At 42.0% G+C, this 57,671-nt stretch carries 52 protein-coding genes and 3 tRNA genes (1 of these 55 only partly in view); 20 read left to right on the forward strand and 35 right to left on the reverse strand.

What is annotated here, in order from left to right; all coding sequences use genetic code 11:
* Positions 1–153 precede the first annotated feature (153 nt).
* The 3 genes from fbp (at position 154) to EL244_RS16420 (ending at position 3,997) form a co-directional block, all read left to right on the forward strand.
* Positions 154–1,161: a class 1 fructose-bisphosphatase gene (gene fbp, locus EL244_RS16410; protein ID WP_006814528.1), complete on the forward strand. Its 1,008-nt coding sequence runs from the start codon at positions 154–156 to the stop codon at positions 1,159–1,161.
* A 138-nt stretch (positions 1,162–1,299) separates the two neighbouring features.
* Complete coding sequence (ppa, locus tag EL244_RS16415) at positions 1,300–1,830, forward strand: inorganic diphosphatase (RefSeq protein WP_006814529.1); 531 nt, start codon at positions 1,300–1,302, stop codon at positions 1,828–1,830.
* A gap of 457 nt (positions 1,831–2,287) precedes the next feature.
* The gene (locus EL244_RS16420) at positions 2,288–3,997 is read left to right on the forward strand and encodes a pyridoxal phosphate-dependent decarboxylase family protein (RefSeq protein ID WP_112837451.1); all 1,710 of its coding nucleotides are present in this window, start codon (positions 2,288–2,290) and stop codon (positions 3,995–3,997) included.
* A 62-nt stretch (positions 3,998–4,059) separates the two neighbouring features.
* Here the strand turns inward: EL244_RS16420 and EL244_RS16425 are convergent, their stop codons facing one another.
* From EL244_RS16425 to tamA, 3 genes are read right to left on the reverse strand one after another with little or no spacing between them, the layout of a single operon-like run.
* Positions 4,060–4,407 carry a gamma-glutamylcyclotransferase family protein gene (locus EL244_RS16425; protein WP_006814532.1) on the reverse strand — a complete coding sequence of 116 codons (348 nt, stop codon included), beginning with the start codon at positions 4,405–4,407 and terminating at the stop codon, positions 4,060–4,062.
* A gap of 3 nt (positions 4,408–4,410) precedes the next feature.
* A complete protein-coding gene (gene tamB / locus EL244_RS16430; RefSeq protein ID WP_126462344.1) occupies positions 4,411–8,190 on the reverse strand; it encodes an autotransporter assembly complex protein TamB in 3,780 nt (1,259 codons plus the stop codon).
* A complete protein-coding gene (gene tamA, locus EL244_RS16435; RefSeq protein ID WP_126462347.1) occupies positions 8,187–9,929 on the reverse strand; it encodes an autotransporter assembly complex protein TamA in 1,743 nt (580 codons plus the stop codon). The genes tamB and tamA overlap by 4 nt, the downstream gene beginning before the upstream one ends.
* Before the next feature lie 133 nt (positions 9,930–10,062).
* Between tamA and msrA the strand changes: the two genes are divergently transcribed.
* Both msrA and paeA read left to right on the forward strand, forming a co-directional pair.
* Positions 10,063–10,695 carry a peptide-methionine (S)-S-oxide reductase MsrA gene (gene msrA / locus EL244_RS16440; RefSeq protein WP_126462351.1) on the forward strand — a complete coding sequence of 211 codons (633 nt, stop codon included), beginning with the start codon at positions 10,063–10,065 and terminating at the stop codon, positions 10,693–10,695.
* A 199-nt stretch (positions 10,696–10,894) separates the two neighbouring features.
* A complete protein-coding gene (paeA, locus tag EL244_RS16445; RefSeq protein WP_126462353.1) occupies positions 10,895–12,253 on the forward strand; it encodes a polyamine export protein PaeA in 1,359 nt (452 codons plus the stop codon).
* Between the two features lie 90 nt (positions 12,254–12,343).
* Here the strand turns inward: paeA and EL244_RS16450 are convergent, their stop codons facing one another.
* Entirely contained in the window at positions 12,344–12,550 is a 207-nt protein-coding gene (locus tag EL244_RS16450; RefSeq protein ID WP_039854865.1) for a DUF1107 domain-containing protein, read from the reverse strand.
* Positions 12,551–12,840: 290 nt separating this feature from the next.
* Here EL244_RS16450 and EL244_RS16455 point away from each other — a divergent pair, with 290 nt between their 5' ends.
* Complete coding sequence (locus EL244_RS16455) at positions 12,841–13,404, forward strand: YtfJ family protein (RefSeq protein ID WP_126462356.1); 564 nt, start codon at positions 12,841–12,843, stop codon at positions 13,402–13,404.
* A gap of 193 nt (positions 13,405–13,597) precedes the next feature.
* Here EL244_RS16455 and qseC read toward each other — a convergent pair whose 3' ends face one another.
* Together qseC and qseB are read right to left on the reverse strand one after the other, a co-directional pair.
* The gene (qseC, locus tag EL244_RS16460; protein WP_126462359.1) at positions 13,598–14,950 is read right to left on the reverse strand and encodes a quorum sensing histidine kinase QseC; all 1,353 of its coding nucleotides are present in this window, start codon (positions 14,948–14,950) and stop codon (positions 13,598–13,600) included.
* Positions 14,950–15,609 carry a quorum sensing response regulator transcription factor QseB gene (qseB, locus tag EL244_RS16465; RefSeq protein ID WP_126462362.1) on the reverse strand — a complete coding sequence of 220 codons (660 nt, stop codon included), beginning with the start codon at positions 15,607–15,609 and terminating at the stop codon, positions 14,950–14,952. Before qseB ends, qseC begins: the two co-directional genes overlap by 1 nt.
* Positions 15,610–15,786: 177 nt before the next feature.
* On the opposite strand from qseB, the gene EL244_RS16470 reads away from it, so the two are divergent.
* From EL244_RS16470 to mqo, 4 genes are all read left to right on the forward strand, one after another.
* The gene (locus EL244_RS16470; protein ID WP_006814542.1) at positions 15,787–16,197 is read left to right on the forward strand and encodes a YgiW/YdeI family stress tolerance OB fold protein; all 411 of its coding nucleotides are present in this window, start codon (positions 15,787–15,789) and stop codon (positions 16,195–16,197) included.
* Positions 16,198–16,334: 137 nt separating this feature from the next.
* Positions 16,335–16,925, forward strand: coding sequence for an NUDIX hydrolase (locus EL244_RS16475; protein ID WP_006814543.1), 591 nt, complete (start codon positions 16,335–16,337; stop codon positions 16,923–16,925).
* A 468-nt stretch (positions 16,926–17,393) separates the two neighbouring features.
* A complete protein-coding gene (locus tag EL244_RS16480; RefSeq protein WP_172459973.1) occupies positions 17,394–17,783 on the forward strand; it encodes a cupin domain-containing protein in 390 nt (129 codons plus the stop codon).
* A gap of 9 nt (positions 17,784–17,792) precedes the next feature.
* A complete protein-coding gene (mqo, locus tag EL244_RS16485) occupies positions 17,793–19,286 on the forward strand; it encodes a malate dehydrogenase (quinone) (RefSeq protein ID WP_006814545.1) in 1,494 nt (497 codons plus the stop codon).
* A 29-nt stretch (positions 19,287–19,315) separates the two neighbouring features.
* On the opposite strand, the gene cysQ is transcribed toward mqo, so the two are convergent.
* Together cysQ and EL244_RS16495 are read right to left on the reverse strand one after the other, a co-directional pair.
* Positions 19,316–20,068, reverse strand: a complete 753-nt coding sequence (cysQ, locus tag EL244_RS16490) for a 3'(2'),5'-bisphosphate nucleotidase CysQ (protein ID WP_126462365.1) — start codon at positions 20,066–20,068, stop codon at positions 19,316–19,318.
* Positions 20,069–20,192: 124 nt separating this feature from the next.
* Entirely contained in the window at positions 20,193–20,813 is a 621-nt protein-coding gene (locus EL244_RS16495; protein ID WP_039854993.1) for a BamJ family beta-barrel-assembly machinery protein, read from the reverse strand.
* A gap of 206 nt (positions 20,814–21,019) precedes the next feature.
* Between EL244_RS16495 and EL244_RS16500 the strand changes: the two genes are divergently transcribed.
* Positions 21,020–21,631: a LysM-like peptidoglycan-binding domain-containing protein gene (locus EL244_RS16500; protein WP_115164768.1), complete on the forward strand. Its 612-nt coding sequence runs from the start codon at positions 21,020–21,022 to the stop codon at positions 21,629–21,631.
* A 156-nt stretch (positions 21,632–21,787) separates the two neighbouring features.
* Positions 21,788–22,564: a CDP-diacylglycerol diphosphatase gene (locus tag EL244_RS16505; RefSeq protein WP_126462368.1), complete on the forward strand. Its 777-nt coding sequence runs from the start codon at positions 21,788–21,790 to the stop codon at positions 22,562–22,564.
* Between the two features lie 94 nt (positions 22,565–22,658).
* On the opposite strand, the gene rplI is transcribed toward EL244_RS16505, so the two are convergent.
* From rplI to tsaE, 16 genes are all read right to left on the reverse strand, one after another.
* On the reverse strand, positions 22,659–23,108 hold the full coding sequence (gene rplI, locus EL244_RS16510; protein WP_006814550.1) for a 50S ribosomal protein L9: 450 nt from the start codon (positions 23,106–23,108) through the stop codon (positions 22,659–22,661).
* 38 nt (positions 23,109–23,146) lie between these two features.
* A complete protein-coding gene (gene rpsR / locus EL244_RS16515; RefSeq protein ID WP_000135199.1) occupies positions 23,147–23,374 on the reverse strand; it encodes a 30S ribosomal protein S18 in 228 nt (75 codons plus the stop codon).
* Positions 23,375–23,378: 4 nt separating this feature from the next.
* On the reverse strand, positions 23,379–23,696 hold the full coding sequence (gene priB / locus EL244_RS16520) for a primosomal replication protein N (protein WP_039854876.1): 318 nt from the start codon (positions 23,694–23,696) through the stop codon (positions 23,379–23,381).
* Positions 23,697–23,704: 8 nt separating this feature from the next.
* Positions 23,705–24,100, reverse strand: coding sequence for a 30S ribosomal protein S6 (rpsF, locus tag EL244_RS16525; RefSeq protein WP_006814552.1), 396 nt, complete (start codon positions 24,098–24,100; stop codon positions 23,705–23,707).
* Positions 24,101–24,265: 165 nt separating this feature from the next.
* Positions 24,266–25,003, reverse strand: coding sequence for a 23S rRNA (guanosine(2251)-2'-O)-methyltransferase RlmB (gene rlmB, locus EL244_RS16530; RefSeq protein ID WP_126462371.1), 738 nt, complete (start codon positions 25,001–25,003; stop codon positions 24,266–24,268).
* Positions 25,004–25,068: 65 nt separating this feature from the next.
* Entirely contained in the window at positions 25,069–27,546 is a 2,478-nt protein-coding gene (gene rnr, locus EL244_RS16535) for a ribonuclease R (RefSeq protein WP_039854878.1), read from the reverse strand.
* A 41-nt stretch (positions 27,547–27,587) separates the two neighbouring features.
* Entirely contained in the window at positions 27,588–28,010 is a 423-nt protein-coding gene (gene nsrR / locus EL244_RS16540) for a nitric oxide-sensing transcriptional repressor NsrR (RefSeq protein ID WP_126462375.1), read from the reverse strand.
* Between the two features lie 299 nt (positions 28,011–28,309).
* A complete protein-coding gene (locus EL244_RS16545) occupies positions 28,310–29,611 on the reverse strand; it encodes an adenylosuccinate synthase (RefSeq protein WP_006814556.1) in 1,302 nt (433 codons plus the stop codon).
* Between the two features lie 285 nt (positions 29,612–29,896).
* Positions 29,897–30,898: a protease modulator HflC gene (hflC, locus tag EL244_RS16550; protein WP_006814558.1), complete on the reverse strand. Its 1,002-nt coding sequence runs from the start codon at positions 30,896–30,898 to the stop codon at positions 29,897–29,899.
* Positions 30,899–30,900: 2 nt separating this feature from the next.
* On the reverse strand, positions 30,901–32,109 hold the full coding sequence (hflK, locus tag EL244_RS16555; RefSeq protein ID WP_006814559.1) for an FtsH protease activity modulator HflK: 1,209 nt from the start codon (positions 32,107–32,109) through the stop codon (positions 30,901–30,903).
* A 171-nt stretch (positions 32,110–32,280) separates the two neighbouring features.
* A complete protein-coding gene (gene hflX, locus EL244_RS16560) occupies positions 32,281–33,561 on the reverse strand; it encodes a ribosome rescue GTPase HflX (protein WP_126462378.1) in 1,281 nt (426 codons plus the stop codon).
* 91 nt (positions 33,562–33,652) lie between these two features.
* Complete coding sequence (gene hfq, locus EL244_RS16565; RefSeq protein WP_006814562.1) at positions 33,653–33,949, reverse strand: RNA chaperone Hfq; 297 nt, start codon at positions 33,947–33,949, stop codon at positions 33,653–33,655.
* Between the two features lie 105 nt (positions 33,950–34,054).
* Positions 34,055–34,996, reverse strand: coding sequence for a tRNA (adenosine(37)-N6)-dimethylallyltransferase MiaA (gene miaA, locus EL244_RS16570; protein ID WP_006814563.1), 942 nt, complete (start codon positions 34,994–34,996; stop codon positions 34,055–34,057).
* On the reverse strand, positions 34,989–36,935 hold the full coding sequence (mutL, locus tag EL244_RS16575) for a DNA mismatch repair endonuclease MutL (RefSeq protein WP_126462381.1): 1,947 nt from the start codon (positions 36,933–36,935) through the stop codon (positions 34,989–34,991). The genes miaA and mutL overlap by 8 nt, the downstream gene beginning before the upstream one ends.
* Positions 36,936–36,946: 11 nt before the next feature.
* On the reverse strand, positions 36,947–38,263 hold the full coding sequence (amiB, locus tag EL244_RS16580) for an N-acetylmuramoyl-L-alanine amidase AmiB (RefSeq protein WP_126462384.1): 1,317 nt from the start codon (positions 38,261–38,263) through the stop codon (positions 36,947–36,949).
* Positions 38,264–38,277: 14 nt separating this feature from the next.
* Complete coding sequence (gene tsaE, locus EL244_RS16585; RefSeq protein ID WP_006814566.1) at positions 38,278–38,742, reverse strand: tRNA (adenosine(37)-N6)-threonylcarbamoyltransferase complex ATPase subunit type 1 TsaE; 465 nt, start codon at positions 38,740–38,742, stop codon at positions 38,278–38,280.
* A gap of 215 nt (positions 38,743–38,957) precedes the next feature.
* On the opposite strand from tsaE, the gene queG reads away from it, so the two are divergent.
* The gene (queG, locus tag EL244_RS16590; RefSeq protein ID WP_126462387.1) at positions 38,958–40,115 is read left to right on the forward strand and encodes a tRNA epoxyqueuosine(34) reductase QueG; all 1,158 of its coding nucleotides are present in this window, start codon (positions 38,958–38,960) and stop codon (positions 40,113–40,115) included.
* A 687-nt stretch (positions 40,116–40,802) separates the two neighbouring features.
* Here the strand turns inward: queG and EL244_RS16595 are convergent.
* From EL244_RS16595 to orn, 6 genes are all read right to left on the reverse strand, one after another.
* Positions 40,803–40,878 (reverse strand) — tRNA-Gly (locus EL244_RS16595).
* Positions 40,879–40,916: 38 nt separating this feature from the next.
* Positions 40,917–40,992: transfer RNA gene (locus EL244_RS16600), tRNA-Gly, on the reverse strand.
* Between the two features lie 40 nt (positions 40,993–41,032).
* A tRNA-Gly gene (locus EL244_RS16605) sits at positions 41,033–41,108 on the reverse strand.
* A gap of 232 nt (positions 41,109–41,340) precedes the next feature.
* Positions 41,341–41,634: a type II toxin-antitoxin system RelE family toxin gene (locus EL244_RS16610; protein ID WP_112837460.1), complete on the reverse strand. Its 294-nt coding sequence runs from the start codon at positions 41,632–41,634 to the stop codon at positions 41,341–41,343.
* Positions 41,624–41,878 carry a type II toxin-antitoxin system RelB/DinJ family antitoxin gene (locus EL244_RS16615; protein WP_039854881.1) on the reverse strand — a complete coding sequence of 85 codons (255 nt, stop codon included), beginning with the start codon at positions 41,876–41,878 and terminating at the stop codon, positions 41,624–41,626. Before EL244_RS16615 ends, EL244_RS16610 begins: the two co-directional genes overlap by 11 nt.
* Positions 41,879–41,966: 88 nt before the next feature.
* Positions 41,967–42,509 (reverse strand): oligoribonuclease, encoded by a 543-nt coding sequence (orn, locus tag EL244_RS16620; RefSeq protein ID WP_006814571.1) that lies wholly within the window; start codon positions 42,507–42,509, stop codon positions 41,967–41,969.
* 137 nt (positions 42,510–42,646) lie between these two features.
* On the opposite strand from orn, the gene rsgA reads away from it, so the two are divergent.
* The 4 genes from rsgA to EL244_RS16640 all read left to right on the forward strand — a co-directional run bounded on the left by rsgA (position 42,647) and on the right by EL244_RS16640 (position 48,515).
* Positions 42,647–43,699: a small ribosomal subunit biogenesis GTPase RsgA gene (gene rsgA / locus EL244_RS16625; RefSeq protein ID WP_006814572.1), complete on the forward strand. Its 1,053-nt coding sequence runs from the start codon at positions 42,647–42,649 to the stop codon at positions 43,697–43,699.
* 143 nt (positions 43,700–43,842) lie between these two features.
* Positions 43,843–44,733 carry an archaetidylserine decarboxylase gene (gene asd, locus EL244_RS16630; RefSeq protein WP_006814573.1) on the forward strand — a complete coding sequence of 297 codons (891 nt, stop codon included), beginning with the start codon at positions 43,843–43,845 and terminating at the stop codon, positions 44,731–44,733.
* A gap of 53 nt (positions 44,734–44,786) precedes the next feature.
* On the forward strand, positions 44,787–48,128 hold the full coding sequence (gene mscM / locus EL244_RS16635; RefSeq protein ID WP_006814574.1) for a miniconductance mechanosensitive channel MscM: 3,342 nt from the start codon (positions 44,787–44,789) through the stop codon (positions 48,126–48,128).
* Between the two features lie 57 nt (positions 48,129–48,185).
* Positions 48,186–48,515 carry a hypothetical protein gene (locus EL244_RS16640; RefSeq protein ID WP_006814575.1) on the forward strand — a complete coding sequence of 110 codons (330 nt, stop codon included), beginning with the start codon at positions 48,186–48,188 and terminating at the stop codon, positions 48,513–48,515.
* 16 nt (positions 48,516–48,531) lie between these two features.
* Here EL244_RS16640 and EL244_RS16645 read toward each other — a convergent pair whose 3' ends face one another.
* The 5 genes from EL244_RS16645 to pldA form a co-directional block, all read right to left on the reverse strand.
* On the reverse strand, positions 48,532–49,329 hold the full coding sequence (locus EL244_RS16645; RefSeq protein ID WP_006814576.1) for a tetratricopeptide repeat protein: 798 nt from the start codon (positions 49,327–49,329) through the stop codon (positions 48,532–48,534).
* Between the two features lie 261 nt (positions 49,330–49,590).
* Complete coding sequence (gene yigL, locus EL244_RS16650) at positions 49,591–50,403, reverse strand: sugar/pyridoxal phosphate phosphatase YigL (protein WP_006814577.1); 813 nt, start codon at positions 50,401–50,403, stop codon at positions 49,591–49,593.
* 20 nt (positions 50,404–50,423) lie between these two features.
* Entirely contained in the window at positions 50,424–51,419 is a 996-nt protein-coding gene (gene pldB / locus EL244_RS16655) for a lysophospholipase L2 (protein ID WP_126462390.1), read from the reverse strand.
* A gap of 12 nt (positions 51,420–51,431) precedes the next feature.
* The gene (gene recQ, locus EL244_RS16660; RefSeq protein ID WP_126462393.1) at positions 51,432–53,258 is read right to left on the reverse strand and encodes an ATP-dependent DNA helicase RecQ; all 1,827 of its coding nucleotides are present in this window, start codon (positions 53,256–53,258) and stop codon (positions 51,432–51,434) included.
* A 92-nt stretch (positions 53,259–53,350) separates the two neighbouring features.
* Positions 53,351–54,244 carry a phospholipase A gene (pldA, locus tag EL244_RS16665; RefSeq protein WP_126462397.1) on the reverse strand — a complete coding sequence of 298 codons (894 nt, stop codon included), beginning with the start codon at positions 54,242–54,244 and terminating at the stop codon, positions 53,351–53,353.
* 151 nt (positions 54,245–54,395) lie between these two features.
* Between pldA and EL244_RS16670 the strand changes: the two genes are divergently transcribed.
* From EL244_RS16670 to EL244_RS16680, 3 genes are all read left to right on the forward strand, one after another.
* Positions 54,396–54,866 (forward strand): thioesterase family protein, encoded by a 471-nt coding sequence (locus EL244_RS16670; RefSeq protein WP_006814581.1) that lies wholly within the window; start codon positions 54,396–54,398, stop codon positions 54,864–54,866.
* A gap of 149 nt (positions 54,867–55,015) precedes the next feature.
* Complete coding sequence (rarD, locus tag EL244_RS16675) at positions 55,016–55,915, forward strand: EamA family transporter RarD (RefSeq protein WP_126462400.1); 900 nt, start codon at positions 55,016–55,018, stop codon at positions 55,913–55,915.
* A gap of 670 nt (positions 55,916–56,585) precedes the next feature.
* Positions 56,586–57,671, forward strand: the 5' portion of a protein-coding gene (locus EL244_RS16680) for an APC family permease (RefSeq protein ID WP_006814583.1). It continues 288 nt past the right edge of the window; the window shows 1,086 of its 1,374 coding nt (coding positions 1–1,086); the start codon lies at positions 56,586–56,588; the stop codon falls past the right edge of the window.

Consider the following 57,671-nt stretch of genomic DNA (forward strand, 5'->3'; position numbering starts at 1 on the left):
TCCAATAGCATGAGGTTTATCACTATTCTACTCATCAATCACAGGTTTATAAATGTATTAGCCTATTAATCTTTTTTTTATTTAGATAAACTCCTCGCCCAAGGGTACAATACGCCCCGCAAACCTCTGTCAATTTTATTCAGGACCTTCGTCATGAAAACATTAGGCGAATTCATCGTCGAAAAGCAACAAGATTTTTCTCATGCAACAGGTGAACTGACGGCATTACTGTCAGCGATCAAACTGGGCGCTAAAATTATCCATCGCGATATTAACAAAGCTGGACTCGTTGACATTCTCGGCGCTAGTGGTGTTTCGAATGTACAAGGTGAAGTTCAGATGAAGCTTGACCTGTATGCAAACGAAAAACTGAAAGCGGCTTTGAAAGCTCGCGGAGAAGTCGCCGGTATCGCCTCTGAAGAAGAAGATGACATTGTCATTTTCGAAGGTGACCGTGCAGAAAACGCGAAATATGTCGTTTTAATGGATCCATTAGATGGTTCTTCGAATATCGATGTAAACGTTTCCGTTGGTACAATCTTCTCAATTTATCACCGTATTACGCCAATTGGTCAATCGGTAACTGAAGAAGATTTCCTACAGCCTGGCCACCGCCAAGTTGCTGCAGGATATGTGGTTTATGGCTCATCAACCATGCTGGTATATACAACAGGTTGCGGTGTTCATGCGTTTACTTACGACCCATCCTTAGGTGTATTTTGTCTTTCTCACGAGAAAGTAATGTACCCAGCAGAAGGAAAAATGTATTCCATTAACGAAGGTAACTATATCAAGTTCCCTATGGGCGTTAAAAAATACATAAAATACTGCCAAGAACAAGACGAAGCCACAAACCGCCCATACACTACGCGTTATATTGGTTCTTTAGTTGCAGACTTCCACCGCAACTTATTGAAAGGCGGTATCTATATTTACCCTAGCACTGCAAGCCACCCAACGGGGAAATTGCGCCTACTTTACGAATGTAATCCAATTGCATTCTTAGCTGAGCAAGCTGGCGGTAAAGCAAGTGATGGTACTAACCGTATATTGGATATTATTCCAAGCAAACTGCATCAACGTGTACCGTTCTTTGTCGGAACAAAATCCATGGTTGAAAAAGCAGAATCATTCATGAGTGAGTACCCAGACGCAGAATAACCAAACTGACTGTTTGAGCTGAAGGCGAGATTATCTCGCCTTTTTTGATGTAATTTCTTTCCAACTAGTGAGTTTTGCCTCTCTTTGCGGCTATAATAGCCTCCACGTTATTTTAAGCACTCATAAGGATACATTTTAATGGGCCTGAACAATGTACCGGCAGGTAAAGAACTGCCAGAAGATATCTACGTTATTATCGAAATTCCTGCTAACGCTGATCCTATCAAATATGAAGTTGATAAAGACTCTGGCGCACTGTTTGTAGACCGTTTCATGTCTACTGCAATGTTCTATCCATGCAACTATGGTTACATCAACAACACATTGTCTTTAGATGGTGACCCAGTTGACGTATTAGTCCCAACTCCATACCCATTACAGCCAGGTTCTGTCATTCGCTGCCGTCCAGTTGGCGTTCTGAAAATGACTGATGAGTCTGGTGAAGATGCGAAATTAGTGGCTGTCCCACACACTAAATTAAGCAAAGAATACGATCACATCAAAGATGTGAATGATATTCCTGAGCTGCTGCGTGCACAGATCACTCACTTCTTTGAACACTACAAAGATTTAGAAAAAGGTAAGTGGGTTAAAGTTGATGGTTGGGAGAATGCAGAAGCTGCTAAAGCTGAAATTATCGCTTCTTTCGAACGCGCTGCTAAAAAATAATTAGTCCTCTTCATCAAGATAGATGAATGATAAAAAGTTCTGGCAAATGCCGGAACTTTTTTTTTGCTTAAGATCCTATTAAAGCGCCCCATTCACAAAAACATTACTTTTAGTGATATATATCGATTAAAACAGAACGTAACGCGGACAAATGAAACTAAACGCCAAATAATATTTAAATACTGAATTTATATATTAGGTTTAATTAAAAATGCGAAATATAAATAAATAAAAAAACAATTTTAATAGATTAAAAATCTGTGACAAACCTAGCAATATATAAATATATTTTATTTTAAAAAACAATCTTTTATTTTATATATTTATATAAATATCAATCAACTAAGCAATTAATTTCATAAAATAGTTACTTAGTTGATCATTTAAATAAATATATATTCAGGTGTAGAGTATTCCCATAAATCATTAAATTCATAAATGTAAATGGGAGTCAATGATGGACCAATCTGAACTCATCGCTCGCCATAGTGCGAATCAATTAACCTCTGAGTTTGAGCACCAATATCAAAATATCGTGGCGAATTTCTTTAGCCGTGATCCTAAAAAATGGCCACTTTTTAATGATCCCCAAGTTCAGGCTATTACCCAATTCCGTAAAACGGTTTTAGCGGATAGCCAACTGATCCATCACTATCCTAATGGCGCTGATCTACTGAGTCAGTTAAATAGTCAAACCCACGTTCAGCAACATATGAATTTTCCAGGAGCTCAACAAGATAACTTGTTAACTTTTGCTTCTGCACTGTGTAAAAACTGGGAGAACCCACTCGCCGTTGAAAATGTCATCGCCATGCCATCTGATCCCGCTTTATATGGCTCTATGCTAGGACTTTTAGGCAACCCAAACATGGTTTACTGTGAATATTCTGGCGTAGCAGATACCATGGAAAAAACCGTCATCAAAAAAATGGCCAACTTAATTGGCTATGATGAAAATCAAGCCTCGGGCCTGTTCACCCAAGGCGGTACCATGTGTAACTTATATGGCTACCTATTTGGGATCCGCAAAACGCTAAAAGATTCAAAACAGCTGGGCATGTCTGTTGATCAAGATTATCGGATCATCAACTCCCAAGGCGGCCACTATTCCAATATGACCAACCTTTCCTTGCTAGGCGTAGATATTCAAAATAAAACCATTCGGATTAAAGTCGCCTCAGATAACACTATCGACCTACACGATTTAGAGCAACAGATCCGCGCCTGTTATACCGTTCACTGTAAAATCCCAGTCATTTTATTGACCGCGGGAACCACTGACACCTTTGGTGTCGATGAAATCAAGCAGGTTTATGACTTAAGAAATCGCTTATGCGACGAATTTGAAATTAACGATAAGCCCCATATTCACGTCGATGCCGCAGTTGGCTGGCCAATTATTTTCTTTATTAACTATGATTTTAATAACAATCCATTAGCGATTAACGAAGCCACTTTATTTGGTTTACGCCATACGGTAGAAAAATTTAAGCAGCTAAAATATGCCGATTCGATAACTATCGATTTCCACAAATGGGGTTATGTTCCTTATACCTCTAGCCTAGTCATGGTACGTAATGGTGATGATTTTAAAGCTCTTGAGAACTCACCGGAAAACTTCACTTATTTTGAACATGATCTTGAAGGTCAAACTCACTTACAATCGACAATCGAATGTAGCCGAAGTGGGGTGGGAATCTTTGGAGCTTATGCAGGGCTACACTATCTCGGTATCGAAGGTTACCAAACAATCATTGCCCATTGTCTACAAAACGCAAATTATATGCGTAACCAGTTAATTGAAATGGAAAATGCAGCTGTTATGGTTCCTCAAAATCAAGGACCGAGTGTAGGATTCCGGCTATATTCGCCTAAATTACAGGCTGATCCCCAAGCTATTTTTGACTATGAGCTAAGCTGTGCTAGCGATAAAGCCGCATATGAAACCATGATCCGTAACAGTAAATGGCACCGTAATATGTTCTTAACTCGGGGGAAATCAGGCTTGTTTACTAACTGGGTAGATTCTATCGCTTGCTCAACCTACGCTGAACATAACCGATTTGCCTATATTCCTGGGGAGAAAGCTGTATTTATGAACCCGACGACAGAGCGTCATCACATTGATGCATTTATTCAGATGCTCAAGGAAATGAGCCAAGCTTAACAAAAGAAAACGCCGGTAAGGTTTCCCTCTGCCGGCGTTCGTTCACATTGCTAATGACTTAATTAATTTTCTTCATGTCGTTTAAGCCAATCACCACTTTTAATGTGGCGTAAACCTTCCACTGAGTGTTTGTAGAGATAAATCCACGCATTACCATAAGGTGTAGGAACTAACTCACGTTCATAATCCTGTGAGTTTTTCTTTAGTTCATCTAACTCCGTTAAGATTGAAGGGTTGATTCGATAAACTTCACACTCGATTGCCCCTCCGCCTTTAACAACCGCAGGATAATATCCGAGATCATACAACTCATAACCTTCTAGCTTATGCTCACCTAGCAGCTGAGCATAAGTCATCCAGTGATGATTGCCTTGCTTTTGCCTTAAACTGCCATAAACGATTACACGCATATATTAAAACTCAAATTGGTAAAGGAGATCTAAAGCCTGATTAACGCCAGAAATTGCTTCCAAATACAATTTTGGCATTACCCTATAACGTAAAGTGAGCGTCGCTAGTGAATCAAATATGCCAACTCCATACTTAACTTGCAAGTCGTTCGTAATTTTCCCACTAACAACCACTTGGGAACTATCTCCAACACCTTGGGTATCTACCGCCAGCTCAGACACACCAAATGTTTCGCCAATCTTACCGACCAACTGACCACTTTGGGCAACCCCTAAGCCAATCAACATAGAGGTCATTTGTGAACCATTAGCGTCACCACTATCCAATCCTTCCCCTCTTAACAAATAGGAAAGAGCTTCTTGCTGGGTTTTTGATGGCTCGGAGAAAATCTCCACCTTAGGTTTATCGGCTAATCCCGTCACTTTTACACCAGCAATCACATCATCTGCCGTATTTTCTGGATTACGAATCGCTTCTAAATTTAAGAATGGCTGATCCGCAGGCCCAGAGAACAGAATTTGACCTTTACGAACGATCAAGTCTTGCCCGTAAGCGCGGAAACGTCCTGATGGAATATCCACTTGCCCGTTAAGACTCAACCCTTGCTTGTCTTGAATGACTTTCAGCAAGCCGGTCAAACGCGCTTTTAACCCAAAAGCATCCAAGCGAACATCATCACCAATCTTGATATTTAAATTGGTTTGTATAGGAATTGACGCCTCTTTCGGATTAATAGGTTTTAAATCTTTATCCAACATCACCACATCTGACGATGCACTGACCGCAGACTCTGGTAATTCTTGTACCGTAATTCGAGCCCATGGAATTGTCACGCTACCATTGAGAGTCAATAAATTCGGAGAGGCTTCTAACACCAAATCAGGTTGAACATCAATTTGAATCATCGGTGGCATTGCGACGCGCAAGTTAGTGCCCTTCGCCATCACTGTCGCACGCCATGCATCGATATTGCGCCAATCTGCATTTCCATCAACATTCAGGAAGCCGTCTGGCGTCTTGATTTGCCCAGTCATCACCGAACTGGTTCCGTTAAAATCAATACCTAACTGGCTATTTTGAATATCAAACGGGATCATCGCAGATTTAAGTTCTAAACCGGATAAAGAGACATTGCCGTTCATCAATGGATTATGAGCTGAACCACCTAGTCGTAAATTTGCATTCAAGTTGCCATTAGCGACTTCTTTTTCCCCTAACAACGGTTTAAGTAAGCCCAGTGTAATATTATTAATTTCAATATTACCGCCTAATATGCGTCGTTTTTCGATATCCGTGACCTGAACATGACCTTTGAATTGCCCATTCTTTTCAATTCCCAACAACCATTGCAGATCTGCCTTGCCATTTTTTAATGCGGCACTCAGCGTTAGAGTGTCAAAAGCAATAGGTAAGCGGGCTCCATCCACAAACTGCACGACTTTAACGCCATTACCGTTTAGGTCAACTTTCACTTGTGGCAGGCTACTATCTGCTTTCCAAACCGCATTCGCTTTACCCGTGAAAACGCCATTAACGCGAGTATCACTCGGCATAAACGGTTTAATCATCGCAAGGTCAAAACGCTCTAATACAATATCGGCACTGCCGCTTTTACCCGCTTTAACCGGTTTTGGTACACACACCCGAGCATTCGGGTTAACCCAGCAGTGGGAGCCAATCACAACTTCTTGTGTATGATTATTGTAATTGAGGGACATGGCTTGATTCAGTCGCCATTCACCCACTTCGGTATCAAATAACGTATTATTTAAGTTACCTTTCCAAATCTCAGTTTGACGATCAAAACTACCTGCTAGCGCTAGCTGACCAGAAACGGGCTGCCCTGTGACATTCAGCTTGAGGGTATGTTGTTTTTCACTGCCTTTTGCGTCGAGAGTTAGGTTGCTTATCGCTAGATCGGCTTGACGTAATTGGCGAATCACCACCGACAAATCACCTTTAATTTGGTCACCTGTCGCAACGTTTCCTTTGATAGTTGCATTTTCTACCGTCAAATCTTGCCATCTCACACCGCGAGCCGTGATATCTGCAAGCGCTTGAGGGGCTTTCAAATCCCCACGGAGTTTTAAATCCCCAATAATCACGCCGCCCAATCCAGGCACTAAGCCATTCAGTGCTGGCGCATTAATTTTTGCATCCAAATTCCATTTTTCAGCTAAAGAGCCTTTTAAATCAATGGTATTTTTACCCAGTGCTAAGTTAAAGCTTGGAATGTCCCATTGACCCGCAGCGTTACCTTTAGCTTGCCCACGAGCCTTCAATATGTGCTGTTTAACATTACCGTTTAAGGTAATTTCAGGAATCTCTAGCTGCCAGCTTCCCCCGTACAAACTACCTCGGGTTGCAATTTTACCATCGACCTTGGCTGGCCATTCTGGATACTGTTTCGCTGTATTAATACCTGACAAAGTCAGAACCATATTCCAGCTGATCGCTTTACTCCAATCCGCAATACCAGAAATATCGGCATTACCCTGTAGAGCCGATAAACGTAAGCGAGTCAGATTGATATGTTCTTCATTTCCCTTGGCATCTAGTAATAATTTTGAGGGTGGAAGGTCTTGCCCTGTAATAGCCGAACGTAATGAAAGATCATAACTGGATGGTCGACCATTCAGTCGTAAACGTGTTCCATCGAGTTTATATTGGCTTTCCCCCACCAATGGCCACGTTAATTTTTGGCTTTCAAGAGTCAGTTCAATAGGAAAGTCAGCCTGAGAAAGATCCGTTTGAGCATCTAATTTAGCGTTCACGGGGCCATTAAGGTTTAAAGCCAGCTTAAGCTCCTCAAGTAAGCCACCTTTCAGAGATAAATCGAGTTTTTGCCCACTAAGATCTTCTAACCGACTTTCACCAATAACGGATAATGCAACAGGCCATTTTTCTGCAAGGGAAATCGATCCTGAAATAGCGACTTTTCCTTGAGGCGCATCGACATTGAGTTGTTTTAATAATACGCTTTGACCACTATTCTCTAATTTCAAATTCAGGCTATTAATAGTGACGTCAGTGTCACCTTTTAATTGGAAATTAGACGCATGAATTCCTTCGACATTCAAATCGACAGGAAGAATAATCTCGGGAAGTTCGGCTAATAAGGGTTTTGAAAACAGCGCTTTGAGTTCTTCACCCAGTGGTTTTTGTTCTTCAATCGGCGCTTGAGGTACCACAGGCTGTACAGGAGTTTCCACTGTAGGTTCTTCGCTAACCGGTAAGCTTATCGCCAAATTGATAATGTCGGTTGGAATAATATTGATAGCTTTCTGCTGCCAAGTGATCCCGGTGGCAAACTTATCGAGATCGATGACAGTACCATCTACATTGACGTGAGTATTCACTAATGCTAATTGGTTTAGGCGAATGGTAAGAGGCGCGTTCAGTTCCGTTAATGGCTCAGACGGCGGAGCCTCTTCCGATGGTGGAAACTGGCTAGTATCTACATTGACTGTCACCGTATCTGTCGAAAGATCATCAATACATACTTCACGGCTGGTCAGGCATTTTAAACGCCATGCTAAATGAATTTTCTTCGCATCTACATCAATACCCGGCATTTGGTATTTCACGCCAGACAGGGTTAAATCCTCAATCCCCCCATCAATGGACTCGATGGTTAATTCAGGAACTAACCGAGTTGCTGTATTTAAGGCAAAATGTAGACCTGATTTGGTACCCAGTACCCAATACAACGCACCAACAACCAGAACTAATAGCAATAAAATGGTTATTGCTATCCATTTTAACCATTTCATCCACTTCATAGTTCTGTCCCCAATCCGATGTAAAACTGAATTTTATTATTATCTGGATCACCAATTGGCTTGGCTAAATCAAACTTAATCGGTCCAACAGGAGAGACCCAACGGATCCCTACACCAGCACCGGTTTTAAAATCGCTATTTTTAAAGTCATCAACCGCTTCACCACTATCAATAAACGTCGCTCCCCACCAGTTACCGGTGAAGTTATATTGGTATTCCACGGATCCTACTGCGAGCTTGGATGCCCCAGTTAACTGACCTTTATTATCTTCAGGAGAAATTTTCTGATAACCATATCCACGAACACTGCCATCCCCACCCGCGAAGAAACGTAAGTCTGGAGGAATTTTGTCAAAATTATTGGTTTCTATCCAACCTATATTGCCACGTACAACGAAGCGATGCCCTTCCCATGGGGTACGGATCCACACGTTTTTGGCTTGCAATACCATGAAATCAACGTTCGAGCCCCAAATCTTATTGGAGTAATCAATCGAATAACGCTGGCTATCACCCCATGTTGGCATAACCCCGCCCTTTTGGCGGATCCGACTCACGTTAGCCCCCGGATATAGCAGCATCGTGGTATTCGTCACGTCGGCTTGGGTAAAGTTACTCAGCATCCAGCGCATATTCACGCCGTATTGCCATCCCTTGGAGTAATCCCAGTTACGAGAAACGTTCAATGTCGTGGTATTCGACTGAGTATCGTTTAAGTCTGTGCGTTTAAAGCCCCCTTGAATCGCATAATATTGTTCAAGTGGATTAGCTTTCAGTGGGATTTTATAGCTGGCATCGATTAATTGTTCTGGCTGGGATAGGCTGATACTAGAGGTTAAACTCTGCCCCCGAGAGTTAATCCACGGCTTATTCCACGTCGTCTTCAGTCTAGGTCCCACATCGGTAGCATAACCACCACCCAGCTCAATAAAGTTTTGCGCTCTTGGGCTCATGACCCCAGCCATTGGCAATAAATCAGTATGCTCTGCACGCGCTTTGCGAATATCGGGTGTGACTAGCGAAGAGTTAAACCAGCCAGTTGATGCTAATCTTTGGTTATATTCAGCTAGCTGTTCGGAAGTGTAGTATTCGCCTTCTTTAAATGGCGACATGTTTTCAAGGTAATCCTCACGAATCTGTGATCCCTCAAAAGTCAGTTTGCCAAAACGGTAACGCTCCCCACTATCAAAATCAAAATCCCAATAAGCGGCGTGATGGTCAACGGAAATACCTAATTGGCTTTTTTCCATCACGGCATCAAAATAGCCTTTACGAATAGCTAAGCTACTGAACTTACCTTTAAAATCCTCGTATTCACCATCATTTTGGACCGTGCCATATTTAGGGGTATTGTTCTTGATCATTTTGGCGTAGTCAGGGTCAGTTTTGGCTCCGCCCTGTAACTCTACGTTGACACCCTGCACAAGAATAGGCTCACCGGGAATGACTTTTGCAGTCAAAATGGAGCGGGCAGGCGGCTTTTTTTCTTCATAACTAAATTCAACCGTCGGGTCATAATAACCCAGCGGTTTTAATCCTTCGCGAATCGCTTTTTCTACTCGAGCACGAAAACGCCCATTTGCAACCACTTCATCTTGTGAAATATTAGAAAGTTGAATACGGACGTTCTGATTGAGCTGCCCTTCAAGCCCTTCAATATTAAGGCGTAGATTTGCAGCAAATGCCGCAGGTACCGCCGCTGTTAGGCACAACATACAAAGGGTTAGATATTTCGACACGCCTGCTCCTAGGGTGATAGATAATTTGACTTATTACTGAATAACGGCTTATTTTGAGTAAAATGAATCACTGATACAAGTTTTTATCCCAATTTTTACTTTATTTCTATATTCACTGTATTTAGGAATCGCTATGTCTTTTAATCAATTTCAGTCCGTTAATACGCCACAGACCCTACCCGGTCGACAATCGACTATGGCGGTGTCACCTTACCATGCAGTGAACCATCATTCGATTGAGATTACTCCTAAGAATATGGAAACCCTCTATTTTGCGATGGGCTGTTTCTGGGGAGTGGAGCGACTATTCTGGCAGCAATCAGGGGTATATTCCACTTCAGCAGGCTATTGCGCTGGAAGTACACCAAACCCAACGTATGAAGAAGTGTGTTCGGGGTTAACGGGCCATACTGAAGCCGTTCGAGTGGTATTCGACCCGGCGGTTATCAGTTTATCCCAGTTATTGGCGCTATTTTGGGAAAATCATGACCCCGCCCAAGGCATGCGTCAAGGTAACGATATGGGAACACAATACCGTTCGGGGATTTACACAACGACTGACGAACAGTTCCAACTTGCTGTTGAAACTCGTGATGCTTATCAACGTGCGATGGCGGCACAGGGCGATCATCGTTTGATCACTACTGAAATTCAGCCTATCGAGATGTTTTATTTTGCTGAAGACTATCACCAACAATATCTCTACAAAAACCCCAATGGTTACTGTGGGTTAGGTGGTATTGGTATTTGTCTACCCCCAGCTTGACACTGTTTTCGCCCTAAATACAATCTCTCATAAATTCGAGCTATCCCTAAGCACCGATAGCTCGAATGGTGACGAATGAACAAAGCTGGTGCTATACTAAACAAGATACCTACCAAAACTTATCAAATTGGAATATTCATTACGTTGCCTTTAGGAAATTCTGAATACAACATTCGCCCCCTAGAGGATTGGATAATTTATGCTAAACAGTTTATTAATCGTACTTTTATTATGTGCAATTAGCGCATTTTTTTCGTTGTCAGAAATTTCATTGGCAGCATCTCGTCGCATCAAACTGAAACTGATGGCCGACGAAGGCAATATTAACGCCGCTCGCGTTCTAAAATTACAAGAAATGCCGGGCAGGTTCTTTACCGTGGTACAAATTGGTTTAAACGCGGTTGCTATTTTAGCGGGTATTGTGGGTGAGTCTGCTTTTTCCCCTGCACTGCAACAATTTTTCATCAACTTTCTCTCCCCTTATTGGGCTCAGCAGTTTGCCTCTATTTTGTCATTTATCATTGTGACCAGCTTATTTATCTTAGTCGCAGACCTCACACCCAAACGTATTGGCATGGTTAAGCCCGAAGCTATCGCTATTCGTATTGTGAACCCAATGCGCTTTTGCTTAGTCGTTCTCAGCCCATTAGTTTGGTTCTTTAATGGCTTATCCACCTTAATTTTTAAAATATTTAAGCTGCCTATCGCGCGTAATGAAGACATTACTTCTGACGATATTTTTGCGGTCGTTGAAGCCGGTGCTGTCGCGGGTGTTTTACGTAAACAAGAACACGAATTAATTGAAAATGTCTTTGAACTCGAATCACGTACAGTCCCCTCAGCAATGACGGCACGTGAAAGTATCATCTATTTTGATAGGGACGAGTCTGAAGAGAGCATTAAGCATAAAATTTCAACCCAACCACATTCTAAATTCTTAGTCTGCTCAGGTGATATTGACCACATTATCGGCTATGTCGATTCTAAAGAGCTCCTGAATCGCGTACTGAATGGGCAAAGCCTAAGCTTGCGTGAAGGTGTACATATTCAGAATACCTTAATGGTTCCAGATACACTTTCGTTATCGGATACCTTAGAAGCCTTTAAAAATAATGGGGTAGATTTCGCCGTAGTTCTTAATGAATATGCGCTCGTTATGGGGATTATTACCATTAATGACGTCATGATCACGTTGATGGGTGACTTGATAGGTCCAGGGCAAGAAGAGCAAATTGTTGCCCGTGATGAAAACTCTTGGCTGGTTGATGGCGGAACCCCGATTGAAGATGTTCAACGGACTTTGGATATCGATGAATTTCCTGATTTTAGTAACTATGAAACCATCGCTGGCTTTATGATGTATCGCTTGAGAAAGATGCCAAAACGCACCGATTATGTGAAATATGCAGGTTATAAATTTGAAGTGGTCGATATTGATAACTACAAAATTGACCAGCTGTTAGTCACTCGGATTACTGCAACGCCATCGCCGGTTGTTGTTCAAGCCGGAAGTAATGAAACGGCTGACGCTAAATCACAGACTAAAAACTCTCATTAATCGCGAAGCCGTTTCTATGAACACGCCACCTAGTGTGGCGTTGTTATTCTTTAAGGTAATTAGCGATATCTAAAACACGCTAATTGCCTTTTATCCCAACTCAGTCCTCAATAATACCACTTGCTTATTGACTTCATTCATTACGCTATAGTGAGTCTTATCACCGATTTTCGGTGGCAAAATCTTCCCATTATTAAATTCGAAAGCTCCAAAATCCTTAATATAGAGCCTACCGCTGAATAGTGTTTTCACATAAAGAGCAATTTTCGATGGGTTGTAATGCTTAAAAATTTTCATTAGAACTTCTCTCCATTTTGTTCCGACGATATTGAGTGCGACATATCGCTCAGTAATCATAGACTAGAAAATTTCGTTTTGGTTCTAACATTGCAAATTTATTCAAAAAACTGACATAAGATGACACTGTAAACTCGCTGCATAATCATTAATAGACATTATATTTATGCTGAATTTTACAAAAATGTTAATTTTTAGCTTGCAACTCATCCGATGAGCTATGCTATAACTATCCGTGCAAAAAACACTCATACACCAATAATGACAAAACGACCTCTAAAGGCATCCCTATGATAAGAAAATTTATTCTATTAGCCTGTTTACTTGGGTTATCTTCAACCGCACTTGCAATTAATATTCAATTAAATCAACCCGTCCCCGCCGTTTCTGTCTCAGATAAAGGGGAATTAGTTATCAATAATGCAGGAAAATTTGTCTACCAACCGTGGCGTAGCCAACAGTTGATAGGCAAAGTTCGTACTATTCAACATATTGCAGGTCGTTCTTCCGCTAAGGAGCTGAATGCCCCACTCATTGAAGCCATTAAGCAAGCAAAACTTCCCCACGATAGATATCAAACCACCAGCATCATCAACACAGACGACGCCATTTTCGGTACTGGTGTATTTGTCAAAAATAGCGTTGAAGACAGTAAAAAAGAGTTCCCATACTCACAGTTTATTGTCGATGCCGATGGCTTAGTAAAAAATGCATGGGGTTTAGCGCCAGAAAGCTCAGCAATTATTATTTTAAATAAACAGGGTAATGTGCTGTTTTATAAGGATGGTGCTCTAACACCTCAAGAAATTAATAAAGCGATTAGTGTATTAGTGGCTGAATTAGAAAAACAATAGGTAAGCTTGAGGGAAGTCATTCCGTTAATATTGAAATGCTTCTGTGCACAAAATGAGTCGGCGCACAGAAGCTTCTTAAGATATACCGGTAAGTATCGAGAATGCTTTAGAGAAATAATATCTTATTACGATTACATTTCAGCTAATTATGCTACCAGCGTCTTAATCAAGATTTTGCATAAATCAGGTTGTTTTATGCACTCCAACTAATTAACACCCTAAAACCACCCTCTTGAACATTTTCAAAAGCCAACGATAAATGATGCAATTGAGCAATTCGTTTCGCGATCGATAACCCTAAACCACTGCCTGTTTTTTCTTGCCCTGGTGGGCGATAGAAGCGCTCCCCTAAACGACTTAACACCTCGGGAGTCACGCCAAAACCATCATCCTTCACTTCTAAATAGTCACGATGCAAGTTGACTTCGATTCGACCAGGTTGTTTGCCATATCGAATCGCATTATGGAGTAAATTCCTCAAAAGCACGCATAACAGTAATTGCTGCCCTTTAAATACGGGGGGCTCATCAGTAATTGTAATATCAATGGTGACCTGATTGGCTTGCGCCTCTGAAGCGATATCCCTCACAGCAATTTCAATTAGCTCTCCCCAAGAAACATCACTGAGATCCTCTAACTGATTGGACGATTCTAAGCGTGACAGTGTGAGTAATTGATCTACCAGCCGTGTTGCGCGATCAATCCCTTCTGAAAGATTCGCCACAGCATGCTCTCGAATGGCAGGATCATTACCCGCGATTTGTACTACTTCAGCTTGAACTTTCAATGCCGCTAAAGGGCTACGTAATTCATGTGCCGCATCCGATGTAAATTGTCTCTCACGTAAAAACATCTGGTTTATTTTTTCAAACAAACCATTTAAGGAGTCAAGGATCGGTTTCGCTTCATTGGGTATAGCGGGTACCATCACCGCACCTAATTCATTTGGCTTACGCAAGCGTAATTGTCGGGCAACATCTTTTAATGGTTTCAATGCACGAGTTAATAGCCATAAAAAAACAATCAACATAATCGGTAAAGCAACCATCCAAGGCACAAACTGCGCCACCATAATGCTGGTTGCCATATCTTGTCGATATTCCCACTCTTGTCCCACTGCAATAATATGTTGTCCATCAACGGACTTTAACCAGACAAAGCGCCAACGGTCATTACTTCCCTTGAGATTGCCTTCAGCAAAACCTTCTCGCTCAAATTGGAAAGCAATTTTTCGCCCATTGTCCCCATCATTGAGCAGCATTTCTCCACTAGGATTAAAAATCGCAAATGCTAATGCATCATCATCTTGGCTACCGCGATTTTTGCGTAGCAATTTTTTAGTTTTACTCAATGAAGTTTCTGGGGAGTCCAAATCTGAATGCAGCACGGATAGACGCTTTGCAAATACCATTTGCTGAGTATCAAACAATTCATTAATCGTTTTATAAGTTTGATACCACGCAAGGGAGCTGGCAATACCCCATGTCATTAACGATAAAAGAAGTAACATCAACGTGAGTTTTAATCTCAAGCTAAATGTTTTCATCACGCATCCCCTAGCCTATAGCCAACACCATGAACAGTTTGAATAAATTTAGCGCCCAATTTACGTCTAAGATGATGGATATGAACTTCAACCGAGTTACTCGATACTTCCTCATCCCAGTTATAAAGCTTTTCTTCAATTAGACTACGGGACAATATTTTTTTGGGATTGTGTAAAAACAGTGACAATAAGGCTAGCTCTTTCCCTTTGAGTTGTACTGGCTTTCCTTGGCAAGTCACTGTCATTGCCTGTGGATCCATTTCCACATCCCCATGAATTAAGGTTGGAGATAACTGCCCACTGCGCCGACGAATGAGCGCCTGCAAACGAGCAGCAACTTCCATTAAGGCAAAGGGTTTACACAGATAATCATCCGCACCTTGCTGTAATCCTTGAACTCGCTGATCCAGTGCATCTCGAGCAGTTAAAATCAATACTGGCTCATCACGACCTTCTTTACGCCAATATTTTAAAATATCCATTCCATCGATATTCGGAAGAGAAAGGTCGAGAATAACGGCATCATAAGGTGCATCAAATAAGGCTTGCTGCCCTTGCTTGCCATCCATAAACCAATCCATCGTGAAACCCAGTTGTGTTAATCCCACTTTTAAACCATCACCAATTAATCGATCATCTTCCACTAAAAGAATGCGCATTGTTACCTCCCCCTCGAATATTGTTATATTTATCCTATAAAATGAGCCATGACCAGCTACGATCGTGTAAATACAAAATATATATTTTTTATTTGAGTTCTTAAGATTCTGTTAAGATTTTCTTGATTAAATACATCCCGTAAACCAAATATCAGGTTCCTAACGGAGAAATAAAATATGAAAAAGCTACCTTTGATTACTTTAGTTGCTGCCCTCGCTACCGCCCCTGTTTTTGCTGCTACTGGCGGTTTCTCAGGCCCAAGTGACATTAAAAATAACACAGCACAAACCACACAAACTCAAGCGGGTGGTTTTTCAGGTCCAAATGTCAGTGAAACAACCGTCGCAAAAGCCCTTGATATGGCTGATGACAGCTGGGTAATCTTACGCGGTAATATTGTTAAGCAATTAGACCGTAAGCATTATGAATTTACCGATGGCACTGGCACTATGACCATTGAAATCAGTGACAAACGTTGGAATGGTTTGAACGTAACGCCAAAAGATAAAGTCGAAATTCGTGGTGAAATTGATAAAGACTGGAACTCTAAAAAAGTTGAAGTAAAACAAATCAATATTATTAAATAATCATCGTCACCTCAAAAAGCCAGCAGAATTCAAAGCCTGCTGGCTTTTATTATTTTTTGCGCATTTTCTGACTATTTTCCCTTTCCATTTATAGTGTTAAATTAACTCCACCTTTCCTCTTTCTATAACACTTATTCATGAAACAGCCCCAAGTTCGAAATATCAGTGAGAAATTACTTTCCGATAATTGGTACATTCTCAAAAAATATACCTATGAGCTACAAAGGCATGATGGTAGCTGGCAGCAACAATCTCGAGAGGTTTACGACCGAGGCGATGGTGCCGTTATCTTGTTATATAACAAAGTGAAAAATAGCATTATTCTTATTCGCCAATTTAGAATGCCAATGTATGTCGCTGGGTACCAACAATTGTTGGTTGAAGCCGCTGCAGGTTTATTGGAAGGAGCATCACCCGAAGCCAGAATTATTGCTGAAGCCGAAGAGGAAACTGGATACCAAATTAATAATATTGAAAAGGTATTCGAAGCGTTTATGAGCCCCGGTTCGGTGACTGAAAAACTCCATTTTTATATCGCCGAATACAGTGATAAAGACCGTCACAGTGAAGGTGGTGGACTCGCTGATGAAGGTGAAGATATCGAAGTCATGGAATGGTCGTTTCCTGATGCTTTCAACGCCATAAAAAGCGGAGATATTGTGGATGGAAAAACCATTATGCTCATCCAACATCTCGCTATTAGTGGAATTTTAAACATAAATCCCTAATTGCATTTAGTGGGTGAAATTATCTTATTTCGCCCACATTAAATCATCATAAAAAGAAATTTTCGGACTGTTATTCATATCCTATAAAATTTATTTTTATCAAATTACAATTTATTACATTATCAATTAACGAGCATCATAACTAGATAAACAAAAGTATGAAATAAAGATTAAACTAAAAATAAAGTACTATCTATCAATATATTGATTTACAACGCGAATGAAGCGTAATCCATCATCAAAATAAAGCCATCGGTAAAGAATAATTTATCAAAATAAATTATTTATAAATAATTGTTGGCGACGAATTTAAATAATAATTTTGACCTACCGAATAAAAAACTTTAGATTTAAAGGCATCTTTCTATCTCTGATTTTAATAATTTCAATTATGTATTTCAGAAATCGAAGCATTGAAAATTATCTTAATGATTAAGCCATATTATTCTTAATTGAGGAGTTAATAAGATGATACGTTGTATTCGTATGTGGACAGGTGAAGATGGTAATTCTCTGTTTGAAGAAGGTACCGTCGAGCTCAATAGCGTTGCTCGCGGTGATGATCAAAGCCCTATCATTGGTGTTAAAGAACTTACCTTTCGTGAAACAGTTTCGGGTGGTTCTTGGGATTGGCATAAAGATCCCGTTCCTCGCTATGTCATCACCCTCAGCGGCACTTTAGAATTTGAAACCAAAGACGGTTCTAAATTTATTATTAATCCAGGCGACATTTTACTTGCACAAGATAACACGGGCACAGGACATAAATGGCGATTGATTGGTGATGATCCATGGCGCCGTGCATATGTGGTGTATCAAGAAGGCACAGACTTGTGCTTCACTCCGACTAAAAAATAGGTATTTTCCATGACTAAACCCATTGCAGAAAATATTGATGTTGCCCTAATTGGGGCAGGGATCATGAGTGCAACACTCGGTACCTTTCTAAAAGAACTTGAACCTAATTTAAATATTGCTGTATTTGAAAGACTTAACGATTGCGCACAAGAAAGCTCTCATCCGTGGAATAACGCAGGAACAGGGCATGCTGCCAACTGCGAAATGAACTATACCCCACCAAACCCAGATGGCACGGTAGATATTAGTAAAGCGCTGGAAGTTAATACCGAGTTCGACCTATCTCGCCAATTATGGTCATACTTAGTCACTAAGGGAAAAATTAAAAATCCACGGGATTTTATCCACCCTTGCCCGCACATGAGTTTTGTTTCTGGTGCCGATAATATTAAATTTTTGCAGCAACGTTTCCGTCAAATGTCAGCCCATCACTGCTACCACAATATGGAATACAGTGATGACCTGAAGCAGATTGATGAGTGGGCACCATTAGTTGTTGAAGGTCGTGATCCTGATGAAAAAATCGCAGTAACCCGTGTTGTTACAGGTGCTGATGTGGATTATGGTGCATTAACTCACTTGTTAATGGCGCAGCTCAGTGAGCAAAGTGGTTTCTCAATTCACTATAAACATGAAGTTATTGATGTGACGCAGACTCCTGATGGGCGTTGGAATATCGAAATTAAAAATCTCGTGACTCACGAAAAAACCATCACATCCGCAAAATTTGTGTTTGTCGGGGCTGGTGGTCGAGCGATTGAATTACTGCAAAAATCCGAAATTCCTGAAGGTAAAGGCTACGGTGGATTCCCAGTCAGTGGAATTTGGTTGCGCTGCGATGATGAACAAATTGCTGCACGCCATCATGCAAAAGTGTACGGCAAAGCAGATAAAGGTTCTCCACCCATGTCTGTCCCTCACTTAGATACCCGCATTATTGGCGGAAAACGTTCCTTATTGTTTGGCCCATATGCCGGTTTTTCCAGTAAGTTTCTAAAACACGGTTCTTATCTGGATCTGTTTGACTCCATCAGACTGAACAATATTGAGCCGATGTTAGAAATCGCTAAAGATGACTGGTCTCTGGCGGAATATTTAGTTGGGCAAGTGCTGCAAACTTCTGCTCATCAATTCTCTATGCTGCAAAAATTCTACCCAGATGCCCAGCGTGAAGATTGGAAAGAAGTGGTCGCAGGTCAACGAGTACAAATCATCAAACCTGACCCTGTGAAGAAAGGCGTTCTGGAATTTGGTACTGAGCTAATCACCAGTGCAGATAAATCCTTTACTGTCTTGATGGGCGCATCTCCTGGTGCATCAACAGCTGCCTTTATCGCGTTGAATATCTTGAAAACCTGCTTCGATGATCAACTCGAATCTGATGGTTGGAAAGCCCGCTTGAAAGAGATCATTCCAACCTATGGAATCGATTTAAAACAAGACGCAAAAGCCTGTTTAGATATTCGTACCGCAACAGCAAAAGTGTTACAGCTGGATAATTAATCGGCTATTTGTTTGTCGGGTAATCTTATTTACCCGACATTTTCACATAATGAGCACACAAAACCGGGATTCAAGAAGGATTCACGGGGAGTGTAATCCAACGTGTTTCCGTTCCAATCTATGACTTTAGCTCCTGCGCCTAATGCTACCGCATGCCCAGCCGCCGTATCCCAAATGTTAGTCGGCCCAAACCGAGGGTAAAGCTGCGCCATTCCTTCAGCCACTAAACAGAATTTTAGCGATGAGCCAATTTCTGCAGTCTTATGTTGTTTAATCTGCGATAAATACGCCATCAGTTCAGGATCTTGGTGTGAACGGCTGATCACGACCACCGGTGGATTTTTTGATTTCACATGAATAGCATGATGATGTCCATTCTCTTCTTTCCACGCTTGATCCCCTTGCGCGTAATACAGAAGCCCCTTGGCGGGAGCATAAACCACGCCCATCACCGGAACACCATTTTCGATCAACGCAATATTGACCGTAAAATCCCCATTACGATTAATAAATTCTTTGGTGCCATCCAGTGGGTCAATCAACCAATAACGCTGCCAATTTTGTCTTGTCGTCCATTCTGGCGGGTCTTCTTCTGAAAGTTGAGGGATATCAGGGGAGATAAGATTTAAACCTGCTGTGATGATCTTATGGGCTGCAATGTCTGCTGCAGTGACGGGGGAATCATCCGATTTATGTTCAACCTGTAATGGTGCGTGCCCATTGTAGATAGCCATAATTGCGTCGCCCGCTTCTCGGGCTAACTTACATACCTTCTGTAGCATCTCATTTCCCTTTTTTATCAAGTTAATCCAGAGTAACAAGGGCGGAATATTTACGCCATAAAAAATGCCTCATTAGGCGTTTTCCCAATGAGGCATGTCAATCAGCGATCAAGCGAGTGAGAAATTATAAAATTTCCAGTAACTCAACTTCAAAAACTAAGGTGCTGAATGGTGGAATTGATGCTCCTGCACCGCGCTCACCATAAGCTAGCTCATGAGGAATATATAATTCCCATTTAGAACCTACTGGCATCAGAGTTAATGCTTCGATCCAACCTGGGATCACACCGCTTACAGGGAACTCAGCGGGTTGTCCACGCTGTACTGAGCTATCAAATACAGTACCGTCGATTAGGCGGCCAGTATAATGAACGCGAACACGATCAGAACGAGTTGGGATCGCGCCTTCACCTTGGTTAATTACAGAGAATTGCAAACCAGATTCAGTGGTAGAAACACCGTCTTTCTTTTGGTTTTCATCTAAGAACTTTTGACCTTCAGCAGCCATCACTTTTTGGTTTTCTTGGCGTACAACGTCTGCACGCTCATGCATTTCACGCAGTGCTTTATGCAGCGCTTCAACAGGTACAGATGGCATATTGCCTTCTAAAGAATCAGTCAGACCCGCTAAGATCGCTTCTGGTACTAAACCTTCCAGTCCTGATTCTAATAACTGCTGCCCAATTTGTAGACCAATGCCATAGCTCGCTTGAGCTTCTACTGAATCAAAGTTTTGGTTTGCCATGAGGATACCCATATCATTTTTGAGAAAAAATAAGGATAGCAGCCCCTTTTAGATGGGTAAACCTAAACCATAGAACATTGAGATAAAACTGCTTAAATTGTTCAGTGTTCTCCGAAAATCGCTATCTGCTTATTAATATTGTGATAAATAATGCTAGTATGCGTACAAAGACTGTACATTTAATCGTTCCTCATCAAGGAGGAGTAATGTTTAGACTATCCGCATTTCATCGCTATGGGATTGCTATTTTAGCGCTCATCATTATTGCCGCAGCCTTTTGGCCTGAAGGCGATAAACCTCCTGCGAATAATAATGGGCAAAGCCAGCCAATTGTTATTCCACCGCCTATGGAACCTCAAGTCATTCCAGAGCCGATCATCACGCCTCCGGAGCAACCCATCCCAGCTATCCCTGAAGGTCAGCCACCAACACAGCCCGTGGTGCCAGATATTATTCAACAACCCGCAGAGCCAACTCAGCCGGTTGTTCAACCTTCAGTGACGCCACCACCAACTGCACAGCCAACGGAACCTAAACCTGCTCGCCCATCAGCCAATGAATGGCAAAATTATCAGATACAAAAAGGTAAAACGCTGGCACAGCTATTTCGTGATAACAATTTGCAAGCCAATGATGCTTTTATCATGGCGCGAGTTGAAGGTGCTGAAAAACCACTCAGTAATTTGCAGCAAGGACAAAAACTTCGATTAAAAGCCAATGGAAAAGGTGAAGTACAACTCTTAGAAATCACCACACAAAACGGTAAAACCTACAGTTTTGCGCGATTAAGTGACGGAACCTACTATCGAACCCCATAGTTTTATCTATTTAAGGTGGTTTATGAGCGGTCATCTACCACCTTAACGTTAATCTCCAGACAAAAGTTTGTCCGAATCGCTATTTAATACCTCGCAATAAACAATAAAACTCTATAATTATTCTGTTATTCACTATTAAGAGAAATCATAGAGCTTATGGAAAACAATAAAAAAACCTGCAAAAACAAAATAGTAAAACTGATTTTAGTCGGTCTATTACTCATCATAGTCGGCGCAATTGGCTATATATCTTGGATAAAATACCATTCAGATACACTTTGGAATATTGTTAGCCAGCAGTGTGTTCCACTAAAAGGAACTGAACAACAAAATCCATCCTGCACCAAAGTCGACTTAGAAAATCGCTATGTACTTTTTAAAGATAAACAAGGTCCAGTACATAATTTAGTGATCCCCACAGATAAAGTTTCTGGCATTGAATCACCACTGTTACTCACTGAAACTAGCCCAGACTATTTCGCACTGGCATGGAATGAAAGAGAAAGTGTCAGCCCAACGGGTCAATCCCCAATAAGTGATGATAAATTAGCACTCGCAATCAATTCTCAATATGGTCGTTCTCAAGATCAGCTGCATATCCATATTTCGTGTTTGAAGCCACAGGTAATTCAACAGCTCAATCAGCATACGAATGCTATTACCTCAGAGTGGTCGGCTTTCCCTACTCCGTTGGAAGGGCACGAATATTGGGTTAAAAAATTGGGGACATCAAATCTCCAACAAGAAAATCCATTTAAGCAATTGAATTTGTATGTCAAAGAACATGACGATGAAATGGGAAATTATGGACTCGCAGTTGCTAAGTTACAGGATGGCTCCATGGTTCTACTCGCCAATCGGATCAATATCTGGCAATTCAATTTAGGCAGTGCGGGGGAATTATTGGATTATCAATGTCAGGCTAATCATTAAGTTCGGACATTGTTAGATATAAAAAAACACCGAACATGTCGGTGTTTTTTTATTGTGCCACCGAATTAACAGTGGCAACTACCATCATTATTGATTACTCAGCAACGATGATAACGTTCAGCTCTGCGAAAACATCACTGTGTAACTGGAAGTGAACTTCGTGATCACCAGTAGTACGCAGAACGCCATTTGGCAGGCGAACTTCGCTTTTCGCAACTTTAACGCCAGCTGCAGTAATTGCATCAGCGATGTCACGAGTACCGATTGAACCGAACAGTTTACCTTCGTCACCAGCTTTAGAAGCCAGAGTAACAGAACCCAGAGCAGTAACAGCTGCTGCACGAGCCTGTGCTGCTGCCAGAACGTCAGCTAATTTAGCTTCCAATTCAGCGCGGCGAGCTTCAAAGAATTCGATGTTTTTCTTAGTTGCAGGAACAGCTTTACCCTGTGGAACTAAGAAGTTACGAGCGTAGCCCGATTTAACGTTAACCTGATCACCCAGGCTACCTAGGTTAGCTACTTTATCAAGCAGAATAACTTGCATTACCTTATCCTCTATTAGTCGTTAATGGACTGTACCAATTACTGATGACGATCAGTGTATGGTAACAGAGACAGGTAGCGAGCGCGCTTGATAGCACGAGCGAGCTGGCGTTGATATTTTGCACGAGTACCGGTGATACGGCTTGGTACAATTTTACCACTTTCAGTGATATAGTTTTTCAGCGTTGCGATATCTTTATAGTCGATCTCTTGAACGCCTTCCGCTGTGAAACGGCAGAACTTGCGACGACGGAAATAACGTGCCATATGGCTAGTCTCCAGAATCTATCAAATCAATCTGCTCGGCATGTAAGACTAATTTACTGACTCCATTGCGCCCTTGATGGGTACTGATGAAGCCTGTAACAGTAATCAGACTGCCGACCGTTATACTGTGAGTATGGGTTTCTAAGGCTTGTCCACTAGCAATTACGGGCATTCTGCACCATGCTTGCCTTGACAATCCTGCTTCCTGTTGCTGGGAACGATGTTCCAAAACAAACTGGCAATGAGGAATGCCGGACGGACTCACTTTTCGAGTCAATGCTTTACAGACTGTGCCTGTCAGCACCAAACGATTAGCGGTCACCTGAGTAATTACTCTTCAGAATCCCCAGCTTCTTCTACTTCTTCATCCTGATAATCATCAGAAAGGTCACGGCCGCGACGTTCGTCTTTAGCTTTAACCATTGGAGAAGCTTCTGTTACTGCGTGTTTTAAGCGCATAACCATGCTGCGGATAACGGCATCGTTGAAGCGGAAGTTAGTTTCCAGCTCATCAATCGCTTCCTGTGGAGCTTCTACGTTCAACAGAACATAGTGAGCTTTGTGCAGTTTGTTGATTGGGTAAGCCAGTTGACGACGGCCCCAGTCTTCCAGACGGTGGATCTGACCTTGTGCATTAGTGATAACTGCACTGTAACGCTCGATCATGCCCGGAACCTGTTCGCTTTGGTCAGGATGGACCATAAAAACGATTTCGTAATGACGCATTAGTAGTTGCTCCTTACGGATTATTAGCCTCCTGTCTGGGTTAACCGCGGCCCGCGGAGGCAAGGAACTTATTGAGTGCGGCTAAAAAATTGACGCGTAACTATACCCATCCCAGAGAAAAAACTCAAGGGATGGGGACAAATTAAGCAAAAATTATTTTGGGGCTTATTTTACGGTACGCTGGCGCACGGCTTCGAACAGGCAAACACCCGTCGCAACAGAGACATTCAAGGAGGAGACTGAGCCAGCCATTGGAATACTGATCAGTTCATCGCAGTGTTCGCGAGTCAAACGGCGCATACCTTCCCCTTCAGCGCCCATCACTAATGCAATAGGTCCGGAAAGTTTGCTTTGATACAGAGTATGATCTGCTTCGCCTGCTGTTCCCACGATCCACACATTATATTCTTGCAGCAAGCGTAATGTTCTTGCCAAGTTAGTCACGCGAATTAAAGGAATATTTTCCGCTGCCCCGCAAGCAACTTTCTTCACTGTGGCATTTAACTGTGCAGATTTATCTTTCGGTACAATCACCGCATTCACGCCAGCAGCATCTGCGCTACGTAAACATGCCCCTAAGTTGTGAGGGTCGGTGACGCCATCCAAAACGAGTAAGAACGGAGATTCGGTACTTTCCAATAAATCAGGTAAGTCACCTTCTTGGTATTGCTTGCCCGGTAAGACATTCGCAATAATACCTTGGTGTACTGCACCTTCAGTCTGTGCATCCATCCACTGGCGATTTGCCACTTGTACCACAATACCCTGCGCTTCAATTTCATGAACGATTGGCATTAGGCGGCGATCTTCACGACCTTTTAAAATGTAAACTTCTTTAATTCGTTGAGGTGAATTCTCAAGCAGGGCTTTCACTGCGTGAATGCCGTAAATAATTTCGCTCATAAATATCTTTTATGTTGGAGTGTAGAGGTGGTGATAACTCACCACCTTATTTCATTAAAACGTGGTTATCCCTCTTGATTTTGGGATTTTTTGGCAACACGTTTTGCCTTTAATTTGGCACTGATTTTTCGGGTCTTGTCTGAAGGCTTTTTACTTTTGCTCTTTCCTTTTGCATCAGGCTTAGCATCAGATTGGGCCTCTTTTTTGCCTTTTTTCTCTGAACGACGGAACGCAGAATCAGGCTCAAAGTTTTTCTCTTTGCGCACATCCCCTTTTCGACGGGCTGGACGTGTTGCATTTTTAACTTCTGACTTCATCTTGTCGCGCGAAGTTTTACCCGGATTTTTCGCTTTACGTGTTGTCGAAATTAACGCGAAATCAATGGTGCGTTCATCCATATGTACCGCTTCTACACGGATTTCCACTTCGTCACCAAGGCGATAAGTGGTGCTAGATGACTCACCAATCAAGCGCTGGCCTACAGCATCATAGCGATAATAGTCATTATCAAGGGTGGAGATATGCACTAAACCATCAATAAACAGATCATTCAGACGGACAAAGAAACCAAATCCAGTGACGCTGGTAATCAAGCCTGTGAACACTTGCCCCACTTGGTCTTGCATAAAGTCGCATTTTAACCAATCTGCTACGTCACGGGTAGCTTCATCTGCACGGCGCTCTGTCAATGAACAGTGTTCACCTAACTGAAGCATGCTCTCTATGTCGGAATGCCAGCCACCCGTTTCCGTCCAGCGTTTATCCCCATGACCATGTTCTTTGGCTAATAGGTATTTAATACCGCGGTGCAAGGATAAGTCTGGGTAACGACGAATTGGCGACGTAAAGTGTGCGTAGGATTTCAGTCCTAAACCAAAGTGACCTCGGTTTTCAGGATCGTAAATTGCCTGCTTCATTGAACGTAAAATCATGGTTTGGAGTAACTCATGATCTGGGCGTTCAGCAACTTCGTTCATTACTTGCGCATAATCTTTCGGCTCTGGTTTCATACCACCCGGCAGAGTTAAACCTAACTCGCTGAATACCGAGCGCAAATTCATTACGCTCTCTTCTTTAGGGCGATCATGCACACGATATAACGCAGGCTCTTCATTTTTTTCCACAAATCGAGCCGCCGCAATATTAGCTAAAATCATGCACTCTTCAATCAATTTATGTGCATCATTACGCTCAACGGGCTCAATACGTTCAATTCGACGCTCCGCATTAAAAATAAACTTCGCTTCTTCCGATTCAAAGGAAATCGCGCCGCGTTCAATACGGGCTGAATCTAATGCTTTGTATAATTGGTGCAAGTGCTCGATGTGCGGAACAAGCTCTTTATAATGTTCACGTAGCTCTTCATCACCTTGGATGATTTTCCACACTTTGGTGTAAGTCAGACGTGCATGGGAGCTCATCACCGCTTCGTAGAATTTATACGATGAAAGCTTACCTGTTGCAGATACCGTCATTTCACAAACCATACACAGACGGTCAACACCTGGGTTCAATGAACACAATCCGTTAGACAGAACTTCCGGTAGCATCGGTACCACTTGGGATGGGAAGTATACGGAGTTACCACGGCTACGCGCTTCAGTATCCAACGCAGTTTGTGGACGAACATAGTAGCTGACGTCCGCAATCGCAACCCATAAACGCCAACCGCCGCCTTTTTTAGGTGAGCAGTATACGGCATCATCAAAGTCACGAGCATCTTCGCCATCGATAGTCACTAAAGGTAAGTCACGTAAATCTACTCGTCCTTTTTTCGCTGACTCTGGAACTTGTTCGCTTAAATCTGCAACTTGCTTTGTCACTTGTGGCGGCCAAGAGTGAGGAATTTCATGGGTGCGTAGCGCGATTTCAACCGCCATGCCCGTGCCCATAGTTTCGCCCAACACTTCAATAACGTTACCGACTGCTTGAGATCGACGCTGTGGTCTAGTCACTAATTCAACCACCACCACGTTACCCATACGGGCACCACAAGTTTGGTCTTTTGGAATCAAAATATCAAAGCTCAGGCGACTATCGTCAGGGACAACAAATCCCATACCGGCTTCGATAAAATAGCGACCAACAATTTGGTTATTACGAGGCTCTAATACACGAACAACACGCACTTCAGTGCGGCCTTTGCGGTCTTGTCCGTATGGCTGAGCGAGAATAATATCGCCGTGTAAAGCACGCTTCATCTCATCTTGAGATAAGTAATAATCTTCTTTTTTACCTTCAACGCGTAAGAAACCATAACCATCACGGTGGCCGATTACTTTACCCTTGAGGAGATCAAGGCGCTCTGGTAATGCATAACATTTGCGGCGAGTGAATACTAGTTGACCATCACGTTCCATCGCACGTAAGCGACGGCGCAATGCTTCTAATTCATCTTCAGTAGAGAGATTTAATAACTGAGCAATTTCTTCACGATTAGCAGGAGCGCTGCGTTTAGATAAGAGATCTAAAATAAATTCTCTACTAGGGATTGGCGACTCGTATTTTTCTGCTTCTCTTTCCTGAAAAGGATCGTTTGACATTGTTACCTCCATTGTCGTCAGAGTGATAAATTACTGAGACATTAATCGAGCAGTAATTGATACAGCGGGCTATTATCTTTTACCATGTCCGCCAGCGTATATTGATCAAGTTCTTGTAGAAACTGCTGTATTGCTTTATTCAGCGCACCTTTCAGGCGGCAAGCGGGTGTAATATGACAAAATTCACCACTACAATTAACAAGGGTCAAGGGTTCTAACGCTCTCACGACGTCCCCTATCCGAATTGATTCTGCTGGTTGACCTAGCGATATGCCGCCATTTTTGCCGCGAACGGCTTTAATATAGCCAAGGTGACTAAGCTGATTAATTATCTTAACCATGTGATTACGAGAAACACCATACACGTCAGTAACTTCTGTGATGCTCGTCATTTTCCCTTCATCAAGGGCTGCTAGATAAATTAGGGCGCGTAACCCGTAATCAGTAAAACTTGTCAGCTGCACAGTCACCTCAAATATTTTTGGCGTTACAGTATGTTGTTAAATGCCTATTAACCATCTTAGTTATCTTTCTTGTTTTGAGTATCTAACAACAAAGCTATTATTTTGAATAACTTTCACAGTATATAACCTTAGTTGCAGTCTAGCCTATCCCTACCTATAAAGATGTATCCTATGGCACGGAATGTTCAGTGTACTAAAGATATTATGTGGAAGTTTTGACTTTTTATCAAAAACGAATTCAATGGAAGGAAAAAAGGGGTGATAAAAAAACAGCGCCCTAATGAGCGCTGTCAATGCGATTACTCAACGTCAAATGGATCACGCAGGATCATGGTTTCTGAACGGTCTGGACCGGTTGAGATAATATCAACTGGAATACCCGTCAGCTCTTCGATACGTTGGATATAATCTAAAGCCGCTTGCGGTAACAGTGCTCTTTCTTTAACGCCGAAAGTTGTTTCACTCCAACCAGGCATGCTTTCGTAAACAGGCTCTAAACCAACCCACTCATCAGCAGCTAATGGCGTAGTTTCTAATACTTTGCCATCTGGGCGACGGTAACCTACACAGATTTTAACTTCTTCTAAACCATCTAAAACATCCAGTTTAGTTAAGCAAAAACCTGACAAGGAGTTGATTTGTACTGCACGATTAATCGCAACAATATCTAACCAGCCAGTACGACGTTTACGACCGGTGGTTGCGCCAAACTCTTGACCTTTCTCTCGCAGGAATTCGCCGATTTCGTCAAACAGTTCAGTTGGGAATGGACCCGCGCCAACACGTGTAGAATACGCTTTGATGATGCCCAGAACGTAGTTTACATAGCGAGGACCTAAGCCAGAACCTGTTGCCACGCCACCCGCAGTGGTATTTGAAGACGTCACATACGGATAGGTACCGTGGTCGATATCTAATAATGTGCCTTGTGCACCTTCAAACATAACTAATTCATTCTTCTGATGCGCTTTATAGAGCAAATCAGAAACATCAATTACCATGCTAGTCAGAAGGTCTGCAACTGACATCACGTAATCTAAGGTTTTTTGGTAATCAACCGCAGGTTCTTTGTAATAGTTAACCAGTTGGAAGTTATGGTATTCGATGATTTCTTTTAATTTTTCAGCAAAAGTCGCTTTATCGAATAAGTCACCAACACGCAGACCGCGACGAGCAACTTTATCTTCATAAGCAGGACCAATACCACGACCGGTTGTTCCGATAGCTTTCGCACCACGCGCTTTCTCACGCGCATTATCTAATGCGATGTGATAAGGCAGGATCAGTGGGCATGCTTCAGAAATACGTAAGCGTTCACGAACAGGAACACCACGGTCTTCCAATTCTTTCATCTCTTTCATTAAAGCATCAGGCGCAAGAACTACACCATTAGCGATAATGCTGATGACATTTTCACGAAGAATACCGGATGGAATTAAGTGGAGAACGGTTTTTTCACCGTTTACAACAAGAGTATGGCCAGCATTATGGCCGCCCTGATAACGAACTACATATTTAGCTCGTTCTGTCAGCAAGTCAACGATCTTGCCCTTCCCTTCGTCACCCCATTGGGTGCCCAGTACGACAACGTTCTTACCCATTTCGAAATACACTCGGTTGCTTAAAAATGAATTCTACCATCAAAAATGAACTGTTCCAGTGATATTTTGGCATTGCAAAAATTTTTTTCTAGAAAGCAAGTAAAATGGTAGTTTTATTTCTGTCGTAAACTCAAAATGAATTTCATCAACCTGAGCAGCTGCAATTTTCCCTGAAAAATCCGACACTTGAAACGACAGGCGAAAAAAAGCCCACCGAAGCGGGCTTTTCTTTATTAGATTAACAGTAATTTAAGCTCGTTGCACGTAACTTAAGTTGGCTGTTGATTAATCTGGTGCACGCAACTTAGTTGGCGCCTTCATAAAGCGGAAGAAGTCAGTGTCTGGGCTAAGTACCATTACGTCGTCACCACTTTTGAAGCTCTGCTCATAAGCACGTAAGCTACGGATAAAGGCATAGAACTCAGGATCTTGGTTAAATGCGTCAGCAAACAATTTAGTTGCCATTGCATCGCCTTCACCTCGCAGAGTCAGCGCAGTACGCTCAGATTCTGCTAAAGTTTCCGTTACTGTTTTATCTGCAACCGCACGAATTTTCGTTGCTTCTTCTTGACCTTGAGAACGATGCTGACGAGCAACTGCTTCACGCTCTGCACGCATACGCGCATAAATTGCCTCAGAAACTTCGTTTGGTAATTCAATACGTTTAATACGTACGTCGACCACTTCGATACCTAATGCCGCCATACTGTTCGCATTAACAACCAGTGGCTTCAAGTTTGTTTCTTGCTCAACCCGAGCCGCAGCATCTGCAATTGCAGCATCTGCATCTTTTGTTGCTTCGTCGGTTGCCGTACCTTTGTTCAGTGCATCACGAACATCTACCGTTAAACGACCACGAGAATCGGTAATGATGTCTTTCACGCTTAAACGACCAAACTCAGAACGTAAACGGTCACTAAACTTACGCTTTAATAGTGTTTCTGCTTGGAATGGGTTACCGCCGCCTGTCGCTACATAGTAGCGGCTGAAGTCCGTAACACGCCATTTCAGGTATGAATCCACCATTAAGTCTTTGTTTTCGCTAGTCAGGTAACGGTCAGCTTGAATTTCTAATGTCTGAATACGTGCATCTAGCATTTTTACTGTTTCAATAAATGGAACTTTAAAATGTAGACCCGGCTCATAAATGATCGGTTTATTTTCAGAATCACGCAAAACCTTACCAAAACGTAAAACAATACCGCGATCAGTTTGAGGAACAATAAAGATAGATGCGTAGGCAACTGCCAAAACAGCAATAACAATAAAGATTAAAGACTTACGCATGATTATTGTCTCCCTACTCTAACTGCATCACCGCGCACAGCATTATCTGGCTGAGCGGGTGCTGTACCCGTAGAAGATGTACTTTCCGTTGGGTTCGTCATTCTTGCTGACTGATTTGTTTTTGGAGCAGTGGCTGTGTTGCCATTCGTTCCACGCATGATTTGATCAAGTGGCAGCACTAACATGCTGTTGCTCTTATCATTCGCAATAACTTTACGTGTATTTGCTAACACGCGCTCCATCGTTTCAATGTACAGACGCTCACGAGTAATCTCTGGTGCAGCACGGTATTCAGGTAACATTTTCGCAAAACTTGCGACCTCACCCTCTGCTTTGAAGACCACACTCGCTTTATAAGCCTCAGCTTCTTCAATCATCTTCTGAGCATTACCTTTCGCCAATGGCAGAACTTCATTTCGATAAGCATGCGCTTGACGAATAGTTTTCTGTTCTTCTTCCCTTGCCGAAATTACGTCATCAAATGCCGCTTTTACATCTTCAGGCGGACGAGCCGCTTGGAAGTTGACATCGAGTAATGTGATACCCATTTTGTATGGTGCAATCGTCGCTTCTAGCTCTTTCTGTGTAACATCACGGATAAAGGCTCGATTCGTAGTCAATACTTGCTCCATGGCTGATTGACCAATAACACCACGCACTGCGCTATCCAGAGCTTGACGTAAACTATTATCCGGATTCGTCACGCTAAATAGATATTGAGCAGGGTCTGTAACACGATATTGTACGTTCATTTCAACGCGGATCACGTTTTCATCTGACGTTAACATCATGCCATTAGTTGCTTGTTCGCGAACTGTTTCAACGTTGACTGGAACCACGTTATCAATAAAAGTTGGCTTCCAGTTCAAACCAGGTCCGACAATACCATTGTACTCACCAAAACGTAACACTACGCCACGGTCACTTTCTTTAATGGTATAGAAGCCAGATCCGGCCCATACAACAACGATTGCAGCAACGGCTAACATTCCTAGGCGACCGCTAAATTGAGATGGTTGTTTAGTATCGCCTTCACCACCGCCTTTTTTACCGCCACCGCCGAGCTTGCTGCCTATTTTACGAAAGAGATCGTCGAGATCATAAGACCCAGGTTTCCGACTGCCTTTATTCCCGCCAGAGTTGCCGCCTTTATTGCCGCTTCCCCACGGATCGCGGTCTTGTCCGTCATTACCGGGCTGATTCCACGCCATGTTTTAGCTCCATTCTTTATGATTGATTTTTAGGGCTAAGAGCAAAATTCGCTTTCTTCAGTCAACCACTTGGGATCGTGAATTAAGTCGAGCATATTGGCTCTTAATATCAATTCCATTGCCTAACTATGTTGCGATTACGCCAGTATAAAAACTGAAGTAACATCGTCTTTAAACAACATAATCAGGTAATTGTTGCTCTTGCTTACATAAACGTCGCCAATCCACCATTGGCATACGCACCTCAAGACCGATGGTACCGTCCTCTTCTTGCCACTCACGTTCTATGGATTGAAGTTGATAAAAACGGCTCCGCAAACGGCCTTCATTGGGTGGTAAACGCAATTCAAAATGTGCGATTTCACCTGAAAGGCGTTCCGTCAATGCTTGAAGCAACAAAGGGATACCTTCACCTGTTTGCGCTGAAACCCAGACACGAGCAGGCTTGTTATCCTCATCTCTGTCGATACGCGGGACAAAATCTTCCAGCATATCAACTTTGTTCATCACTAAAAGTGTCGGTATTTCATTCGCTTCAATCTCTTCCAACACACTTTCAACCGCCTGAATATTTTCATCCAAACGATTATCTGCTGCATCAATCACATGGAGCAATAAAGTTGCTTCACGAGTTTCTTGCAGGGTTGCTTTAAATGCTGCAACCAAGTCGTGGGGGAGATGGCGAATAAAACCTACCGTATCTGCCAGAACTACAGTGCCGACATCATTAACATCAATACGACGTAATGTCGGGTCCAGTGTGGCAAACAGTTGATCCGCAGCATAAACATCTGCCGACGTCATCCTGTTAAATAAACTGGATTTACCGGCGTTGGTATAGCCAACCAAAGAAACTGTCGGAATATCCGCTTTATTTCTTGATTGACGTCCCTGCTCACGCTGTTTTTCGACTCGTCCAAGGCGGGATAATATCTGTTTGATTTTATCTCGTAGTAATCGACGGTCTGTTTCAAGCTGAGTTTCACCGGGACCGCGTAAACCAATCCCGCCTTTTTGTCGCTCAAGGTGCGTCCATCCCCTCACTAAGCGAGTTGATAGATGCCGTAGTTGAGCTAATTCAACTTGAAGTTTACCTTCATGCGTACGCGCACGTTGAGCAAAAATATCTAAAATCACCCCTGTACGGTCAATAACCCTACATTGGCAAAGCCTTTCAAGATTACGTTCTTGAGCAGGGCTAAGAGTATGATTAAATAGCACCACATCTGCACCACTCGCCTCGACTGCTTCAGCGATTTCTTCAGCTTTTCCTTCCCCAACAAAAAACTTTGGGTGAGGTGCCTTGCGGCTGCCAGTTACTATTTGTACGGGTTTAACCCCAGCAGAAGTCACTAGGGACTCAAATTCTGCTAAATTATCAATGTCTTTTTCTTGGTCAAAAAAAACATGAACAAGTACAGCCAGTTCACCGCCTTCATACCTATCAAACAAGGTGTAACCTCTTAGGCTCAATAATAATTGCAAAGGAAAAACACAGGTATAGTCTCCCTACCCATGCTTTCCTTGTTTTTAGCGTACAGTCTTATTCAGCTGATTCGCCATCTTGCCCAGCAGCACCACCTGAATGGTAGTTGCTATTGCCTGCGCCAGCAGTACCTGTACCGCTATGATGAGAAACAGGGCGTGCCGGAACAACAGTAGAGATAGCGTGTTTATAAACCATCTGGCTAACTGTGTTTTTCAGCAAAATAACAAATTGGTCAAAAGATTCGATTTGACCCTGTAATTTAATACCATTAACGAGATAAATAGAGACCGGAACCCTTTCACGACGTAATGCGTTCAGGAACGGATCTTGCAAAGATTGCCCCTTAGCCATTCTATGTTTTCCTTATTTTGTTGTTTTTAAATGAGAATCTGTCGATTCCAAAAATTACTACTCAAAAATTACGCTTAACGTTTTAATTGTACACAAACAATAGCCCTATGCACTAACAACCTGTATAACTGTGTCAAGCGCCAGCTGAGGTTGTTCACTATCTAACCGGTGAACATTATCCCAGCCTCTCAACCAAGTGACCTGCCGTTTCGCCAATTGACGTGTCGCACAGATCCCTCGATAAACCATTTCATCATAATCTATTTCACCATCGAGATATGACCACATTTGTCGATACCCTACACAACGGATAGAAGGCAAGTCGACATGGAGATCTCCTCGTTGGTATAGCGCTCTAACTTCATTCTCAAATCCTGCCTCTAGCATTAAATGAAAACGTCGCTCGATACGCTCATGTAAAATTTTACGATCTTGTGGCTCAATAGCAAACTGAAACACATTATAAGGCAATTCTGTGCCCGCTGTTTGAGTCATTTCAGTCAAAGTTTGTCCCGAAATGAGATATACCTCTAAAGCTCGGGATAATCTTTGTGGATCATTAGGATGAATTCGCGCTGCTGCAACAGGGTCTACTTCAGCTAAACGACGATGGATTTCACCCCAACCTTGTTCATGAGCGATTTGCTCAATTGTCTCGCGAATTTCTGGTGACGCAGAAGGCAAAGGAGACAACCCTTCCAACAAGGCTTTAAAATAAAGCATAGTCCCGCCAACCAACAATGGAATTTTACCTTGAGATGTAATTTCATCCATTGCATTTAATGCGTCACGACGAAAATCAGCCGCTGAATAAGGTTGTGACGGATCGAGAATATCAATCAAACGATGGGGGGCTTGGCTGAGTTCTTCTTCATTTGGCTTTGCGGTACCAATATCCATTCCTCGATAAATCAGCGCTGAATCAACGCTGATTATTTCTACTGGTAAGTGCTTGCGCAGTTCAATCGCTAAAGCAGTTTTACCCGAGGCCGTTGGGCCCATAAGGAATATTGCATCCGGTTTTTTTTGAGTTACTAAATCACTCATTTGTTAGTGTAGCTACCACGGATTGTAAATTAATTAATTGTAATAATGTTGGCGGTGGATTTTTCACCCACTGCGGACAGATCCGCTCAACATCTGCGAGTAACTGAACAGCCTGTGCCAAACTCCAACTTTCCTCAATTTTTGTCTGTGAAATCGCTTTTGCTAACCATTGCGCGATATTTTCATTAGTAACACTTTCTTTTGTCGACAAAAACGCAATTAAATCGGAAAAAAGTTGAGATAAATTTTGTGTTCTTAATGGTAACGATACCGTATGAATAGTCACTTTTCCATGAAATATAGTGGCTTCGATACCAAATAATGTTAATTGTGCCTTATATCGTTGTAAAACCTCTACCTCGTCATTTTTTAATGACAATTTTAACGGGATTAACAACGGCTGAGGCTTTAAAGATTCTTCTGCTGGAGAGAGCTGAGCTAACTTCAACAAATAATTCGCTTCATTTAAGGATAACAGGATTATGCCTAATGAAGACTCAATTAATGCAAAGTTTTTTGCGTAAATTGTCAATACTTTGCCAAATTGGTAGCCATCCGCATTTTCTGCCACAGATTGGCTCGATATTGAATGAGTTCCTAATGGTTTTCTTTCTGGAAATAATGTTTTTTTGTCCTCAGGAGCAACAGGGATAGACATCAAACTTTGATAGAGTTCCCCAGCTTTACGGTCATAATCCGGTGCAGAGTATTTGTTTGTATTATTTTCTACCGGAACATAGGGGCTTTTAGAGGCTGTTTTCGGTTCGCTATATGAGGCCTGAGATTCTCGGGCATACACCGGTTGATGATCATGGCGTTCATGATTTTTTACCACGCTTCCCGCAGATACCGGAGAGGCAAAATAGTTTTCCCCAGCGGAAGCTCGGTTTTCAATTTCTGAAGATATTGGTTCAATTCCTGGTAACTGATCAACAGCGGTAGTATTAAGCAGTACCGTACGAACAGCTTGATAAATAAAATCATGTACTAAACGAGCTTGATGAAAGCGTACTTCATGCTTCGCTGGATGCACATTAACATCCACTTGCTTTGGGTCGATCGTCAAATATAGGACATAGGCAGGCTGCTGGTTTTCATCAAGATGCCCCTCATAAGCTTGGCGAATAGCATGGTTAATCAGCTTATCGCGCATCATTCGTCCATTCACATAACAATATTGAATATCACTCGCAACATGATGAGAAGATGACGGCGAAACAACCCAGCCTTTGATTGCTAAATCACTATGTTCCCACAATAACGCTAATGCCCCTTGCATAAATCCAGTACCACAGATTGCCCCGAGGCGGCGCTCTTGCTGAATATCATCATGGGCAGCACGATACTGCTTCACCAATTTACCATTATGAGTCAGGTTTATCGCAACATCGGGACGAGAAAGCGCAATACGGCGAACAATCTCATCAATATGACCAAATTCTGTTTTTTCCGTACGCATAAATTTACGGCGTGCGGGAGTATTGTAAAATAAATCCAGCACTTCGACTGTCGTACCATTGGGATGTGCGGCTGGTTTGACGGTCACTTGCATATCCCGCCCTTCCGCATAAGATTGCCATGCTTCCGTTTGTTCTGCGGGTTTCGACGTCAATGTTAAGCGTGCGACGGAGCTAATGCTCGCTAATGCTTCGCCACGAAATCCCATACTCATAATGGCTTCAAGGTCATCTAATGTGGCAATTTTGCTCGTCGCATGGCGCGCTAATGCAAGAACTAATTCATCTTTATTGATCCCGCAGCCGTTATCACGAACACGGATCAATTTCTCTCCCCCTCGCTCGATATCAATATCGATGCGTGTAGCCCCTGAATCTAGGCTATTTTCTACGAGCTCTTTCACAACAGATGCTGGTCTTTCGACCACTTCACCCGCTGCTATTTGGTTAGCTAGCTGTGGAGAGAGAATTTGAATCGACATTATCTACTCGCTTATTTTGGGGCGGCTTGTAACGGGTTCGCTAAGAAATACTGACGCAACCCTTGATGAATACCATCCGCGACTTTCTCTTGGTAATCATTTGATTTTAATAGCTGCTCTTCCGCTGTATTACTGATAAACCCAGTTTCAACCAAGATTGATGGAATATCCGGAGAACGTAACACTCCGAGACTGGCATGTTCTGGGGTTTTCTTATGAATATTTCCCACTTTTCTTAATTGCTGGATCACATGAACAGCCACGTCATAACCAACACGCTGGGAATGACCAAATTGTAAATCCAATACTGCTTGGCTTAAATAAGGGTCGGCGCCACTCAGTGCATCACCAGCACCACCTAGTAATTCTGACTGTTTCTCACGCTGTTCTAACCAGCTACCTAATTCACTGTTCGCTCGACGATTTGATAACACCCAAACAGAGGCACCTCGCGCACTGCTGTTTGGTGCAGAGTCAGCATGAATGGAAACCAGCATATTGGCACCTTTTTTACGTGCTACATCCGAGCGGCCACTGACTGAAATAAAGTAGTCACCCTCCCTCGTCATTACGGGTTTAAACATCGGGTCTGCATCGAGTTTTTGATACAGTTTACGCGCTACACTCAGGGTGACATCTTTTTCTTTATAGCCATTTTTACCAATCGCGCCGGGATCTTTACCACCGTGCCCCGCATCAATCGCAATCACGACCTGCTTAGTTCCTTTCGGTAAGCTTTTTGTTACTGCAGGCTTTGTTGCAGGTACTGTGGCTGGCGTCACCGCCGGAGAATTCATTTTTAGCGGTTTCTCTTGCACAGTTGATGGATTACGTGTTGATGTTGTCACCGCAGGCTGAGCCATATCAGTGCTATTGAAAGAGTTCGATGAGCTGCTATTACCCGTTGATACTGTCAATACCAATTGATATTGCCCAGAAACTTGCTTAACTATCGCTTTGGTTTTTGCTGCTTGGGACAGTTCTAATACGATACGTTGATGACGGTTATCAGGAGCTTGACTTGAGCGCACCTGTTTAACTAAATCACCTTTCGGAAGCTTAATTGGTAAACCGATGATTTTACCACTTTGTTGGATATCAACCACTAAACGTTCAGGTGAATGCAACGGAAAGGTCGAATAATCAGGCTTTCCATCAACAAAAGTTAATGTCACTTGCGCCTGTGAAGGGCTATTATTGACTTGAATATTAGAAAGTGATGCCGCCTGAGCCAAGGATGTCATTAAGCCTAGCGCAAACACTATCAATAATAAAAAGAAAGAAAAAAGACCCTTAGTTGTTATTCTGTTTATCGATGCATTCATCATGAGCTATATATTCCTTAGAATACCGGTAATGCTTCTAGTAACGACTCTCCAGTTGCCGAAAAAGCCACTAAACGTGCCTGGCGCCCTTCATCTTTATAAGTTAAATGGAGTTCAAGATCCGCTTCAGGTAAAAATCCCTTGCCTTGCTGTGGCCATTCAACCAAACAGATCGAGTTGCCCGAAAAATAGTCGCGAATTCCCATAAATTCAAGTTCTTCAGGATCAGCTAAACGATAGAGATCAAAATGAAAAACCTGTCTATCCGCTAATTCGTAGGGTTCAACTAATGTATAAGTCGGGCTTTTTACGTGACCTTTATGACCAAGCGCTTGAAGAAATCCACGACTAAATGTCGTCTTTCCTGCGCCAAGATCGCCATATAAGTTAATCACAACGCCTTGATGGCAAGCGCTGGCAATAGCGCGCCCCAGCGCAACTGTTTGCTCTTCATTAGCGAGTTGTATTGTGCATTCTTTCATAGTTGGTGCAGCCAATTATAATGATAAAATCGAATCAGAATTGATATTACCGCTTATATTAACCTAAGCAGATCCATTTTTCTTATTTAACATTGTGTGAACATCGAGATCAGAAACTTCTGGCCTTGATCGCAAAGCTCAACAGGGGGTTATTTTGATAAATGAAACGATCATGTTAGAGTGCCTGCGAATCCACTTTTACCTTGATAGAACCCATGTCTACACGCCTTGATCTTAATCTTCTTGCCCAAAATATAAAACAATGGGGCCTCGATGCTGGCTTTCAACAAGTTGGCATCTGCGATACCGATTTATCCCTCGAAGAACCAAAGCTTCAAGCTTGGTTAGATAAGCAATATCATGGTGATATGGAATGGATGAATCGCCATGGCATGATGCGGGCCAGACCCCATGAGCTACATCCCGGCACATTACGAGTCATCAGTGTGCGCATGAATTACCTTCCCGCAAAAGCCGCATTTGCCAGCACACTCAATAACCCTGAACTTGGCTATATCAGCCGTTATGCGCTGGGGCGAGATTACCATAAGCTCTTAAAAAAACGCTTAAAGATTCTTGGCGATCGTATTTTAGATTATTGCAGACAGTTTGAATGTTCTGATGATCTTAATTTCCGTCCTTTTGTGGATTCCGCACCGATCCTTGAACGGCCTCTTGCGGTTAAAGCAGGTTTGGGATGGACAGGAAAACATTCTTTAGTTATCAATCAACAAGCTGGGTCTTGGTTTTTTCTTGGGGAGCTGTTGATCAATCTCCCTCTTCCCGTGGATCAACCTATAGAGGAACAATGTGGGCGTTGCGTAGCATGTATCACAACCTGCCCAACGGGTGCAATTGTAGAACCTTATACCATTGACGCGAGACGTTGTATTTCTTATCTGACTATTGAGTTGGATAGCGCAATCCCCGAAGAATTTCGTCCATTAATGGGAAATCGTATTTATGGCTGCGATGACTGCCAACTTATTTGCCCATGGAATCGATTTTCCCAGCTAACCGACGAAGATGATTTTAGCCCAAGAGCCGCATTGCATACGCCAGAACTTTTGGATTTATTCGCTTGGAGTGAGGATAAATTTCTCCGTGCCACTGAGGGGTCAGCGATCCGTCGAATTGGCTATATTAAATGGCTAAGAAATATCAGCGTTGCTCTTGGTAATGCCCCCTACCAAGACCAGATTGTCCTCGCTTTACAAAATCGCCTTGGAATCAATCCGATGCTTGATGAGCATTTTCAGTGGTCGATTCGCCAGCAACTACAACGGCGAGAAGAGAATCAAGTGACTATTCAAACTTCACAACAAAAGCGACTTGTACGCGCTATTACCAAAGGTTTACCGCGGGACGCTTAAAAAAGATGCGGTTATATATCTTGATCTGTTAATTGTCAAATCGATGTGAATAAAATAAAAAAGTTCTTAGCCGACAATAGGTAAAGGATTTGCAAGTTATGCTTAGCACATTTTGAATAAATAAAATTAATCAATTAATTCAATTACTTAATTTATTTCATTATAAAATTCATTTTATGATAATCTAAAATTAACCTACAAGTAACCTGTGGATAACTCTGTGTGGTAAATTATTTCAAAATAGACTAAACGCAACCTAAACACATTCAGGCTGTGGATAACTTTCTCTTATAGAGAAATAATAAAATACGCTGATTTTTGGTTAACTAATCAGAGTTAAGTTGTGAAAAAATCAGGTTAAGAAGATTGTTTGACTGAACTAAGAAAAAATGACTTTTTTGTCGCCCATTCAAACGAGTGCCATTCTGGCAGAAGTTCTTACTGAAATGCCCTATTGCTAAGGGGTGGCTATTCTATGGCGACCGATTAGCGAATGCAAGTAAAAAACTTGATTTGATCTCAAAAAGATCCTGAATAATAAAAGGATCCCGTAGGGGAGCAAGATAAAAACATGACTACTTAATAATTGAGCATCACGAGGGCAAATAAGGAATATTACTTAGCGATAGTAAAAGATGATTTGCAATTACAGAGGAGATTAATTTAGAAAATTACCTGAATAAAAATTGGAGCGGGAAACGAGACTCGAACTCGCGACCCCGACCTTGGCAAGGTCGTGCTCTACCAACTGAGCTATTCCCGCATTTGGTGGGTACTTCTGACTAAAACACTAAGAAAGTTTGGAGCGGGAAACGAGACTCGAACTCGCGCCCCCGACCTTGGCAAGGTCGTGCTCTACCAACTGAGCTATTCCCGCATTCCGAAAATAGTGTTCTAGCTAAAACATCAAGAAAATTTGGAGCGGGAAACGAGACTCGAACTCGCGACCCCGACCTTGGCAAGGTCGTGCTCTACCAACTGAGCTATTCCCGCATTCCGGTTCTTGGTGCTTTAATCGTGCCGATAAAACCAAAAAATCTCATCGGTACGGGGAGCGCATTATACGAAAAAATAGGAGACTAGCAAGCCCTTGAGCCCAATTTTTTTATTTTTTTGTTCATTTGTTGATAAATTCATCACAATGATGATTTTGTCATCGAGATTGTTAATCTTCTTTCTCAAGACGTTAACATTGTTAACTTTTCTATTAAACACCTTACTTTGTTTATTTTACTAATCTTGTATTGGCTGCTGTATATGCTGTACTCGCTTCCCTTTTTCCGATAGCAATAACAAAAATAACAATTTCCGAATGAATAACTTGATAAACTAAACGATAGCCTGAAGAGCGCAATTTAATTTTATAGCAACTTGACAACTCTCCATGTAACCGAGCTGACTCAACATGCGGATTTTTTTGTAGTTTTTTCAGTTTATTTTTAAATTGATCTCGAATACTGCTATCAAGTTTTTTCCACTCCTTTAAAGCTCGTTCATCAAACTCAATACTATATATCATCCAAATTTACTCTGATTCGTTTTGCTGGTTTTTTCAAACGCTCACGAACTACTGCCAAAATTTCATCATCAGCATCACTTTCACTCACGACAACAGAAACCTCAGTAAAAGGTAATTTTTTATTCTCTGCTACATATCGTAAAAATAATCTGAGTGCATCAGATGGGGATAAATTTAATTTTTCAAAGGCTTGAAATGCCTCTTTTTTTAATTGTTCATCGACTCTAATTTGTATTGTTGTCATCACCATACTCCAGTATTTTCTGAGTTTTATCCAACAGAATAACGTAATGACAGATGTAATGCAATTTGCATTACATCTATGGCATCTATCACTTAATAAACGTTTCTCGATAATAGACCAGTTCAGCGATTGACTCTCGGATATCATCCAACGCTTGATGGGTCCCTTTTTTAGTAAAACCCGCTAAAATTTCTGGTTTCCAACGGCGCGCTAACTCTTTCAGTGTGCTCACATCGAGGTAACGATAATGGAAATAGCTTTCTAACTCAGGCATATAGTTGAATAAGAATCGGCGGTCTTGTCCTACACTGTTACCACAGATTGGTGATGCCCCTTTTGGAACCCATTTTTCTAAGAATTCGATTGTCGCTAACTCAGCTTCACGTTCATTGATCGTGCTTTTACGAATACGATCGACCAAGCCGCTGCCAGTATGGGTATTTACGTTCCATTCATCCATCAGAGCTAATTGTTCTTCCGTTTGATGAACGGCAATAACAGGACCTTCCGCTAAAATATTTAAATTGCTGTCCGTCACTATGGTCGCAATTTCAATAATACGGTCGCGGACAGGATCGAGTCCGGTCATTTCTAAATCGATCCAAATTAAATTATTCTCATTCTTTTGCATGATATGCCCTAACTGAATACGGTGGAGTTAAGGTATGATAGCACCCTTCATGCTATGAGTTATAGGTGTGTTGCTGTTGTGTGGCATGCCCAATTAGTATTATATAGACACTACATTATTCAAGTGAGAGAGGTCAGGTGGCTAAGCAGAAATTGTCGAAAGGTCAACAACGCCGCGTACAAGAAAATCATCAAAAAAGATTGAGAAAACAAAAGACAATCGAGATTGATGATAGTCAATTAGGTGAAGCTCAAGAAGGCTTAGTGATTAGCCGTTTTGGGCAACATGCTGATATCGAATCCGCAGACGGTACCGTACAACGTTGTAACCTGCGTAGAACCATTTCATCTTTAGTGACTGGGGATAAAGTCGTATGGCGTCCCGCAATCAACACTCAAAGTGATATAAAAATCAATGGCATCGTTGAAGCTGTGCATGAGCGACATTCTGTACTGACTCGCCCTGATTACTACGACGGATTAAAGCCAATCGCTGCCAATATTGACCAGATCGTTGTTGTTTCCGCGATCCTACCTGAATTATCCCTCAACATTATCGACCGCTATTTAGTGGCTTGTGAAACCACTGGGATCCAACCGGTTATTGTCTTAAATAAAGTCGACTTATTGGATGATGAGAATCGCGAATGGGTGAGTGACCTCATGACCATTTATACTGATATCGGCTATCAAGTGTTAGAAGTCTCTAGCCATACAAGTGAAGGAATGGAAGCGCTCACTAACGCTCTAGCAGGTAAAGTTTCTGTGTTTGTAGGGCAGTCTGGTGTCGGTAAGTCCAGCTTATTAAATACCTTACTACCGCATAATGCAGAAAGTATTTTAGTGAATGATGTTTCAGATGGCTCAGGCTTAGGGCAACATACAACCACGGCCTCCAGACTCTATCACTTTCCACAAGGCGGCGATGTTATTGACTCCCCAGGTGTTCGAGAATTTGGTTTGTGGCATCTCACCACGGAACAAGTGACCAAAGGATTTGTCGAATTTAAAGATTACCTTGGCGGATGTAAATTCCGTGACTGTAAACATTTAGATGATCCGGGTTGCTTGCTAAGAGAGGCAATGGAAGAAGGTAGAATCGCTGAGTCACGCTTTGAAAACTATCACCGTATTCTAGAAAGTATGGAACAGGTCAAACCTCGCGGTAACTTTACAGCCAAAGATAAATAATTCCCAAATCAGTCTAATATTAGTTAGTGGGCGCTTACATTCTTCGATGAATTAAAGCGCTTTCTGAAATAACTCGAAAGCAATTCTGTTTCAGATACAATAGCGCCCTTTTACTAACTTACCTTTAATAATCAGAGGTTAATGTGCTAGATAAAATCAAGATCCGCTTGCAGTTTTTACTTCCTAAACAAGGACTTACTCAACTTGCAGGTTGGTTCGCTAGTCGAAACGTTGGTATTGTTACCCAATGGGCAATAAAACTGTTCGCCAAAGCTTATAAAGTGAATATGAATGAGGCGCAAAAAAGTGAGCTAACTGCATACTCGACTTTCAACGATTTTTTCATCCGTGCGCTTAAAGACGGAGCACGCCCTATTGTTGAACCAGAGCATCAACTTGCACAGCCTGCTGATGGTGCAGTAAGCCAGTTAGGTCCAATTGAAGATAACCTTATCTTTCAAGCTAAAGGACACAACTATACCGTTGAAGCCTTACTGGCAGGCCAATATCAATTAGCTGAAAAATTCCGTGGTGGAGACTTTATTACCACTTACTTATCGCCAAGTGATTATCACCGTGTCCATATGCCATGCGATGGCTTATTAACAGAAATGATTTATGTGCCTGGAGATTTGTTCTCTGTAAATCCATTAACTGCGGCTAATGTGCCTAACTTATTTGCACGTAATGAACGTTTAATCTGTGTATTTGATACCCCATTTGGCACTATGGTACAGATTTTGGTGGGTGCGACGATTGTCGGCAGTATTGAAACGATCTGGACTGGATGTGTAAATCCACAACGTGAAGGTGTTATTAAGCGCTGGACTTACCCTGAACAGCATTCTGAAGGTGCTATCTTCCTGAAAAAAGGCGAGGAAATGGGTCTGTTCAAATTAGGGTCTACCGTGATTAACCTATTTGAACCTAACAAAATTCGCTTTAATTCATCGTTGATCCCAGGTTACGCAACTCGTATGGGTGAGCTACTTGCAGAGTCAACTGAAGCACAACACACTGAAAAAACTAGTTAATTATTTGAACTATAATTAACTAAGCCATTATATCTCTGAAGGAGCTCCTCACTGTGCGTTTGATTATCAGTTTTTTAATTAGCCTGCTAATCGTATTTTCATCTAGCGCAGCACCTATTTCTGCGCAAGATGAAGCGCTGATTACACAGGAGCTCAAACAGCTAGATCCAAGTAAGAACCCGAAAGATGCTGAGATGGCTCAAGCATTACAAGGCGCTCTCAATTGGATCAATGAAGCCCGTGAGGCGGATAACAAGGCAAAGTCATATCAAGATGCCATTGATAACTTTCCTAAAATAATCAAAGAGATTAGGCAAAATCTACTCAGTGAATCCGATACGCCATCCCCGATTCCGACAGGCATTAGCTTAAGTGAATTAGAACAAAATATTACCCTTTTGAGCAGTCAACTGCTCGATCAGGGACGCTTAATGCAGCAGGAGCAAGATAAAGGTCGAGAGATCAGTGAATCTCTGAATGCCTTACCCCAGCAACTATCCGAAGCTCGACGTCAGTTAACGGATGCATCTGCTCGTTTTCAAGCGCTCAGCACACCCTCAACACCTTTAGCAGAAGCTCAATATACCCTCGCTCAAGCCGAAGTGAGTGCTCGCAAATCTATAGTTAATGAATTAGAAATGGCGCAACTCTCCGCCAATAATCGCCAAGAAATTTCGCGTATGGCCCTTGAACTGGCGAAAAAACGCTATCAACGCCTTGAGCTCGAACTACAAAAATTACGCGATTTTCAAAATAGTCAACGCCAGCAAAAAGCTATTCTGGCATTAGAGCATACTGAAATGCTCGCAGAGCAAGGGGAATTGACCCCGTTCCTAAAAGAACAGCTCGATATCAACCGCAAAATGTCTCAAGAATTGACGGAACAAGCTCAGCGTATGAGTGAAATTACCGCCAACCAAGCTGAAATATCGACGAATATCCGTAATGCTCGCCAAACATTGTCGACCATTCGAGAACAAGCACAGTGGATTAGCAGCTCAAGTACTTTGGGTGAGGCACTGCGCACCCAGCTTTCACGACTCCCTGAAATACCTAAAGGGCAACAACTTGATCGTGAAATGGCCGATCTACGAGTTCAACGTTTGAACTATGAAGATATGTTGGAGCGCTTATCCAAGCTAGATGTGTCAGTCCAAGAAACAGCTCAGGATTTCGATTCAACACAGTCTCAAGTCTATCAGTCACTGATGAAGACGCGTAAAGAGCTACTGACGTCTCTGATTTCAGGTTTTGATACAGAGATGCTGGAACTCACGAAGCTCAATGTCTCAACAGGGCAGCTGACTGATGCATTAAAAGAAGTCAAAGACGCATCAAATCGTTATCTTTTCTGGGTTGCAGACGTTCCACCAATCAGTATTCATTACCCAGTCCTTGTCGTGACAGATATGACCCAGCTCTTATCTCTCGACACCTTGACACAGCTAACTGGTGCTCTTCAAGTTATGGTCACCAGCCAAGACTCTTTTTTATATCTGCTAGGATCAGTCATCTTGGTGATCTTTAGCCTGAGTACTCGCCGTCACTATCAAGCATTTTTGGACCGTTCGAGTTTACGCATTGGTAAAGTGACACAAGACCGTTTTTATCTCACCATTCGTACTATTTTTTGGTCAATTATCGTTGCACTACCGCTCCCTATGATGTGGTCAGCGATCGGTTACGGACTGCAAAGTGCGTGGCAATACCCAATGGCAGCTGCAATTGGGTACGGTGTGAGTGCAACAACGCCACTTCTGTGGTTGTTTATGATCAGTGAAACATTTTCGCGTCCAACAGGGCTATTTATCGCCCATTTTGGTTGGGATAAAGATGCGGTAAAACGCGCAATGCGCCACTATCGCTTAGCTGTTTTTGTGATTGTCCCGCTGGTAATGGCATTAATCACCTTCGAACATTATAGCGATAGAGAATTTGCAGCGACTCTAGGACGTTTATGTTTCTTAATTCTTTGTGTCGCATTAAGCCTGATTACTAATAACTTACGCCGCTCCAAAATCCCCCTATATTTAGATAGACATGGTTCAGGGGACAATATCATCAATACGGCTTTATGGTGGTTGATATTTATTGCTCCCGTGATTGCGGCTTTCTTCTCTGTTTTAGGTTATTTTGCGACCTCTCAAGCCCTATTAGCGCGTTTAGAGACTTCAGTGGCAATTTGGTTCGTGATTTTAATCATCTACCATACCATCCGCCGTTGGATGTCGATGCAGCGCCGCAAACTGGCTTTTGAACGAGCCAAGCAACGACGTGCCGAGATTTTAGCCCAGCGAGCAAAAGGCGAAGATGATTCACAATCTCCCAATGCAAGCGGAGAAGGAAGCATTGATATCGAGGAGCAAGTCATTGACCTTGATGCCATTAGCACGCAGTCCGTCGGGTTGGTACGCTCAATTCTAACCATGATAGCCCTAGTCTCCTTAATTTGGCTCTGGTCTGAATTACACACGGCATTCTCATTCCTTGAAAATATTCGATTATGGGATGTAACGTCATCCATTAATGGTGTTGAGACAGTCCAAGCCATCACTATGGGATCGATTTTCATCGCTATTTTAGTGATTATCGTGACTGCACAATTAGTTCGTAACTTGCCTGCGTTATTGGAACTTGCCGTTCTACAACACTTGGATTTAACCCCTGGAACGGGCTACGCCATCAGTACATTGACCAAATATAGCCTGACAATTATCGGGACAATCGTTGGCTTCTCCATGCTAGGGATTGATTGGTCAAAATTACAATGGCTCATCGCGGCGATGGGGGTGGGGTTAGGTTTCGGTCTACAAGAGATCTTTGCCAATATTATCTCTGGCTTGATGATTTTATTTGAAAAACCAATTCGTATCGGAGATACCGTTACAATCCGTAACCTGACGGGTAGCATTACCAAGATCAATACCCGAGCGACCACGTTAACTGACTGGGATAGAAAAGAAATTATTGTTCCGAATAAGGCATTTATTACTGAACAATTTATTAACTGGTCACTCACTGATACGGTAACCCGTATTGTCATGACAATCCCAGCTCCAATTGATGTAAAAAGTGAATTAGTCACAGATACCATTTTGCGAGCAGCCGAACGCTCAACGATGATTTTGAGTAATCCAGCCCCTGAAGTTTACTTAGTTGACTTGCAGCAAGGGATCCAGATTTTTGAATTACGTATTTTTGCTGCTGAAATGGGACTTCGTATGCCAGCACGCCATGAAGTTCATCAACTGATTTTACAAGCCTTTGCTGCTCAAGGTATTAGTCTGCCATTCCCGCCATTCCAAGCGCGTGTGGATATCCGTGAAAACGCAATACAAAGTGCCACCAGCAACGTCACTGGGCGCAATCCACCCCGTAAATCGGGTGAACTTTAATTTGTCAAAACTGAGGGGATTTTCCCTCAGTCTTCAACCTTAAGGTATTCGCTGAATATGACCCAAATCATCACTGAACAAGATGAAATTATTAAGCTAAAAGTGGCACAATTTGAACGAATTGGTTCAATTCTATTCTTTTTGATCCCACTGGTTATCTTGCTCATTGTGGGTAAAACCTTTGCCTTTAATACACTGTATTTATGGCAAGGATTTAGCGTACTGTATCTGCTAGTTTACCGTTTTCAAGTTAGTAAATTATCAACAAAACAGCTGCAATTGAGTGTGCGTCGAGGATGGGGATATAACCGATTTTACCGATTTTGTTGGGGATATTTGATTTTATCGATGATAGGTTTAGCGGGATACCACCTGATATCCCACTAAAATTTACGCTTAGAAATTAACTTTCTTCATTATTATTGCCGTAGGTTTTAATGTAATTATCAGCAAGCTTTTGGGCTTGTTTTAACTCATCGGCACTTAACTGTTCAGCAATTTTCTTTTGCAAGCGCTGGCTTTCTTTATTGCCACTATAAACCGCTGTAGACAGCCATGCATAAGCCTGCTGGAGGTTCTTTTTAACCCCTTTCCCTTCTGAGTACATAACGCCTAAACGGTCTTGAGAATTAGCATCACGCTGCTTTGCTGCCTTTCTAAACCAGAAAACGGCTTTTTCATTGTCTAATGCAACGCCACTACCGATTGAATACATTTGCCCAATTTTAAACTGAGCAATCACATTCCCGCTTTGAGCCGCTTTTCTATACCAGTACGCGGCTTTTTCGAGGTCTTGTTTAACCCCTAAACCTTGTGCATACATGGTTGCCATGTTGGTTTCTGCACGAGTATCGCCATTTTTTGCAGCTTCTTCATACCACAACATCGCTTTATCATAGTCACGGCGAACACCAAAGCCATTGACATACATCGTTCCCAAACGAAACTGAGCATCCGAGTTACCCTGATCCCCTGCTTTAATAAACCATTCTGCGGCTGTTTTTGAGTCTTGAGAAACGCCTTGACCTTTAAAGTAACGTTCGCCCAAAATAAACTGAGATGCTGGGTCACCTTTCTCGGCTAACTGCGTAATGTGCTCTATCGTAGTCTGTTCCCCTGCGGTTGAATTGGCAGAGGTGGCAAGTAACAATGAACTATAACAAACAGATCCTAACAACAGCGCTAACGCAATTCTTTTCATCCTATGCAATCCTCACCGTGCAGTATGATAACTGATAACTCCATGACACCCGTTAATATCGGCTAATCTGCAAGATTATATAGCCTAAACATTCTTTCCATACTCTGTAGTTTAAATTTACTGGTAGACCGACAAAATAGGATAAAAGACTTAATTTATATAAATAGCACTTTTCGTTACCATTTAGGAGCAAAAGGCAAATAAAAAGCCAGATAGTCATTTATTCTATCTGGCTTAATACTAACAATCATGCAAATTTACTTATTTGTTGTCCAAATATTTACTTCTTAGATAACGAGCCACTGCATCGTCTTTATTCGAACCAATCACTTCCATATGTGGAAGTTGATCTTTCAATAATTGATGTGCATTTTGCATAATGCAGCCTTTCCCTGCCAGCGTTAACATTTCTTTGTCATTCATGCCGTCACCGAAAGCAATACAGTCATGGGTACCAAAACCGTGAAGTGCCGTCACTTGTTTTAACGCCTCACCTTTAGATACTGACCCCGCCATGACTTCTAAACAGCTGCGTAAGGAGAAAGTCACGTGCACTTTGTCTTGCCAACGATTTTGAATACGCTGTTGCAGATCGACTAATAGGTCATGGTCTTCGCTCGTGTAATACACTTTGCAAACTTCATTCGTTGGAAAATCATGACGGTCAAACAGTTGATAATTAAAAACTGACTCTTTAAAAAATTCTTTCTGTTCAGGGCTTTCACGGTTAATAAACCAGTCATCACCGTGATAATAGTTGGTAATAATCTCAGGATGATCAAACTCCATTAAACAGAGTTCCTGAGCAATTTTAGAATCAACATTATGCTCAAAAATCAGATCCCCATTGGTATTGTGGATACGAGCGCCATTGGAGGTGATCATATACGCATCAATACCTAAACCATCACGGATCTGTGCCACATCGACATGATGACGTCCAGTTGCAAACACAAAGCGAACTTCTTCAGAAGCCACTAGCTGTTTTAATGTCTCTTTCGTATAAGAGGTTAAATCATGATTGGGAGATAAAAGTGTTCCGTCCAAGTCGGAAGCAACAACCGGATATTTCATACAGAATTCCCTAACAATAGCTAATGCTGGTCAAAAAAATCACAAATTGCATTTAGAGCCATCGCTCTTAATGCATCGATTTCAAACAGGATTTCGTGGTGAGCCCCTTCAATAATGAGAGGTAATTTTTCTTCTCGTCCTGTTTGCGCTTTTTGTCGGCTTTGACAAAAAGCTTGTAGCTCTCGATTGCTGACCACTTTCTCTTCGCTAGCTTCTAGCAATATCAGTGGGGTATCAATCTCTCCCGCTTTCGCAACCAGCTCTCGGCCAATCGCAAAACTTTCTCGTAACCAGTGGTAAGTTGGACCACCGAGACGTAATTCAGGATAATCCGCATAGTAACGTAAGTAACGTCGATAGCGTTCTTGGCTATGGGTTAATACATTGATTAAATAAGGTAAAGGCTGCCATTTACCCGTCGAAACCGCATAATCATTACGTACACTTCGACGAGGTTCTGCCCGCTCTACAATAAAACTCGCTAACCAATGAGGCATCGGTAAATTAACGCCAATCATCGGTGCACACAATGCCGCTGCGTCAAACGTGACATTATCCCGTAATAAATAACCCGCTAGAATCGCCCCTCCCATTGAGTGAGCTAAGGCATAACATTTGGGATAATGTCGATATTTGATTTCTAAATCAATAAACGTAGCAAAATCGTCAATATAGTCGGTAAATCTTTCCACATGCCCTTTTTGGGGATCCGCCAACATACGCCCTGATCGCCCTTGGCCTCGATGATCAATAATAAATACATCAAAACCTAAGTGATAAAAATCATAGGCAATTTCAGGATATTTTACATAACTTTCACTACGACCGGGTGAGATAACCACGGCTTTATGATGCTTGGCATGAATAAAACGGACATAACGGATAGGAATATCATCAACACCTAGAAACTCATCTTCTTCACGCAATTGCCAAAAATCTAAAAGTGGACCGTTGGTAAAGGCCGAAAACTCAGTTTCTCGATTTAACCAACTGGCTTTTAGGTTATCTGGCGTCATGCAGTTTTATCCTCATTCATAGCCTTCTAGGTGGTCTTGGATCAGCGACATAAACGCATCTCCAAAACGTTCTAACTTGCGTTCTCCAACCCCATTAATCAGTAATAACTCAACGGGTCGGGTTGGGCAATGTTCTGCCATTTCAATCAATGTGGCATCGTTGAACACCACAAATGGCGGGATATTATTTTCATCGGCGATCGATTTGCGTAACTTACGAAGTTTGGCAAATAATTTCTTATCATAATTGCTATGATAAATTTTCGTTTGTTGATTCCGGCTTTTTGTGACTAAAACTCTTGGCACTGCCAATTGAAGAGGCATTTCCCCACGCAGTATCGGTCTTGCGGCTTCAGTTAATTGTAGAGCAGAAAAATGCGCAATATTTTGCGTAATCATGCCAAGGTGGATTAATTGGCGGATCACACTGACCCAATGTTCATTGCTTTGCTCTTTGCCAATACCGTATACCGGTAATTTATCATGACCTAATTCGCGGATACGTTGATTATTTGCGCCTCTCAGCACCTCAACAATATAACCAATCCCAAAACGTTGCCCCACTCGATAAATACAGGACAAAGCTTTTTGTGCGTCCATCAGCCCATCGTAACGTTTTGGCGGATCTAAGCAGATATCACAGTTGCCGCAGGGTTGCTGGCGATTCTCACCAAAATAGTTGAGCAGGACAAGACGACGGCAAGTTTGAGCTTCCGCAAAAGCAGCAATGGCATTTAATTTATGTCGTTCAATATCTTGCTGCATACCCGCAGGCTTTTCTTCTAAACAACGACGCAGCCATGCCATATCTGCGGGGTCGTAGAATAAAATGGCTTCAGCTTCGACACCATCTCGTCCGGCACGCCCTGTTTCTTGATAGTAAGCTTCAATGTTGCGAGGAATATCGAAATGAGCCACAAAACGTACATTCGATTTATTAATTCCCATTCCAAAAGCCACAGTTGCTACAACAATCTGTAAGTTATCTTTTTGGAAGGCATCTTGTACCCACTCACGCTGGGCGTTATCCAACCCTGCATGATAAGCCGCAACGCTCAGACCCCGCTTTTGTAAACGTTCAGCAGTCTCTTCTACTTTAGTGCGGCTATTGCAATACACAATGCCAGATTTACCTTTTTGCCCTTTAATAAAAAACCAGAGCTGATCTAACGGCTTGTATTTTTCAACTAACGTATAGCGAATATTTGGACGGTCAAAGCTGCTGACATGCACTAAAGGATCGTTCAATTCCAACAAACGAATAATATCCGTGCGCGTAGCTTCATCCGCCGTCGCTGTCAGCGCCATCACTGGGACATTGGGTAATGTGCGCCGTAATTGGCCTAACGCACGATATTCTGGACGAAAATCATGCCCCCATTGCGAAATACAATGGGCTTCATCTACCGCTAAAAGGGTAATATTCCACGAGCTAAGCTGCTGAGAAAAATAGTCCGTCAGTAACCGTTCTGGCGCCACATACAGAAGTTTAATTCGCCCTTCTGCACATAATTCCATAATTTGGCGCTGCTCAAGTGGGGTCTGCGAAGAGTTTAAACAAGCAGCTTCAACGCCATGCAACTTAAGTTGATCAACTTGATCTTTCATCAAGGAAATTAACGGCGATACCACCAACGTAATGCCCGGCTTAACCAATGCAGGAACTTGATAGCAGAGAGATTTACCGCCACCGGTTGGCATTAAAACTAAGCAATCGCGACCATCAAGGATCCCTCCAATGACAGCTTCTTGTCCTGGACGAAATGATTGGTAGCCAAACGTACTGTTTAGCACATTTTCAGCCAGTGAAAGTTGATTGAGCACGCAAGCGGTAGACACGAATTTCCTCTACAGATTGAAACAAATAGCTGCTCGATAGGAGCAGCTATTGGCAAGATATTACCCTGAAACTTAAGGGATGTCTGCTCAGATTACATCATATCATTGAGCATTACGCCGATCCCGAAACGGGTTTGGCGGTGGTCATAGTCTATCATTGACTCACCATAACCGCTAAATAACTGGGTATAAAGTCTCACATGTTTCGTCAATGGATAGCTCCAGCCTAACTCTGCATTACCGTAACCCGAATTCCAATTATAGTGACCTGCGGCAGTCAGTACGCTATCCCCAAGAGCATAACCCACTTTCAAACGGTAATATCCGAGATATTTGTTGATATCTGGGTTGTCATCGCTACTTTCACTTTCTGGAATGCGATACCAAGGCTTCAGTTCCACCTGCCAGTTACCATTTTGAGCCATCGCACGGGCATAAATACGGTTCCAACTACGCGAAGTTGGATCTGAGCGGCCATTTGATTCATGGTTAAAACCCGTTTCGAATTCACGCAATGTCCAACCCGCTAACTCATTATCCAACGCCCAACCGACAAAAATTTGCGGCTCATAGTTGGTTTCACGAAACGGTGACGACTCTTTTTTATTACTTAATTGCCACCAAGAGCGTTGTGTATAAGACGCCGCCAAAACTGAGTTTTCCCCTGCAATGCCTCGCCAAATAGGGAATGCTAAACTTAATTGGAATTTGACTTCATCCTTTAAAGCATCTTTACCCCAGTCATAACTGGATATTGCTTGTTTATTAATCGATGAAGTATAAGTATAAATAATGTAGTTCGACTCATAGGGATACAATACAAACGGGTTATCATAATTTTGCAGTAACCCTGAGATGACACTCCCTCGAACCGGTATATTTTCTAATGTACTTTGTTGTTCAGGCTCGTCGGTATTTTCTGTGGCTAAAAGTGAAGCAGACCAGAAACAGAGCACAAAACTCAACAACATTTGTAAAGCGCGCATTCGCCATTCCTATTTCAGCAGCAATAAAAAAAGTTTGTCGTATTTTACACCTAAAAATGATTACCTGATGCAAGATTATTCATTTGTTTTATAGATATTACCACAAACATAATGGTAACTTATCATTAACATTTCAGACAGGATCTAGCCAATGAATGACCGTATCTATACTTTCGATGAAGCCAGTAAATTCATGAGTGATGCATTTATCTATAGAATGCCTTTTAACCAGCTACTCGGTATTGAACTTTTGCAAATAAGCGATGACTTTGTACAACTGTCTGTCAAGAATCGCCCTGAACTCATTGGTAATTTTACCCAAAATATTTTACACGGCGGCGTAATTGCTTCTATCTTAGATGTCGCAGGTGGCATGGTATGCATCAATCGTATCCTGAAACGTATCGAGCCTCTCGTTCATCAAGAGATTGCAGATAAGATGTCAAAAATGGGGACCATCGACCTGCGTGTTGATTATTTACGTCCCGGCAGAGGTGAGGTTTTTATCGCCAGTGCCAGTCTATTACGCGATGGTAATAAGATCGCCGTGACTCGCTGTGAACTACATAATGAAAAAAATCAGCATATTGCCACAGCCACAGCCACCTATTTAATTGGATGAAACAATTTGGCAAATAATTAATAACCTCATTAACTAATAGCTTGTAAAAAAACCTGAGCGATGTCACATTAATGGCATCACAAATCGAGCCAAAAAACGTATTGGCCTCGGTCTCTCAGTTTGACTTTATATCAATTTCAGAGCTATTCATGAGCCAGCAAAATACTACCAAAGGCGTATTATGTGCCTTGGGCGCCTATTTTATTTGGGGTGTCGCCCCTATTTATTTTAAAACGATTAAAGAAGTCCCCGCCGAAGAGATTTTGACCCACCGTATTATCTGGTCATTTTTCTTTATGTTGATACTGCTCACGCTCTCGCGTCACTGGAGCTATTTCCGCCAAGTATTAAAACAACCTAAAAAAATATTAGTTTTAGGTGTTACTGCGGTCACTATCGCATCTAACTGGCTGATTTATATCTGGGCAGTCAACAACGGTCATATGCTACAAGCCAGTTTAGGCTATTTTATCAACCCATTAGTTAACGTTTTGTTCGGTATGCTATTTTTGCATGAACGTTTTCGTAGAATGCAGTGGGTTGCTGTAGCACTGGCTCTCACTGGGGTTCTGATCCAACTATGGCAATTTGGTTCAATACCAATTATTGGTTTAAGCCTTGCAGTTACATTTGCCACTTATGGGCTACTACGCAAAAAACTGGGTGTTGACGCACAAACAGGTATGACGTTTGAAACCCTATGGTTACTCCCTGTTGGCGTTATCTTCTTGTTATTCTTTGCAGATAGCCCAACAAGTAATATGACAATGAATAGCTGGACATTAAACCTATTGTTGATTGCAGCGGGTATCATTACCACAATTCCTTTATTGCTTTTTACTGAAGCTGCTAACCATTTACGCCTTTCCACTCTGGGCTTTTTCCAATACTTAGGCCCAAGTATTATGTTTTTACTGGCGGTCTTTATGTATGGTGAGGTAATGACACAAGAATTGTTAATTACATTCGGGTTTATTTGGGTTGCATTAATTTTATTTACTTTAGATGCATTATATACCCAACAAAAGCTAAGACGAAAACAACATTAATTTTGCTAATTTATGGCGCTAACAACCATAAATGCTATTTAAAATAAATCCTGACCTTAATATTAAATTTATATTAAGGTCAGCGTTTCATTAAATGGAACTTTATTCGTTAATTTAATTAATACAATTAACCTGTTTATTAGCAAATAACCCTCTATCATTTCTTTGCATCATTATAAAATTTAAATAAAAAATAAATTATTCAATAAATTCAATTGGTTAATCTAAAAATCAATACTTGATTTTATACAAATAATAATTCATATTTAACTTAATTTTATTCAAAATCAACTTATACCCTAAATACATCAACTCATTGAAATAAAACAGTATATTTATTTATAGAAATAAATGATTGCTTAATAGTAACTTGATAATTATATTGTACGCCGCTTGTATTCACCCCAGCGGATGGTAATGGTCCGATTCATTACTGACGTTTCATTAAAGTGCGCACGATGTCAGGTATTTATATCTGCCCTGGTGCGAGGTTTTCTGAAATTGAATACAAGGCGTTCTACCACATACCTAATTAATTCATTTAAGTATGTAAAAAATACAAAAACATGTAGTGCTATAGCTTCCGTTATATGGCTGCATTTTAGGTTCGCTCCGCCTGTCTATTCAGAAAGAGCTGACGTTGTTAAGGGCTTTTGGGAAGGGCTTCAAAATGCAACAGAATACCGTTCACATGAAACGTGTACTGACCACCCCTGCGTTAGTGTTTTTCGGGCTGGCCTATATGGTGCCTCTCGGAATTTTCACCACCTATGGACAAGTGACTGTATTAAGTGAAGGGCACCTGCCTATCGCTTATTTAATTACACTCGCTGCTGTCTTTTTTACTGCTATGAGCTATTGCCGCATGACGAGCGCGCTCCCTCTTTCTGGGTCCGCATACTCCTATGTGCAAAAAACCTTTGGTGGTACTCTTGGATTCTTAGTCGGTTGGGCACAGCTCCTCGATTATCTATTCCTACCGATTATCAACTACATTGCAATTGGGATCTTTGTCCACGAAGCTCTCCCTAATATTCCAATGCCAGTCATTATTTGTAGCACAATTGCCATTGTCAGCTTAATGAACATTTTGGGTATCAAATTGGTATCTTGGATGAATATGCTGATAATTCTGATGCAATTTGTCTTCATCGCTGTCTTTTTATATATCTGTTTCCAAAACGCATTTGTCTTGGACATGGATGCATTAATGGCTCCGCTAACGGTAATGTCTTCACAAGCTTCCGGATTATTTGCTGGAGCAGCCGTGCTCTGCTTAGCGTTTTTAGGCTTTGATGCTATTTCAACCATGGCGGAAGAAACCAAGGATGCGCGTCGCTCATTACCAAAAGCCATTCTGTATACGGTCTTTATTGCCGGTGCGATGTTTATTGCCATTTCTTACGGTGCCCACTTGATGTACCCGATGTGGCAAGACTTCATTCCGAATACGGATGTCGCCAGTCTCGCAGTGATGCAAAACGTTGGCGCTAAAATGCAGCTTATCGGCGCATCTCTAATGGCATCTAGCTTTATCACCGCCTATGTCATCGGTGTGTTTGCGTCTGCAATGACCTCACAAGCAAGTATTGTGCGTATTTTCTACGCAATGGGCCGTGAAGGCGTATTGCCGCGTTCATTCTTTGCTTACTTGCATCCACGTCTGAATACACCAATTTATTCGATTATCTTTGTTGCGGTGGCGTCATTGTTGTCGCTGGTATTGTCACTGAGCATGGTGGCATCCATGATCAGC

It is taken from the genome of Providencia rustigianii (assembly GCF_900637755.1).
In the GTDB taxonomy this organism is placed as follows: domain Bacteria; phylum Pseudomonadota; class Gammaproteobacteria; order Enterobacterales; family Enterobacteriaceae; genus Providencia; species Providencia rustigianii.

What these genes read in the sequence shown, in the direction of transcription:
- pldA (WP_126462397.1), bottom strand. Translation starts at nt 54,244, where the DNA reads ATGCGCGCTTTACAAATGTTGTTGAGTTTTGTGCTCTGTTTCTGGTCT.
- EL244_RS16640 (WP_006814575.1), top strand. Translation starts at nt 48,186, where the DNA reads ATGACCCAAATCATCACTGAACAAGATGAAATTATTAAGCTAAAAGTG.
- msrA (WP_126462351.1), top strand. Translation starts at nt 10,063, where the DNA reads ATGTCTTTTAATCAATTTCAGTCCGTTAATACGCCACAGACCCTACCC.
- EL244_RS16420 (WP_112837451.1), top strand. Translation starts at nt 2,288, where the DNA reads ATGGACCAATCTGAACTCATCGCTCGCCATAGTGCGAATCAATTAACC.
- hflC (WP_006814558.1), bottom strand. Translation starts at nt 30,898, where the DNA reads ATGCGTAAGTCTTTAATCTTTATTGTTATTGCTGTTTTGGCAGTTGCC.
- rarD (WP_126462400.1), top strand. Translation starts at nt 55,016, where the DNA reads ATGAGCCAGCAAAATACTACCAAAGGCGTATTATGTGCCTTGGGCGCC.
- EL244_RS16645 (WP_006814576.1), bottom strand. Translation starts at nt 49,329, where the DNA reads ATGAAAAGAATTGCGTTAGCGCTGTTGTTAGGATCTGTTTGTTATAGT.
- hflK (WP_006814559.1), bottom strand. Translation starts at nt 32,109, where the DNA reads ATGGCGTGGAATCAGCCCGGTAATGACGGACAAGACCGCGATCCGTGG.
- rpsR (WP_000135199.1), bottom strand. Translation starts at nt 23,374, where the DNA reads ATGGCACGTTATTTCCGTCGTCGCAAGTTCTGCCGTTTCACAGCGGAA.
- EL244_RS16610 (WP_112837460.1), bottom strand. Translation starts at nt 41,634, where the DNA reads ATGATATATAGTATTGAGTTTGATGAACGAGCTTTAAAGGAGTGGAAA.
- tsaE (WP_006814566.1), bottom strand. Translation starts at nt 38,742, where the DNA reads ATGAAAGAATGCACAATACAACTCGCTAATGAAGAGCAAACAGTTGCG.
- EL244_RS16475 (WP_006814543.1), top strand. Translation starts at nt 16,335, where the DNA reads ATGAAACAGCCCCAAGTTCGAAATATCAGTGAGAAATTACTTTCCGAT.
- rplI (WP_006814550.1), bottom strand. Translation starts at nt 23,108, where the DNA reads ATGCAAGTTATTCTGCTTGATAAAGTAGCTAACCTAGGTAGCCTGGGT.
- EL244_RS16470 (WP_006814542.1), top strand. Translation starts at nt 15,787, where the DNA reads ATGAAAAAGCTACCTTTGATTACTTTAGTTGCTGCCCTCGCTACCGCC.
- mqo (WP_006814545.1), top strand. Translation starts at nt 17,793, where the DNA reads ATGACTAAACCCATTGCAGAAAATATTGATGTTGCCCTAATTGGGGCA.
- yigL (WP_006814577.1), bottom strand. Translation starts at nt 50,403, where the DNA reads ATGAAATATCCGGTTGTTGCTTCCGACTTGGACGGAACACTTTTATCT.
- fbp (WP_006814528.1), top strand. Translation starts at nt 154, where the DNA reads ATGAAAACATTAGGCGAATTCATCGTCGAAAAGCAACAAGATTTTTCT.
- amiB (WP_126462384.1), bottom strand. Translation starts at nt 38,263, where the DNA reads ATGATGAATGCATCGATAAACAGAATAACAACTAAGGGTCTTTTTTCT.
- qseC (WP_126462359.1), bottom strand. Translation starts at nt 14,950, where the DNA reads ATGAAAACATTTAGCTTGAGATTAAAACTCACGTTGATGTTACTTCTT.
- miaA (WP_006814563.1), bottom strand. Translation starts at nt 34,996, where the DNA reads ATGAGTGATTTAGTAACTCAAAAAAAACCGGATGCAATATTCCTTATG.
- tamB (WP_126462344.1), bottom strand. Translation starts at nt 8,190, where the DNA reads ATGAAGTGGATGAAATGGTTAAAATGGATAGCAATAACCATTTTATTG.
- cysQ (WP_126462365.1), bottom strand. Translation starts at nt 20,068, where the DNA reads ATGCTACAGAAGGTATGTAAGTTAGCCCGAGAAGCGGGCGACGCAATT.
- EL244_RS16500 (WP_115164768.1), top strand. Translation starts at nt 21,020, where the DNA reads ATGTTTAGACTATCCGCATTTCATCGCTATGGGATTGCTATTTTAGCG.
- EL244_RS16450 (WP_039854865.1), bottom strand. Translation starts at nt 12,550, where the DNA reads ATGAAAATTTTTAAGCATTACAACCCATCGAAAATTGCTCTTTATGTG.
- hfq (WP_006814562.1), bottom strand. Translation starts at nt 33,949, where the DNA reads ATGGCTAAGGGGCAATCTTTGCAAGATCCGTTCCTGAACGCATTACGT.
- EL244_RS16495 (WP_039854993.1), bottom strand. Translation starts at nt 20,813, where the DNA reads ATGGCAAACCAAAACTTTGATTCAGTAGAAGCTCAAGCGAGCTATGGC.
- qseB (WP_126462362.1), bottom strand. Translation starts at nt 15,609, where the DNA reads ATGCGCATTCTTTTAGTGGAAGATGATCGATTAATTGGTGATGGTTTA.
- ppa (WP_006814529.1), top strand. Translation starts at nt 1,300, where the DNA reads ATGGGCCTGAACAATGTACCGGCAGGTAAAGAACTGCCAGAAGATATC.
- rnr (WP_039854878.1), bottom strand. Translation starts at nt 27,546, where the DNA reads ATGTCAAACGATCCTTTTCAGGAAAGAGAAGCAGAAAAATACGAGTCG.
- orn (WP_006814571.1), bottom strand. Translation starts at nt 42,509, where the DNA reads ATGCAAAAGAATGAGAATAATTTAATTTGGATCGATTTAGAAATGACC.
- EL244_RS16545 (WP_006814556.1), bottom strand. Translation starts at nt 29,611, where the DNA reads ATGGGTAAGAACGTTGTCGTACTGGGCACCCAATGGGGTGACGAAGGG.
- queG (WP_126462387.1), top strand. Translation starts at nt 38,958, where the DNA reads ATGTCTACACGCCTTGATCTTAATCTTCTTGCCCAAAATATAAAACAA.
- pldB (WP_126462390.1), bottom strand. Translation starts at nt 51,419, where the DNA reads ATGACGCCAGATAACCTAAAAGCCAGTTGGTTAAATCGAGAAACTGAG.
- EL244_RS16455 (WP_126462356.1), top strand. Translation starts at nt 12,841, where the DNA reads ATGATAAGAAAATTTATTCTATTAGCCTGTTTACTTGGGTTATCTTCA.
- EL244_RS16670 (WP_006814581.1), top strand. Translation starts at nt 54,396, where the DNA reads ATGAATGACCGTATCTATACTTTCGATGAAGCCAGTAAATTCATGAGT.
- EL244_RS16425 (WP_006814532.1), bottom strand. Translation starts at nt 4,407, where the DNA reads ATGCGTGTAATCGTTTATGGCAGTTTAAGGCAAAAGCAAGGCAATCAT.
- rpsF (WP_006814552.1), bottom strand. Translation starts at nt 24,100, where the DNA reads ATGCGTCATTACGAAATCGTTTTTATGGTCCATCCTGACCAAAGCGAA.
- mutL (WP_126462381.1), bottom strand. Translation starts at nt 36,935, where the DNA reads ATGTCGATTCAAATTCTCTCTCCACAGCTAGCTAACCAAATAGCAGCG.
- EL244_RS16480 (WP_172459973.1), top strand. Translation starts at nt 17,394, where the DNA reads ATGATACGTTGTATTCGTATGTGGACAGGTGAAGATGGTAATTCTCTG.
- paeA (WP_126462353.1), top strand. Translation starts at nt 10,895, where the DNA reads ATGCTAAACAGTTTATTAATCGTACTTTTATTATGTGCAATTAGCGCA.
- rlmB (WP_126462371.1), bottom strand. Translation starts at nt 25,003, where the DNA reads ATGAGCGAAATTATTTACGGCATTCACGCAGTGAAAGCCCTGCTTGAG.
- EL244_RS16615 (WP_039854881.1), bottom strand. Translation starts at nt 41,878, where the DNA reads ATGACAACAATACAAATTAGAGTCGATGAACAATTAAAAAAAGAGGCA.
- EL244_RS16505 (WP_126462368.1), top strand. Translation starts at nt 21,788, where the DNA reads ATGGAAAACAATAAAAAAACCTGCAAAAACAAAATAGTAAAACTGATT.